The organism is Pseudomonas sp. N40(2020), assembly GCF_014472415.1.
In the GTDB taxonomy this organism is placed as follows: Bacteria; Pseudomonadota; Gammaproteobacteria; order Pseudomonadales; family Pseudomonadaceae; genus Aquipseudomonas.
The window spans coordinates 1-55,353 of the sequence record NZ_JACSZV010000044.1 but is presented as its reverse complement, the minus strand read 5'-3'; the positions used below and the strand labels follow the sequence as shown (position 1 = coordinate 55,353).

At 59.1% G+C, this 55,353-nt stretch carries 48 protein-coding genes; 33 read left to right on the top strand and 15 right to left on the bottom strand.

The window, feature by feature from the left end; all coding sequences use genetic code 11:
• Positions 1-88: 88 nt before the first annotated feature.
• The gene (gene suhB, locus IAI51_RS23475; RefSeq protein ID WP_016984379.1) at positions 89-907 is read right to left on the bottom strand and encodes an inositol-phosphate phosphatase; all 819 of its coding nucleotides are present in this window, start codon (positions 905-907) and stop codon (positions 89-91) included.
• A gap of 145 nt (positions 908-1,052) precedes the next feature.
• Between suhB and trmJ the strand changes: the two genes are divergently transcribed.
• The 21 genes from trmJ (at position 1,053) to IAI51_RS23370 (ending at position 19,917) form a co-directional block, all read left to right on the top strand.
• Positions 1,053-1,823: a tRNA (cytosine(32)/uridine(32)-2'-O)-methyltransferase TrmJ gene (trmJ, locus tag IAI51_RS23470; protein WP_187680640.1), complete on the top strand. Its 771-nt coding sequence runs from the start codon at positions 1,053-1,055 to the stop codon at positions 1,821-1,823.
• A gap of 3 nt (positions 1,824-1,826) precedes the next feature.
• Positions 1,827-2,603: a serine O-acetyltransferase gene (gene cysE / locus IAI51_RS23465; protein ID WP_187680639.1), complete on the top strand. Its 777-nt coding sequence runs from the start codon at positions 1,827-1,829 to the stop codon at positions 2,601-2,603.
• Positions 2,604-2,785: 182 nt separating this feature from the next.
• Complete coding sequence (iscR, locus tag IAI51_RS23460) at positions 2,786-3,277, top strand: Fe-S cluster assembly transcriptional regulator IscR (protein ID WP_007956690.1); 492 nt, start codon at positions 2,786-2,788, stop codon at positions 3,275-3,277.
• Positions 3,278-3,327: 50 nt separating this feature from the next.
• Positions 3,328-4,542 (top strand): IscS subfamily cysteine desulfurase, encoded by a 1,215-nt coding sequence (locus IAI51_RS23455; protein ID WP_187680638.1) that lies wholly within the window; start codon positions 3,328-3,330, stop codon positions 4,540-4,542.
• 83 nt (positions 4,543-4,625) lie between these two features.
• Entirely contained in the window at positions 4,626-5,012 is a 387-nt protein-coding gene (gene iscU, locus IAI51_RS23450; RefSeq protein ID WP_003227907.1) for a Fe-S cluster assembly scaffold IscU, read from the top strand.
• A gap of 34 nt (positions 5,013-5,046) precedes the next feature.
• The gene (gene iscA / locus IAI51_RS23445; RefSeq protein WP_157710466.1) at positions 5,047-5,370 is read left to right on the top strand and encodes an iron-sulfur cluster assembly protein IscA; all 324 of its coding nucleotides are present in this window, start codon (positions 5,047-5,049) and stop codon (positions 5,368-5,370) included.
• An 8-nt stretch (positions 5,371-5,378) separates the two neighbouring features.
• On the top strand, positions 5,379-5,900 hold the full coding sequence (gene hscB, locus IAI51_RS23440) for a co-chaperone HscB (protein ID WP_187680637.1): 522 nt from the start codon (positions 5,379-5,381) through the stop codon (positions 5,898-5,900).
• A gap of 51 nt (positions 5,901-5,951) precedes the next feature.
• Complete coding sequence (gene hscA / locus IAI51_RS23435) at positions 5,952-7,817, top strand: Fe-S protein assembly chaperone HscA (protein WP_187680636.1); 1,866 nt, start codon at positions 5,952-5,954, stop codon at positions 7,815-7,817.
• Positions 7,817-8,158: an ISC system 2Fe-2S type ferredoxin gene (gene fdx / locus IAI51_RS23430; RefSeq protein ID WP_007916885.1), complete on the top strand. Its 342-nt coding sequence runs from the start codon at positions 7,817-7,819 to the stop codon at positions 8,156-8,158. The genes hscA and fdx overlap by 1 nt, the downstream gene beginning before the upstream one ends.
• A 14-nt stretch (positions 8,159-8,172) precedes the next feature.
• Positions 8,173-8,373, top strand: coding sequence for a Fe-S cluster assembly protein IscX (gene iscX / locus IAI51_RS23425; RefSeq protein WP_187680635.1), 201 nt, complete (start codon positions 8,173-8,175; stop codon positions 8,371-8,373).
• Between the two features lie 88 nt (positions 8,374-8,461).
• Positions 8,462-8,887: a nucleoside-diphosphate kinase gene (gene ndk / locus IAI51_RS23420; RefSeq protein WP_042560926.1), complete on the top strand. Its 426-nt coding sequence runs from the start codon at positions 8,462-8,464 to the stop codon at positions 8,885-8,887.
• A gap of 28 nt (positions 8,888-8,915) precedes the next feature.
• On the top strand, positions 8,916-10,064 hold the full coding sequence (gene rlmN / locus IAI51_RS23415) for a 23S rRNA (adenine(2503)-C(2))-methyltransferase RlmN (RefSeq protein ID WP_187680634.1): 1,149 nt from the start codon (positions 8,916-8,918) through the stop codon (positions 10,062-10,064).
• Between the two features lie 12 nt (positions 10,065-10,076).
• The gene (gene pilW, locus IAI51_RS23410) at positions 10,077-10,835 is read left to right on the top strand and encodes a type IV pilus biogenesis/stability protein PilW (RefSeq protein WP_187680633.1); all 759 of its coding nucleotides are present in this window, start codon (positions 10,077-10,079) and stop codon (positions 10,833-10,835) included.
• Entirely contained in the window at positions 10,835-11,878 is a 1,044-nt protein-coding gene (locus IAI51_RS23405; protein WP_187680632.1) for a RodZ domain-containing protein, read from the top strand. Before pilW ends, IAI51_RS23405 begins: the two co-directional genes overlap by 1 nt.
• A 3-nt stretch (positions 11,879-11,881) precedes the next feature.
• Positions 11,882-12,991 carry a flavodoxin-dependent (E)-4-hydroxy-3-methylbut-2-enyl-diphosphate synthase gene (gene ispG / locus IAI51_RS23400; RefSeq protein ID WP_095190527.1) on the top strand — a complete coding sequence of 370 codons (1,110 nt, stop codon included), beginning with the start codon at positions 11,882-11,884 and terminating at the stop codon, positions 12,989-12,991.
• 36 nt (positions 12,992-13,027) lie between these two features.
• A complete protein-coding gene (gene hisS / locus IAI51_RS23395) occupies positions 13,028-14,317 on the top strand; it encodes a histidine--tRNA ligase (RefSeq protein WP_187680631.1) in 1,290 nt (429 codons plus the stop codon).
• Positions 14,318-14,358: 41 nt separating this feature from the next.
• Positions 14,359-15,000 (top strand): YfgM family protein, encoded by a 642-nt coding sequence (locus IAI51_RS23390; RefSeq protein WP_187680630.1) that lies wholly within the window; start codon positions 14,359-14,361, stop codon positions 14,998-15,000.
• Positions 14,993-16,144, top strand: a complete 1,152-nt coding sequence (gene bamB, locus IAI51_RS23385; RefSeq protein ID WP_187680629.1) for an outer membrane protein assembly factor BamB — start codon at positions 14,993-14,995, stop codon at positions 16,142-16,144. Before IAI51_RS23390 ends, bamB begins: the two co-directional genes overlap by 8 nt.
• A 139-nt stretch (positions 16,145-16,283) precedes the next feature.
• Positions 16,284-17,753: a ribosome biogenesis GTPase Der gene (gene der, locus IAI51_RS23380; protein ID WP_187680628.1), complete on the top strand. Its 1,470-nt coding sequence runs from the start codon at positions 16,284-16,286 to the stop codon at positions 17,751-17,753.
• A gap of 236 nt (positions 17,754-17,989) precedes the next feature.
• On the top strand, positions 17,990-19,138 hold the full coding sequence (locus IAI51_RS23375; RefSeq protein WP_187680627.1) for a pyridoxal phosphate-dependent aminotransferase: 1,149 nt from the start codon (positions 17,990-17,992) through the stop codon (positions 19,136-19,138).
• Positions 19,126-19,917, top strand: coding sequence for an amidohydrolase (locus tag IAI51_RS23370; protein ID WP_187680626.1), 792 nt, complete (start codon positions 19,126-19,128; stop codon positions 19,915-19,917). Before IAI51_RS23375 ends, IAI51_RS23370 begins: the two co-directional genes overlap by 13 nt.
• A 92-nt stretch (positions 19,918-20,009) precedes the next feature.
• On the opposite strand, the gene leuA is transcribed toward IAI51_RS23370, so the two are convergent.
• The 4 genes from leuA to IAI51_RS23350 all read right to left on the bottom strand — a co-directional run bounded on the left by leuA (position 20,010) and on the right by IAI51_RS23350 (position 25,259).
• Entirely contained in the window at positions 20,010-21,689 is a 1,680-nt protein-coding gene (leuA, locus tag IAI51_RS23365) for a 2-isopropylmalate synthase (RefSeq protein ID WP_187680625.1), read from the bottom strand.
• Between the two features lie 464 nt (positions 21,690-22,153).
• Positions 22,154-22,975, bottom strand: a complete 822-nt coding sequence (locus IAI51_RS23360; RefSeq protein ID WP_187680624.1) for a M23 family metallopeptidase — start codon at positions 22,973-22,975, stop codon at positions 22,154-22,156.
• Between the two features lie 3 nt (positions 22,976-22,978).
• A complete protein-coding gene (gene xseA, locus IAI51_RS23355; protein WP_187680623.1) occupies positions 22,979-24,358 on the bottom strand; it encodes an exodeoxyribonuclease VII large subunit in 1,380 nt (459 codons plus the stop codon).
• A gap of 10 nt (positions 24,359-24,368) precedes the next feature.
• Complete coding sequence (locus tag IAI51_RS23350; RefSeq protein WP_187680622.1) at positions 24,369-25,259, bottom strand: LysR family transcriptional regulator; 891 nt, start codon at positions 25,257-25,259, stop codon at positions 24,369-24,371.
• Between the two features lie 100 nt (positions 25,260-25,359).
• Here IAI51_RS23350 and IAI51_RS23345 point away from each other — a divergent pair, with 100 nt between their 5' ends.
• From IAI51_RS23345 to guaA, 4 genes are all read left to right on the top strand, one after another.
• Positions 25,360-26,127 carry a sulfite exporter TauE/SafE family protein gene (locus tag IAI51_RS23345; RefSeq protein ID WP_187680621.1) on the top strand — a complete coding sequence of 256 codons (768 nt, stop codon included), beginning with the start codon at positions 25,360-25,362 and terminating at the stop codon, positions 26,125-26,127.
• Positions 26,128-26,216: 89 nt separating this feature from the next.
• Positions 26,217-26,765, top strand: coding sequence for a sugar ABC transporter ATPase (locus tag IAI51_RS23340; RefSeq protein WP_187680620.1), 549 nt, complete (start codon positions 26,217-26,219; stop codon positions 26,763-26,765).
• Positions 26,766-26,881: 116 nt separating this feature from the next.
• A complete protein-coding gene (guaB, locus tag IAI51_RS23335) occupies positions 26,882-28,351 on the top strand; it encodes an IMP dehydrogenase (RefSeq protein ID WP_187680619.1) in 1,470 nt (489 codons plus the stop codon).
• A 99-nt stretch (positions 28,352-28,450) separates the two neighbouring features.
• On the top strand, positions 28,451-30,028 hold the full coding sequence (gene guaA / locus IAI51_RS23330; protein ID WP_187680618.1) for a glutamine-hydrolyzing GMP synthase: 1,578 nt from the start codon (positions 28,451-28,453) through the stop codon (positions 30,026-30,028).
• A gap of 89 nt (positions 30,029-30,117) precedes the next feature.
• Here guaA and IAI51_RS23325 read toward each other — a convergent pair whose 3' ends face one another.
• The 3 genes from IAI51_RS23325 to treR all read right to left on the bottom strand — a co-directional run bounded on the left by IAI51_RS23325 (position 30,118) and on the right by treR (position 37,310).
• Positions 30,118-33,222 (bottom strand): membrane-targeted effector domain-containing toxin, encoded by a 3,105-nt coding sequence (locus tag IAI51_RS23325; RefSeq protein ID WP_187680617.1) that lies wholly within the window; start codon positions 33,220-33,222, stop codon positions 30,118-30,120.
• A 186-nt stretch (positions 33,223-33,408) separates the two neighbouring features.
• Positions 33,409-36,504, bottom strand: a complete 3,096-nt coding sequence (locus IAI51_RS23320; RefSeq protein ID WP_187680616.1) for a membrane-targeted effector domain-containing toxin — start codon at positions 36,502-36,504, stop codon at positions 33,409-33,411.
• A 101-nt stretch (positions 36,505-36,605) separates the two neighbouring features.
• Positions 36,606-37,310, bottom strand: a complete 705-nt coding sequence (treR, locus tag IAI51_RS23315; protein ID WP_187680615.1) for a trehalose operon repressor — start codon at positions 37,308-37,310, stop codon at positions 36,606-36,608.
• A 236-nt stretch (positions 37,311-37,546) separates the two neighbouring features.
• Here treR and treP point away from each other — a divergent pair, with 236 nt between their 5' ends.
• From treP to tadA, 7 genes are all read left to right on the top strand, one after another.
• On the top strand, positions 37,547-38,989 hold the full coding sequence (treP, locus tag IAI51_RS23310; RefSeq protein ID WP_187680614.1) for a PTS system trehalose-specific EIIBC component: 1,443 nt from the start codon (positions 37,547-37,549) through the stop codon (positions 38,987-38,989).
• A 28-nt stretch (positions 38,990-39,017) separates the two neighbouring features.
• Positions 39,018-40,664, top strand: a complete 1,647-nt coding sequence (gene treC / locus IAI51_RS23305; RefSeq protein WP_187680613.1) for an alpha,alpha-phosphotrehalase — start codon at positions 39,018-39,020, stop codon at positions 40,662-40,664.
• A 104-nt stretch (positions 40,665-40,768) separates the two neighbouring features.
• The gene (locus tag IAI51_RS23300; RefSeq protein ID WP_187680612.1) at positions 40,769-41,992 is read left to right on the top strand and encodes a maltoporin; all 1,224 of its coding nucleotides are present in this window, start codon (positions 40,769-40,771) and stop codon (positions 41,990-41,992) included.
• 62 nt (positions 41,993-42,054) lie between these two features.
• On the top strand, positions 42,055-44,592 hold the full coding sequence (ptsP, locus tag IAI51_RS23295) for a phosphoenolpyruvate--protein phosphotransferase (RefSeq protein WP_187680611.1): 2,538 nt from the start codon (positions 42,055-42,057) through the stop codon (positions 44,590-44,592).
• A gap of 2 nt (positions 44,593-44,594) precedes the next feature.
• Positions 44,595-44,894, top strand: coding sequence for a PTS transporter subunit EIIB (locus tag IAI51_RS23290; RefSeq protein ID WP_187680610.1), 300 nt, complete (start codon positions 44,595-44,597; stop codon positions 44,892-44,894).
• A 108-nt stretch (positions 44,895-45,002) separates the two neighbouring features.
• Complete coding sequence (locus IAI51_RS23285) at positions 45,003-46,379, top strand: multicopper oxidase family protein (protein WP_187680609.1); 1,377 nt, start codon at positions 45,003-45,005, stop codon at positions 46,377-46,379.
• On the top strand, positions 46,379-46,879 hold the full coding sequence (gene tadA / locus IAI51_RS23280) for a tRNA adenosine(34) deaminase TadA (RefSeq protein ID WP_187680608.1): 501 nt from the start codon (positions 46,379-46,381) through the stop codon (positions 46,877-46,879). Before IAI51_RS23285 ends, tadA begins: the two co-directional genes overlap by 1 nt.
• A gap of 170 nt (positions 46,880-47,049) precedes the next feature.
• On the opposite strand, the gene cmoB is transcribed toward tadA, so the two are convergent.
• The 6 genes from cmoB to IAI51_RS23250 form a co-directional block, all read right to left on the bottom strand.
• Entirely contained in the window at positions 47,050-48,006 is a 957-nt protein-coding gene (cmoB, locus tag IAI51_RS23275) for a tRNA 5-methoxyuridine(34)/uridine 5-oxyacetic acid(34) synthase CmoB (RefSeq protein ID WP_187680607.1), read from the bottom strand.
• On the bottom strand, positions 48,003-48,746 hold the full coding sequence (gene cmoA, locus IAI51_RS23270; protein ID WP_095190508.1) for a carboxy-S-adenosyl-L-methionine synthase CmoA: 744 nt from the start codon (positions 48,744-48,746) through the stop codon (positions 48,003-48,005). The genes cmoB and cmoA overlap by 4 nt, the downstream gene beginning before the upstream one ends.
• A 93-nt stretch (positions 48,747-48,839) precedes the next feature.
• Positions 48,840-49,484, bottom strand: coding sequence for a lysoplasmalogenase (locus IAI51_RS23265; protein WP_187680606.1), 645 nt, complete (start codon positions 49,482-49,484; stop codon positions 48,840-48,842).
• A gap of 2 nt (positions 49,485-49,486) precedes the next feature.
• Complete coding sequence (locus tag IAI51_RS23260; RefSeq protein ID WP_187680605.1) at positions 49,487-49,879, bottom strand: protease inhibitor I42 family protein; 393 nt, start codon at positions 49,877-49,879, stop codon at positions 49,487-49,489.
• A 214-nt stretch (positions 49,880-50,093) separates the two neighbouring features.
• A complete protein-coding gene (gene lon / locus IAI51_RS23255) occupies positions 50,094-52,511 on the bottom strand; it encodes an endopeptidase La (protein WP_222944260.1) in 2,418 nt (805 codons plus the stop codon).
• 659 nt (positions 52,512-53,170) lie between these two features.
• Positions 53,171-53,545 carry a DUF6124 family protein gene (locus IAI51_RS23250; RefSeq protein WP_187680604.1) on the bottom strand — a complete coding sequence of 125 codons (375 nt, stop codon included), beginning with the start codon at positions 53,543-53,545 and terminating at the stop codon, positions 53,171-53,173.
• A gap of 770 nt (positions 53,546-54,315) precedes the next feature.
• On the opposite strand from IAI51_RS23250, the gene IAI51_RS23245 reads away from it, so the two are divergent.
• Positions 54,316-54,504 carry a hypothetical protein gene (locus tag IAI51_RS23245; RefSeq protein ID WP_187680603.1) on the top strand — a complete coding sequence of 63 codons (189 nt, stop codon included), beginning with the start codon at positions 54,316-54,318 and terminating at the stop codon, positions 54,502-54,504.
• 122 nt (positions 54,505-54,626) lie between these two features.
• Here the strand turns inward: IAI51_RS23245 and IAI51_RS23240 are convergent, their stop codons facing one another.
• On the bottom strand, positions 54,627-54,992 hold the full coding sequence (locus IAI51_RS23240; RefSeq protein ID WP_187680602.1) for a DUF6124 family protein: 366 nt from the start codon (positions 54,990-54,992) through the stop codon (positions 54,627-54,629).
• Between the last annotated feature and the right edge of the window lie 361 nt (positions 54,993-55,353).

Here is a 55,353-nt window from a genome sequence, read left to right as displayed (position 1 = left end):
GCCTTCGGCAGCTCCTACAGGGAGTGTGTTGAATCTTTGGCATAAAAAAAGCACCCCGAAGGGTGCTTTTTTTCGTTTCGCGAGAAGCTTAGCGCTTCAGCGAGGCTGGCAGGTGCGGCTGGATCGCCGTCAGCACTGCCTTGAAGCATTTGGTGTTGCCGGCAACGATATGGCCTTTTTCAAGGAAGTCGTGACCGCCGGTGAAGTCGCTCACCAGGCCGCCAGCTTCTTGAATCAGCAGGGCGCCTGCAGCCATGTCCCACTCGGACAGGCCCGACTCCCAGAATGCATCGAAACGACCGGCAGCCACATAGGCCAGGTCCAGGCTGGCCGAACCGGCGCGACGGATGCCGGCAGTCTGGCCGACCAGGGCGCGGAACATGCCCAGGTAGTTGTCGAGGTTGTCCATCTGATCGTCACGGAACGGGAAGCCGGTACCCAGCAGGGCGCCGTCGAGGCTGGTGCGACCGCTGACGCGCAGGCGACGACCGTTCAGTTGCGCGCCGCGACCACGGCTGGCGGTGAATTCTTCCTGGCGAACCGGGTCCAGAACAACAGCGTGTTCCAGGCGACCACGGTATTTGCAGGCGATGCTGACAGCAAAGTGTGGAATGCCGCGCAGGAAGTTGGTGGTGCCGTCCAGCGGATCGATGATCCACAGGTATTCTTCGCCTTCGATGCCGGTACCGGCGTGCAGGCCAGTCTCTTCACCACGGATCGAGTGGTTCGGGTAAGCCTTGCGCAGCGCGTCGATGATTTTCTGTTCGGCGGCGCGATCCACCTCGGATACATAATCCTTGGCGTCTTTTTCGTCGACCTTGATGGTATCCAGGCGCTCGATGGAGCGGAAGATCAGTTCACTGGCGCTGCGGGCGGCGCGCAGCGCGATATTCAGCATGGGCTGCATGGATGTGTCACCTAAGGTTGTTAAAGAAAGCCGCGCATTCTATCAGAACTTTTCTTCAGGTGAAGGTTGCTGTTCGCTTTCATAGCTTAACGGTAGGCTGTTCTGTAAGATTTGCACCCCTTTCCTGTGTCCGAGAGCGCCTCCCTTGCTGCAGAACATTCGTGTCGTCCTGGTCAATACCAGCCACCCCGGCAACATCGGCGGGGCCGCGCGCGCCATGAAAAACATGGGTCTGTCGCGCTTGGTGCTGGTCGAGCCGCGCCTGTTTCCGCACCACGAGGCCGATGCTCGCGCTTCCGGTGCCGGTGACATCCTTGAAAACGCCCAGGTTGTCGCCACCTTGGAAGATGCCTTGGTCGGCTGCAATCTGGTACTCGGCACCAGCGCCCGTGACCGGCGTATTCCCTGGCCGCTGCTGGACCCGCGCGAATGCGGCACCAAAGTGGTTGAGGAAGCCGGGCAGGGCGCAGAGATTGCACTGGTGTTCGGCCGTGAAGATTCCGGCCTGACCAATGACGAGCTGCAGCGATGTCACTTTCACGTGCACATCCCCTCCGATCCTGAGTTCAGTTCGCTGAACCTTGGGGCGGCGGTGCAGGTGTTGAGCTATGAAGTGCGTATGGCATGGCTGGCCGCACAAGGTCAGCCGAGCAAGATCGAGAAGGAAGAAGTGGCTTCGGTAAAAAGCGCCGAGCTAGCGACCATGGATGAGCTGGAGCGATTCTATGAGCATCTGGAGCAGACGCTGATCGCCATCGATTTTCTCGATCCTGAGAAGCCGCGGCACCTGATGGCGCGCCTGCGCCGGTTGTACGGACGCAGCTCGGTCAGCCGGGCGGAAATGAATATTTTGCGTGGCATCCTCACGGAAACCCAAAAAGCGGCCCGTGGTGAGCTTCTGAAACGGAAGGACTGAATGATGTTTGAGCGTTTGCGTGAAGATATCCAAAGCGTATTCCATCGAGATCCGGCGGCGCGTAACGCTTTTGAAGTCCTGACTTGCTACCCCGGTATGCACGCGATCTGGATTCATCGCTTGGCCGGGATGTTGTGGCGCAATGACCTGAAGTGGCTGGCGCGTCTGGTGTCGAACTTTGGTCGCTGGTTGACCGGGATCGAGATTCACCCAGGGGCGAAAGTCGGTCGACGCTTCTTTATTGATCACGGCATGGGCATCGTCATTGGCGAAACCGCCGAGATTGGCGATGACGTGACTATCTATCAGGGCGTGACCCTCGGCGGCACAAGCTGGAACAAAGGCAAGCGTCATCCGACCTTGGGTGATGGTGTTGTTGTCGGTGCTGGAGCGAAAGTGCTTGGGCCATTCACTGTCGGCGCCGGGGCCAAGGTCGGCTCCAACGCTGTGGTGACCAAGGAGGTGCCGCCGGGCGCGACGGTCGTGGGTATTCCGGGGCGAATCATCGTTAAATCCGATGAGGAGCAGGACGCCAAGCGCAAGGCCATGGCCGAGAAAATCGGCTTCGATGCCTATGGTGTCAGCGAAGACATGCCTGACCCGGTGGCGCGCGCCATCGGTCAGTTGCTTGATCACCTGCAAGCGGTGGATGGGCGACTGGAGGGGATGTGCGGCGCACTGAAGGATCTGGGCAGTAATTACTGTGCGAAAGATTTGCCTGAGCTGCGCGAAGAGGATTTCGCCTGTGTAAAAGGCAAAGACGAATCCAAAACTGGCTGACACCCCTGCGGCAGCTCCTGCACGGCACATCCGGCAACCGGTGTGCCATTAAGCCGCAGACCCTGATATCATTCGCGCGCTCTTTTGCGGGTAAACCCGACTAAAGCACTAGGTCTTATAGTTGACTTAAATGCTCGGGAATTGCATACTCCCGCTCATTCTGAACTCCGTGGTAACTGTCCATGCGACTGACTACAAAAGGCCGATACGCCGTGACCGCCATGCTCGACCTGGCGTTGCACGCGCAGCACGGGCCGGTGTCCCTGGCCGATATCTCCGAGCGCCAAGGCATCTCCCTGTCCTATCTCGAACAGCTTTTCGCCAAGCTGCGCCGCAGCAACCTGGTATCCAGTGTTCGCGGTCCGGGCGGTGGCTACCAGTTGTCCCGCGACATGCAGGGCATTCAGGTTGCACAGGTGATCGATGCGGTTAACGAATCGGTTGATGCTACCAAATGCCAGGGCCAAGGCGATTGCCATTCCGGCGACACTTGCCTGACCCATCACCTGTGGTGCGACCTTAGCCTGCAGATTCACGAATTTCTCAGCGGTATCAGCTTGGCTGATCTTGTGACTCGCCGTGAGGTGCAAGAAGTAGCCCAGCGTCAGGATCAGCGTCGTTGCAATGGCAAGGCGCCGCGCCTGGACAAGATTGAAGCGTCCGCCGTCGAATGACAGCCAAAGAGCTAGCGGCACGCCAGCCAGCCTGATTTAGGAGATAGTCCATGAAATTGCCGATTTACCTTGATTACTCTGCGACCACCCCGGTCGATCCGCGCGTTGCGCAAAAAATGAGTGAATGCCTGCTGGTCGACGGAAACTTCGGTAACCCGGCTTCCCGTTCCCACGTGTTCGGCTGGAAAGCTGAAGAGTCCGTCGAAAACGCTCGTCGTCAGGTGGCCGATCTGGTCAACGCTGATCCGCGTGAAATCGTCTGGACGTCCGGCGCCACCGAGTCCAACAACCTGGCAATCAAGGGTGCGGCACATTTCTACGCCTCCAAGGGCAAGCACCTGATCACCTCCAAGATCGAGCACAAGGCTGTCCTCGACACCATGCGCCAACTCGAGCGTGAAGGTTTTGAAGTCACCTACCTTGATCCGACTGAAGACGGTCTGATCACTCCGGCCATGATCGAAGCCGCTTTGCGCGAAGACACCATCCTCGTGTCGGCCATGCACGTGAACAACGAAATCGGTACCGTCAACGATATCGCCGCCATCGGCGAGCTGCTTCGTTCGAAGGGCATCCTTTTCCACGTTGACGCTGCTCAGTCCACTGGCAAGGTCGAGATCGACCTGCAGAAGCTGAAAGTCGACATGATGTCGTTCTCTGCCCACAAAACCTACGGCCCTAAAGGCATCGGCGCGTTGTACGTCAGCCGCAAGCCGCGTGTGCGCATCGAAGCGACCATGCACGGTGGCGGTCACGAGCGTGGCATGCGTTCCGGCACCCTGGCGACTCACCAGATCGTTGGTATGGGCGAGGCGTTCCGTGTAGCTAAAGAAGACATGGCTGCTGAAAACGTTCGTATCCAAGCCTTGAGCGACCGTTTCTACAAGCAGGTCGAGCATCTGGAAGAGCTGTACGTCAACGGCAGCCTGATCGCCCGCGTTCCGCACAACCTGAACCTGAGCTTCAACTACGTTGAAGGCGAGTCGCTGATCATGGCGCTCAAGGATCTGGCGGTTTCGTCCGGTTCCGCCTGCACCTCGGCATCGCTTGAGCCTTCGTACGTACTGCGCGCCCTGGGCCGCAACGACGAACTGGCGCACAGCTCGATCCGCTTCACCTTCGGCCGTTTCACCACCGAAGAAGAAATCGACTACGCCGCGCAGAAAGTCTGCGAGGCCGTTACCAAGCTGCGCGCTCTGTCGCCGCTGTGGGACATGTACAAAGACGGTGTCGACATTTCGAAAATCGAGTGGGCGGCACACTGATTTCAAGTCGCCGCGAACCGGCCCTGCGCCCCACGGTTGCAGGGCTTAAAGAGCGACTCTCTGATGAGTGAGGATTAAGCATCATGGCTTACAGCGAAAAGGTCATCGACCACTACGAAAACCCGCGCAACGTCGGCAAGATGAACGCGGAAGACCCGGATGTCGGCACTGGCATGGTCGGCGCTCCGGCGTGCGGCGATGTCATGCGCCTGCAAATCAAGGTCAACGATCAGGGCGTTATCGAAGACGCCAAGTTCAAGACCTACGGCTGCGGTTCGGCAATCGCTTCCAGCTCCCTCGCCACCGAGTGGATGAAGGGCAAGACCCTGGATGAAGCCGAAACCATCAAGAACACCCAGCTGGCCGAAGAATTGGCCCTGCCACCAGTGAAAATTCACTGCTCGGTATTGGCTGAAGACGCTATCAAAGCGGCTGTTCGCGATTACAAGCAGAAGAAAGGCTTGATCTGACTTTCTGGATTTGGCGACGAGTAAGGAGTCAACGATGGCTATCAGCATGACAGAAGCGGCTGCTCAGCACGTGCGACGCTCCCTCAACGGGCGCGGCAAAGGTGAAGGGATTCGTCTGGGTGTTCGCACCACAGGTTGTTCCGGCCTTGCCTACGTGCTGGAGTTTGTCGACGAGGTGGTTGAAGAGGATCAGGTGTTCGAAAGTCACGGCGAGAAAGTGATCATCGACCCGAAAAGCCTGGCCTACCTGGACGGCACCGAACTCGATTTCGTCAAGGAAGGGTTGAACGAAGGCTTCAAGTTCAACAACCCCAACGTGCGCGGTGAATGTGGCTGCGGCGAAAGCTTCAACATCTGAGGCTTGTCGTGGGTATTCCTTGTCATTTCGCTTTATTCGAGCTGCAACCGAGCTTCCGTCTGGATCTCGAGCAGTTGGCCACGCGCTACCGTGAGTTGGCGCGCGGCGTTCATCCTGACCGTTTTGCCGACGCTTCCGAGCGCGAGCAGCGGTCGGCGCTCGAGCAGTCTGCGCGGCTTAACGATGCTTATCAGACGCTCAAGAGCCCGCCGCAGCGTGCGCGCTATCTGCTGAAAGTCAGCGGGCATGAAGTGCCGATGGAAGTCACGGTTCACGACCCCGAGTTTCTTCTGCAGCAGATGCAGTGGCGCGAAGAGCTCGAAGACCTCCAGGACAGCGCCGATCTGGACGGTGTCGCGGTGTTCAAGCGTCGCTTGAAAGTGGCTCAGGAAGAACTCAACGAAAGCTTCGCAGCCTGTTGGGATGATGCAGCGCAACGCGAACAGGCCGAACGCCTGATGCGACGCATGCAATTCCTCGACAAGCTCACCTACGAAGTGCGCCAGTTAGAAGAGCGCCTCGACGATTAACCCAGTGCCGCTCCGGTCGCACGCCTGATATACAGATAAGTCCTGATCACGATGGCCCTACTGCAGATCGCCGAACCCGGCCAAAGTCCTCAACCGCACCAGCGTCGTCTGGCTGTGGGGATCGACTTGGGCACTACCAATTCGCTGGTCGCTGCGTTGCGCAGTGGTCTTTCCGAGCCATTGGCCGACGCTGACGGGCAGGTCATCCTGCCGTCTGCCGTGCGTTACCACGCCGATCGCGTCGAAGTCGGCGAGTCAGCCAAGCTGGCAGCCGCTTCCGATCCTTTGAACACCGTGCTGTCGGTCAAGCGCTTGATGGGTCGTGGTCTGTCCGACGTCAAGCAATTGGGCGAGCAACTGCCATACCGCTTTGTCGGTGGCGAGTCGCACATGCCGTTCATCGACACCGTGCAAGGCCCGAAAAGCCCAGTCGAAGTTTCCGCCGATATCCTCAAGGTGTTGCGTCAGCGTGCTGAAGCGACTTTGGGTGGCGAACTGGTCGGTGCGGTAATCACCGTTCCGGCGTATTTCGACGATGCCCAGCGCCAGGCCACCAAGGATGCGGCGAAACTCGCCGGTCTGAATGTGCTGCGCCTGCTCAATGAGCCGACCGCCGCCGCTGTGGCTTACGGTCTGGATCAGCACGCTGAAGGCCTCGTAGCGATTTATGACTTGGGCGGCGGCACCTTCGATATTTCGATTTTGCGTCTGACTGGCGGTGTTTTCGAAGTCCTGGCCACCGGCGGCGATAGCGCGCTGGGCGGCGATGACTTCGATCACGCGATTGCCGGCTGGATCATCGATAGTGCGGGTCTGTCCGCCGATCTCGATCCGGGCGCACAACGTAATCTGCTGCAAACCGCCTGCGCGGCCAAAGAAGCCCTGACCGATGCGGCCAGTGTTGAAGTTGCCTATGGCGACTGGAAAGCACAGCTGACCCGCGAAGCCTTCGATGCGCTGATCGAGCCGATGGTCGCGCGTAGCCTGAAAGCCTGCCGCCGCGCCGTTCGCGATTCCGGCATCGAGCTGGATGACGTACACGCCGTGGTCATGGTCGGCGGTTCGACTCGCGTTCCTCGTGTTCGTGAAGCCGTCGCCGAAGCGTTCGGTCGTCAGCCGTTGACTGAAATCGATCCGGATCAAGTGGTGGCCATCGGGGCTGCGATCCAGGCCGATACCCTGGCTGGCAACAAGCGCGATGGCGGCGAACTGCTGCTGCTCGACGTGATTCCGTTGTCCCTGGGGCTGGAAACCATGGGCGGCCTGATGGAGAAGGTGATTCCGCGCAACACCACCATCCCTGTCGCTCGTGCACAAGATTTCACCACTTATAAAGACGGCCAGTCGGCCATGGCGATCCACGTATTGCAGGGCGAACGCGAGCTGATCAGCGATTGCCGCTCGCTGGCGCGCTTTGAATTGCGTGGCATTCCAGCAATGGTGGCCGGTGCGGCGAAGATTCGCGTGACCTTCCAGGTCGATGCCGACGGTCTGCTCAGTGTTTCCGCCCGTGAACTGGGTTCGGGCGTTGAGGCGAGCATTCAGGTCAAGCCGTCCTACGGCCTGACTGACGGCGAAATCGCCAAAATGCTGAAAGATTCGTTCCAGCATGCCAATGACGACAAGGTCGCCCGCGTCCTGCGCGAGCAGCAAGTTGATGCCCAGCGCCTGATCGAGGCGGTGCAGGGCGCTCTGGAGACTGATGGCGAGCGTTTGCTCGACGCCGAAGAGCGCATGGTCATCGACATGCAAGTGCAGGAACTGACCGAACTGATGAAAGGTACTGATGGTTACGCCATCGAGCAGCAGACCAAGCGTCTGTCGCAAGTGACCGATGCTTTTGCTGCCCGCCGCATGGATCTGACGGTGAAAGCCGCTCTGTCGGGGCGCAATCTGAATGAAATCGAGGATATCTGATGCCGCAGGTCATTTTTCTGCCCCACGAGAAGTTCTGCCCTGAAGGCATGGTGGTCGAGGCTGCGCCCGGCACATCGATTCTTGAGCTGGCCCACGAACACCACATCGAGATGGAAAGCGCCTGCGGCGGCGTCTGCGCCTGCACCACGTGCCACTGCATCATCCGCGAGGGTTTCGACTCGATGGAAGAGGCTGACGAGCTGGAAGAAGACTTCCTCGATCGTGCTTGGGGCCTGGAAGCGCAATCGCGCCTTGCCTGTCAGGCTATCGTTGGTGAAGAAGACATCACCGTCGAGATTCCGAAATATTCGCTTAACCATGCGGCCGAAGCGCCGCACTGACTGGTAATACTGTCATGAGCTACGGTTGGAATGATGTTCAACGCATTGCAGAAGAATTGGCCGAATCCAAGCCGGATGTGAATCCAATTTCTGTCAATTTCGTCGACTTGCAGCGATGGATCATGGAACTTCCCGATTTTGACAACGCCTCTGGCCGTTGTGGCGAGAAGGTGCTGGAAGCGGTTCAGGCGCTCTGGATCGAAGAAGCAGACTGATCGTCCTCGCAGGTTAGGCAATACCCAAGAACCCGCGTATAATTCGCGGGTTTAATTTTTCGCAAATTACCGTTTCTGGAGTTACACCATGGCTGTTCAACGTACTTTCTCCATCATCAAGCCTGACGCAGTTGCAAAAAACGTCATCGGCGAGATCACCACTCGTTTCGAAAAAGCAGGCCTGCGCGTTGTAGCTTCGAAACTGAAGCAACTGTCCAAAGCTGAAGCTGAAGGCTTCTACGCTGAGCACAGCGCTCGTGGTTTCTTCGGCGATCTGGTTTCCTTCATGATCTCCGGTCCAGTTGTTGTTCAGGTTCTGGAAGGCGAAAACGCTATCGCTCTGAACCGTGAGCTGATGGGCGCTACCAACCCTAAAGAAGCTGCTGCCGGCACCATCCGCGCTGATTTCGCTGATTCCATCGACGCCAACGCTGTTCACGGTTCGGACTCCGAAGCCGCAGCTGCTCGTGAAATCTCGTACTTCTTCGCAGCTACTGAAGTAACCACTCGCTAAGCATTGGCTTAAGAGTGAAGGTGAATCCATGACTACATCGACTGTAAAAACCAACCTGCTGGGTCTGACTCAACAGGAAATGGAAAAATTCTTCGACTCAATCGGGGAGAAGCGTTTCCGTGCCGGTCAGGTAATGAAATGGATTCACCACTTTGGTGTCGATGATTTCGACGCCATGACGAACGTCAGCAAGGCCTTGCGCGACAAGCTCAAGGCTATTGCTGAGGTCCGTGGTCCTGAAGTGGTCAGCGAGGACATTTCCAGCGACGGCACCCGTAAGTGGGTGGTGCGCGTGGCGTCCGGCAGCTGTGTCGAGACCGTGTACATTCCCCAGGGCAAACGCGGCACTCTATGCGTTTCGTCCCAGGCAGGCTGTGCCCTGGACTGCAGTTTCTGCTCCACCGGCAAGCAAGGCTTCAATAGCAACCTCACCGCCGCCGAAGTCATCGGCCAGGTGTGGATTGCCAACAAATCTTTCGGCAGCGTCCCGGCAACCGTCGACCGTGCCATCACCAACGTGGTGATGATGGGCATGGGTGAGCCGCTGCTGAACTTCGACAACGTCGTGGCCGCCATGCATCTGATGATGGATGACCTCGGCTACGGGATCTCCAAGCGCCGCGTGACCCTGTCCACGTCGGGTGTGGTGCCGATGATCGATGAGCTGGCCAAGCACATCGACGTCTCCCTGGCGTTGTCCCTGCACGCACCGAATGACGCATTGCGTAACCAATTGGTGCCGATCAACAAGAAATATCCGCTTAAGATGCTGCTCGAGTCGTGCCAGCGCTACATGTCCGCCCTTGGCGAGAAGCGTGTGCTGACCATCGAGTACACCTTGCTCAAGGACATCAACGATAAAGTTGAGCATGCGGTGGAAATGATCGAGTTGCTGAAGAACATTCCGTGCAAGATCAACCTGATCCCGTTCAACCCGTTCCCGCATTCCGGGTACGAGCGGCCTAGCAACAACGCTATCCGCCGGTTCCAGGATCAGCTGCATCAGGCCGGTTTCAACGTCACCGTGCGCACCACCCGTGGTGAAGACATCGACGCCGCTTGTGGTCAATTGGTAGGGCAGGTGCTGGATCGCACCCGCCGCAGCGAACGTTACATCGCCGTGCGTGAGTTGAACGCCGACGGCGATCTGGCACAGAACGCTGCGAACACTAACTAAGAGAGGATCTCTATGTCCCTGCGCTTTGCGCTGCTGTTGCTGCTGGCCAGCCTATGTGCTGGTTGTGTTCTGTCGGGTGACTACAACCCGATGAAGACCAGCAAGGGCCGCGACGAGGCGCGCGCTGCCTATGTGCAGTTGGGGCTGGGATACTTGCAGCAAGGCATGACCGAGCGGGCCAAGGTGCCGCTGAAGAAGGCGCTGGATCTGGACGACTCGGATCCTGACGCCAATGCTGCCCTCGGGCTGGTGTTTCAGGCCGAAATGGAGCCGAAACTGGCTGACGAGCACTTCCGCAAGGCCTTGTCCGGTCGCCCCTCCGATGCGCGCATCCTCAACAACTACGGCAGTTTTCTCTACGAAGAACAGCGTTACAAGGAAGCCTACGAGCGTTTTGAACAGGCCGCCGCCGATACCCTGTATCCTGAGCGTTCGCGTGTGTTCGAAAACCTCGGCATGACCGCATCGAAGCTGGGGCAGCGCGATCTGGCGCAGCAGCAACTGGAAAAAGCCCTGCGACTGAACCGTCAACAACCGCGCGCGCTGCTCGAAATGGCTGAGTTGTCATTCGAAGACAGGCATTATGTGCCCGCACGTGACTATTACGACCGTTTCAGCCTGCTTACCGAACAAAATGCACGTAGTCTATTGCTCGGTGTTCGGCTGGCAAAAGTGTTTGAAAATCGCGACAAGGCCGCCAGTTATGGCCTGCAATTAAAACGACTCTATCCCGGTACGCCGGAATATCAGCAATACCTGTCGGAGCAATGATGAAAGCGGCGCATCCCGAAGTTGTAGCAGCGAATCGCGTTAACCCCGGTGAGACCCTGCGCCAGGCACGCGAAAGCAATGGCTGGTCGCTGGCCGAAGTGGCCCTCAAGCTCAACCTCACCGTGACTTCCCTGAGTAATCTTGAAGCCGGCGCTTTCGACAAGCTGCCGGGGCATACCTTCGCTCGCGGTTACATTCGCGCCTATGCCAAGTTGCTCGGCATGGATCAGACCGTTCTGGTTCAACAGTTCGACCAGTCCACCGGCACCGACTCCCAGGGCAGCAATGTCCATGCGCTCGGTCGTATCGAAGAGCCGGTGCGTGTTTCTCACACCATTTTGCGTATCGTCAGCCTGCTGTTGCTGATCGCGGTCATCGGCGGTGGTTTCGTCTGGTGGCAGGATCAGACTTCGCAGCGCACCAAAGACTTGACCAGCCTGGCTCCGGAGCACGTCGAAGTCGAAGGCGCCGATGGCACCACGCAGATTCACCCGATCGATGAGCCGGAAGATCAGGCCGTCGCCGAAAATCAGGCCGAGGGCGCAACCGCTCTGGCGCTGCCGCAATCGGAAACTACCGCTGAATCGACCGGCGCCGAGCCTGCCGCTCCGGCAACCACTCCAGCGGCACCGACCGCTCCCGTTGCAACGCCAACTGCACCGGTTCATACGCCAGCGCCAGTGGCCGCCACTCCGGTCACCCCAGCTGCGAACGTGCCGGCCACTCCAGCGCCGACCGTCACCGCACCGGTTGTTCCTGCGACGCCTGCACCAATCGCAGAAGCGACCGCACCGCTCGCCGGAGAAGGTCAGGTGCAACTGCAGTTCACCGCCGATTGCTGGGCACAGGTCACCGATGGCCGCGGCAAGGTGCTTTTCAGTGGTCTGAAGCACAAAGGCGATAACGTTTCCGTTAGCGGTAAACCACCTCTTGCCGTGCGTCTGGGCGTGGCCCGCGCGGCACAGGTCAGCTACAACGGCCAGCCGGTCGATATCGCTCCGTTCACCAGTGGCGAGACTGCTCGCCTGAAGTTGGGTCAATAAGTCATGCACGGCGAATCTCCAATCAAACGTCGCGAATCGCGCAAGATCTGGGTCGGCAACGTACCGGTGGGCGGCGATGCGCCTATCGCTGTGCAGAGCATGACCAACAGCGACACCAATGATGTTGCCGCCACCGTGGCGCAGATCAACCGTCTGGAAGCCGCCGGTGTCGACATTGTCCGCGTTTCGGTGCCGGACATGGACGCCGCCGAGGCGTTCGGCAGAATCAAGCAACTGGTCAAGGTGCCGTTGGTTGCCGACATCCACTTCGACTACAAGATCGCCTTGCGCGTAGCCGAACTGGGTGTGGACTGCCTGCGCATCAATCCGGGTAACATCGGCCGTGAAGACCGCGTGCGTGCCGTGGTTGATGCTGCCCGTGATCGCGGGATCCCGATCCGCATCGGCGTCAACGCCGGTTCCCTGGAAAAAGACCTGCAAAAGAAATACGGCGAGCCGACCCCGGCTGCGCTGGTTGAATCAGCCCTGCGTCATGTCGAGCACCTCGAACGCCTGAATTTCCAGGACTTCAAGGTCAGCGTGAAGGCATCCGACGTGTTCATGGCCGTCGAAGCCTACCGTCTGCTGGCGAAAGAAATCGTTCAGCCACTGCACCTGGGCATCACCGAAGCCGGTGGATTGCGTTCGGGCACAGTGAAATCCGCCGTGGGCCTAGGTATGCTGCTCGCCGAGGGGATTGGCGATACTATCCGCATCTCGCTGGCGGCCGACCCGGTCGAAGAAGTGAAAGTCGGTTACGACATCCTCAAGTCTTTGCATTTGCGTTCCCGTGGCATCAACTTCATCGCCTGCCCGAGCTGCTCGCGGCAGAACTTCGATGTGGTCAAGACCATGAACGAGCTGGAAGGGCGCCTTGAAGACCTGCTGGTGCCGCTGGATGTCGCGGTGATCGGTTGTGTGGTCAACGGCCCCGGCGAAGCCAAGGAAGCCCATATCGGCTTGACCGGCGGTACGCCAAACCTGATTTACATCGATGGCAAGCCGTCGCAGAAACTGACGAATGACAATCTGGTGGACGAGCTGGAAAGGCTGATCCGCCAGAAAGCGGCCGAGAAGGTCGAAGCTGACGCAGCGGTTATCGCGCGCGGCTGAGCCTGACTGAAAGCCGAACGAATTTAAGGATTTAAATTGAGCAAGTCATTGCAAGCCATCCGTGGCATGAACGACATCCTGCCCGAACAGACTCCGCTGTGGCGTTATTTCGAGAGCACGGTCGCGCGTCTGCTGGATAACTACGGTTACAAACAAATCCGCATGCCGATCGTCGAGTTCACCGAGCTGTTCAAGCGCTCGATCGGTGAAGTGACCGACATCGTTGAAAAAGAGATGTACACCTTCGAAGACCGCAACGGTGACTCCCTGACCCTGCGTCCGGAAGGCACCGCGGCGTGCGTGCGTGCCGTGCTCGAGCATGGCATCACCGGCGGCGGCCAGGTGCAGAAGCTCTGGTACATCGGCCCGATGTTCCGCCACGAGCGTCCGCAGAAAGGCCGTTATCGTCAGTTCCACCAGATCGGTCTGGAGGTGTTCAACCTCGACGGTCCGGACATCGATGCCGAGCTGATCATCATGACCTGGCGCCTGTGGGGCGAGCTGGGCATTCGTGATGCGGTCAAACTCGAACTCAACAGCCTCGGCACCAGCGAGTCCCGTGGTCGTTATCGTGAAGCGCTGGTCGAATACCTCTCTGCGCACCACGACAAGCTCGACGAAGACAGCCAGCGTCGCCTGAAAACCAACCCGCTGCGCGTGCTCGACACCAAAAATGCCGACACCCAGGCCGTGCTGGTTGATGCGCCGAAGATGGCGGATTACCTCGACGACGAATCCCGTACCCACTTTGAAGGCCTGAAGGCCCGTCTGGATGCCGTTGGCATTCCTTACGTGCTCAACCCGAAGCTGGTTCGTGGCCTCGATTACTACAGCAAAACCGTTTTCGAATGGGTCACCGACAAGCTCGGCGCCCAGGGCACTGTTTGCGCGGGCGGCCGTTACGACGGTCTGGTCGAGCAGATGGGCGGCAAGCCGACCACCGGCGTTGGTTTCGCCATGGGCATCGAACGTCTGGTGCTGATGCTAGAAACCCTGGAGCAGATCCCGGAAGAAATCTCCCGTCAGGTCGATGTCTATCTCTGCGCCTTCGGTGAAGAAGCCGAGCTGGCGGGTCTGGCCTTGGCCGAACGTGTACGTGATCAGCTTCCAAACCTGCGTCTGCAAGTCAATGCCGGCGCCGGCAGCTTCAAAAGCCAGTTCAAGAAAGCCGACAAGAGCGGTGCGCTGTACGCACTGATCCTGGGTGACGACGAAATGGCCCAGCAAGTGGTAGGTTTCAAACCCCTGCGTGGCCAGGGCGAACAACAAAGCATTGCCTGGGATGCGCTTGCCGCTCACCTGGCCACCTGCGTCGTGCAGGGTTGAAGCTGTCTTAACAGCCGATTTAGCGATTAAGGAGTATTGGGGTGTCGAGTACCGAAGACGAACAGTTGGCGGATTTGAAGGACTGGTGGACACGCAACGGCAAACCTCTGGTCACCGGCGGCCTGTTGGCGCTGGTCATCGTGTTCGGCTGGCAGGCTTATCACAAGTATCAGGGCAACCAGTCGCAAGGCGCCTCGGTGCTCTATCAGCAACTGCTGGAAACCACGCTGACCCCGGACGGCAAGCCTGACGCAGCCCGCGTTGCGGATCTGGCCGGCAAGCTCAACAGCGAGTTCGGCGGCACTGCCTACGCGCAGTACGGCAGCCTGTTCGTGGCCAAGGTTGCGGTCGACAGCGGCAAGCTGGATGACGCGGCGACCGAGCTGAAAGCCATCGTCGACAAACCGGCCAACCCGGCGCTGGGCGAAATCGCCCGTCAGCGTCTGGCGCAGGTGCTGGGCGCGCAGAACAAGGCCGAAGACGCCCTGAAGCTGCTCGATGGCGATGCCGACAAAGCATTCCAGGCCACTCGCGAAGAACTCAAGGGCGACCTGCTGGTGCAGCTGGGCCGTACCGATGACGCGAACAAGGCGTATCAAAAAGCCAAGGCGGCACTGTCGGATGAAGCGGCGGTCGGTGGCCTTCAAATCAAGCTCGACGACCTGGCCAAAGGGGATGCGTGACGTGATCCGTTGGAAGCATGCAGCATTGCTGGCTCTGGCCCTTCTGGCCGCGGGTTGCAGCAGCAACAGTAAAAAAGAATTGCCACCGGCCGAGCTGACCGACTTCAAAGAAGAAGTGGTTCTGCAAAAGCAGTGGAGTCGTTCGATCGGTGACGGTCAGGGCGAAACCTACAACATGCTGGTGCCGGCGATCGACGGTGACACCATCTACGCGGCCGATGTGACCGGCGTGGTGATGGCCATGGATCGCAGCAACGGCGACGTGAAATGGAAACAGGATCTCGAACTGCCTGTCTCCGGCGCCGTTGGCGTGGGTTACGGTCTGGTTCTGATCGGTACGCTGCGTGGCGAAGTCGTCGCTCTGGACACCATCAACGGTGAAGAGAAGTGGCGTGCTCGCGTGAACAGCGAAGTCCTCGCGCCGCCGGCCAACAACGGCGACGTGGTGGTGGTGCAGACTCAGGACGATCGTCTGATCGGTCTGGATGCCTCCACCGGTACTCAACGCTGGGTGTATGACAGCACTCCGGCCGTTCTTACCCTGCGTGGCACCAGTGCACCGCTGGTGACCAACCGCCTCGCGGTGGCGGGTCTGTCGACCGGTAAAGTGGTCGCTCTGGACATTTCCAACGGCGTACCGGTGTGGGAACAACGCATCGCGATTCCACAGGGTCGTTCGGAACTGGAACGCGTTGTAGACATCGATGGCGGTCTGCTGCTTTCCGGCGGCACACTGTACGTTGCCAGCTATCAGGGTCGCGTTGCGGCACTGGATTTGGAAAGCGGTCGTCAACTCTGGCAGCGCGATGCGTCGAGCTACGCCGGTATCGCTCAGGGTTTCGGCAGTGTTTACGTGAGCCTGTCTTCGGGCACCGTTGAAGGCGTCGACGAGCGTTCCACCACCGCGCTGTGGAGCAACGACTCGCTGGCTCGCCGTCAACTGTCGGCTCCGGAAGTGTTCTCCAGCTACGTGGCTGTGGGTGACCTGGAAGGTTATCTGCATCTGCTAAGTCAGGTTGACGGTCGTTTCGTCGGCCGCGAGCGCATCGACAGCGACGGCCTGCGTGCCCGTCCGCTGGTGGTGGGTGACACGATTTATGTGTATGGCAACAGCGGCAAACTGGAAGCCCTGACCATCAAGTAACAACTATGCTTGGGGATAACACCCCAGGCAGCTTCACTTGTGGGAGTGAACCTGTTCGCCCCCACAGTGTTGCCCCGAGCACCAGCCGCTGCCTAGCAGCGGCTTTTGTATTTTCTGAAATAACGAAGTGGAGAGCCGCATGGTTCCCGTAATCGCCCTGGTGGGCCGACCGAACGTCGGCAAATCCACCTTGTTCAACCGCCTGACCAGGACTCGCGACGCCATCGTCGGCGACTTGTCCGGTCTGACCCGTGATCGCCAGTACGGTGAGGCCAAGTGGCAAGGGCGTTCCTACATTCTGGTCGACACCGGTGGTATCTCCGGTGACGAGCACGGTATGGACGAAAAAATGGCCGAGCAGTCGCTGCTGGCCATTGAAGAAGCAGATGTTGTGCTGTTCCTGGTAGATGCCAAGGCCGGTTTTACCGCCGCTGACCAGATGATCGCCGAACACTTGCGCAAACGTAACAAGCGCTCCTACGTGGTTGCCAACAAGGTCGACAACATCGACCCGGAAATGGCCCGCGCTGAATTTGCTCCGTTGGGCATGGGGCACGCGATTCCGATCGCGGGTGCTCACGGCCGTGGCATCACTCAGATGCTGGAAATCGCCCTGGGTGATTTCCCGAGAGACGAAGAAGAGCCGGAAGACGGCGAAGAAGAACTCGTTGCCGAAGGCGAGGAAGCCAAGCGCATTCCTGGCCCAAGCGAAAAAGACGGGATCAAGATCGCCATCATCGGTCGTCCGAACGTTGGCAAGTCGACCCTGGTCAACCGCATGCTCGGTGAAGACCGGGTAATCGTCTATGACCAGCCCGGCACCACCCGTGACAGTATCTACATCCCGTTCGAACGGAATGAAGAGAAGTACACGCTGATCGACACCGCCGGTGTGCGCAAGCGCGGCAAGATCCACGAAGAAGTCGAAAAATTCTCCGTGGTCAAAACCCTGCAGGCGATCAAAGACGCCAACGTGGTGATCTTCGTGATGGACGCCCGCGAAGGTGTGGTCGATCACGACCTCAACCTGCTGGGCTTTGCCATCGAGTCGGGTCGTGCGCTGGTGATCGCGATCAACAAGTGGGACGGCATGACGCCGAGCGAACGCGACTTCGTGAAGGTCGAGCTGCAGCGTCGTCTGTTCTTCGTTGACTACGCCGACATCCACTTCATCTCGGCGCTGCACGGTACTGGCGTGGGCAACCTCTACGCTTCCGTACAGAACTCGTTCAAGTCGGCGGTCACCCGCTGGCCGACCAACCGTCTGACCCAGATTCTGGAAGACGCTGTTGGGGAGCACGCGCCACCGATGGTCAACAACCGCCGGATCAAGCTGCGTTACGCCCACTTGGGTGGTGCAAACCCGCCGATCATCGTGATCCACGGTAACCAGATCGAGAAAGTACCGAAGTCGTATGTGCGCTATCTGGAGAACACTTACCGTCGTGTGCTGAAGCTGGTCGGTACGCCGATCCGCATCGAGTTCAAGGGCGGCGAGAACCCGTACGAAGGCAACAAAAACACGCTGACCGACCGCCAGGTCAACAGGAAGCGTCGGATGATGTCGCACACCAAGAAAGCCGACAAGAAGCGCCGCGACAAGAAGTGATGGAGATGGTCATTTGATCGTTCCCATGCTCCGCGTGGGAATGTATCCCGTGACGCTCTGCGTCACAAAAGCTGCGGACGCAGAGCGTCCAAGGCTGCATTCCCACGCAGAGCGTGGGAACGATCATTGAAAGAGAAGGGCGCCGGTTGGCGCCCTTTTTTTATGGGCGCCGGATGGGCTATTCTCGGGCTCTCCCGCGCCGTCGTCAGAGCCGGGTGTTGAGCAGGGATCCCCCGATGATCACCAGTAAACTGCCGAATGTCGGCATCACTATTTTCACGCAGATGTCTCAGCTCGCGGCGCAGACCGGAGCCATCAACCTGTCCCAGGGTTTTCCTGATTTCGACGGCCCGCAGTCCCTGCTCGATGCGGTCGGTCGGCATATTGCCAGTGGCCACAACCAGTATTCGCCGATGACCGGTCTGCCGGCGCTGCGCGAGCAGATCGCGGCAAAAATCGTCCGCAGCTATGGCGTGAGCGTGGATGCTGACAGCGAACTGACGGTGACGCCGGGAGCGACCCAGGCGATCTTCTGTGCGATTCAGGCAGTTATCCACAGCGGCGACGAAGTCATCGTCTTCGACCCGTGTTACGACAGTTATGAGCCTGCAACGGAGCTGGCCGGCGGTCGCTGCGTGCATGTGCAGTTGGCAAGCGACGACTTTTCCATCGATTTCGAGCAACTCAGCGCTGCCATCACGCCGCGCACGCGAATGATCGTCCTCAACACCCCGCACAACCCGAGCGGTGCCCTGATCAGCCGTGCCGAGCTGGATCAACTGGCCGCATTGATCCGCGATCGCGACATCTATCTGATCAGCGATGAAGTTTATGAACATCTGGTATTCGACGGCGTGACGCATGTCAGCGTGCTCGCTCACGAAGAGCTGTATCAACGCGCCTTCGTGGTCAGCTCGTTCGGCAAGACCTATCACGTCACTGGCTGGAAAACCGGTTATGTTGTCGCGCCGCCAGCGCTGACTGCCGAATTGCGCAAAGTGCATCAGTACGTGAGTTTCTGCGGCGTCACGCCGCTGCAATATGCCTTGGCTGATTACATGGCCGAGCACCCGGAGCACGTCGAAGAGTTGCCGGGCTTCTATCAGGCCAAACGCGATCTGTTCTGCGATCTGCTGGCACCGTCGCGATTCAGCTTTACCCGGGTCACCGGTACTTATTTCCAACTGGTCGATTACTCGCAGATCCGTCCCGACCTGAACGATGTCGAGATGGCCATGTGGATGACCCGCGAACACGGCGTGGCGAGCATTCCGGTGTCGGTGTTCTATCAGAGCCCACCCGAAGGCCAGCGCCTGGTGCGTCTGTGCTTTGCCAAACGCGAGGAGACGCTGCGCGAAGCGGCGGCAAAACTATGCGTGATCTGAGTATGTTGCCCGATCTCAATCTGGCGCTGATCCAGACCAGCCTGGCCTGGCATGATCGTCAGGCCAATCTCGAGCATTTCGATGTGTTGCTGGAGCAGGCGCGGGGGGCGGATCTGATTATCCTGCCGGAGATGTTCACCACCGGTTTTTCCATGGAATCAGAAACCCTCGCCGAAGCCGAGAACGGCCCGACCAGCAAATGGCTGCGGGTTCAGTCGGCGAAGCTCAACGCGGTGATCACCGGCAGTGTCATTATTCAGGCCGCCGACGGTAGCCATCGCAATCGCCTGTTGTGGGCGCGGCCCGACGGTGAAGTGCTGCATTACGACAAGCGCCATCTGTTCCGCATGGCCGGCGAGCACAACCATTACACCCCCGGCGAGCGCCAGGTGCAGTTCGAACTCAAGGGCTGGCGGATTCGGCCGCTGATTTGCTATGACCTGCGCTTCCCGGTGTGGAGCCGGGATGCGCAAGACACCGATCTGCTGCTCTACACCGCCAACTGGCCCGGCGCGCGTCGTCTGCACTGGAATCGTCTGTTGCCGGCCCGGGCCATCGAAAACCTCTGCTACGTGGCGGCGGTCAATCGTGTCGGTACCGATGGCAAGGGTTTCGCCTACACGGGAGACAGTCAGGTGCTGGATTTCCAGGGTGAGACGTTGCTGGCGGCGGGGGAGGCTGATGGCGTATTCAAGGTTGTGCTGGAAGCGGCGCCACTGGCGGCTTATCGCGAGCGTTTTCCGGCGAATCTGGACGCGGATACTTTCGAGTTCACTTGAGGCATCCGATCGTTCCCACGCGGAGCATGGGAACGATCGCAAAAATGGCCCCGGAGTTCGCACTCCGGGGCCTTTTGCATTTCAGCAGTCGATTAAGCCGCTTTCGCTTCCGGCTGGCTCAACGAGCGGTTCAGTGCACTGAACAGCGCCTTGAAGCTGGCGGTGGTGATGTTTTCATCGATGCCCACGCCGTGTACTGCACGTTCACCATTTACACGCAGCTCGATGTAAGCCGCTGCTTTGGCGTTAGTGCCCGCGCCGATCGCGTGTTCGTTGTAGTCCATGATCTCCACCGGAATCGGCAAGCCGGCCACCAGTGCTTCCAGCGCACCGTTGCCCTTGCCACGCCAGTGCAGGTTGGTTTCGCCCTGACCCTTGCTCGCCACTTCCACTTCGACGGCGCTGTTGCCGTTTTCTTCCTGCAGGCGATGGCTGACCAGCGCGTACGGGGTGTTGGCTTGCAGGTATTCACTGATCAACAGCGAGTGAATCTGCTTGGCGGTCATTTCCAGGCCCAGGCGGTCGGTTTCACGCTGCACGACTTGGCTGAACTCGATCTGCATGCGACGCGGCAGGCTGATGCCGTACTCCTGCTCCAGCAAGTAAGCGATGCCGCCCTTGCCCGACTGGCTGTTGACGCGGATCACCGCCTCGTAGCTGCGGCCAATGTCGGCCGGGTCGATCGGCAAGTACGGCACTTCCCACAAAGCGTCCGGTTTCTGCTGGGAGAAGCCCTTGCGGATCGCATCCTGGTGGGAGCCGGAGAACGCGGTGTGGACCAGGTCGCCAACGTACGGGTGACGTGGGTGAACCTGGATCTGGTTGCACTCTTCGACGACTTTGCGCACGCCGTCGATGTCGGAGAAGTCCAGTTGAGGGTCGAGGCCTTGGGTGTACATGTTCAGTGCGACGGTGACGAGGTCGACGTTACCGGTACGCTCGCCGTTGCCGAACAGGCAGCCTTCGACACGGTCGGCGCCTGCCATCAGGCCCAGCTCGGTGGCAGCCACGCCGGTACCACGGTCGTTGTGGGTGTGCAGGCTGATGATGACGCTGTCACGACGGTTGATGTTACGGCCGAACCATTCGATCTGGTCGGCGTAGATGTTCGGGGTCGCGCACTCAACGGTGGCCGGCAGGTTGAGGATCATCTTGTGTTCAGGCGTCGGGTTCCAGACCTCGATCACCGCGTCACAGACTTCCTTGGCGAACTCCAGCTCAGTGGCGCTGAAGGTTTCCGGCGAGTACTCAAAGGTCCACTCGGTGTCCGGCTGCATCGCTGCGTATTTGACGAACAGTTTGGCGGCGTTGACCGCGATGGCCTTGATGCCGTCCTTGTCCTGATTGAAGACGATGCGACGGAAAGAAGGCGAGGTGGCGTTGTACAGGTGAACGATGGCTTTCTTCGCACCACGCAGGGATTCGAAGGTGCGCTCGATCAAATCTTCACGACCCTGGGTCAGCACCTGAATGGTGGTGTCGTCCGGGATGTGGCCGTCTTCGATCAAGGTTCGGACGAAGTCGAAGTCGGTTTGCGATGCGGCCGGGAACGAGGCCTCGATTTCCTTCACGCCCACTTGCACCAGGGTCTTCCAGAAGCGCAGCTTTTTCACTGCATCCATCGGCTCGATCAGCGACTGGTTGCCGTCACGCAGGTCGGAGCTGCACCAGATCGGCGCGGCGTCGATGGTTTTCGACGGCCAGGTGCGATCCGGCAGATTGATGACGGGGAACGCGCGGTACTTGGAGGACGGATCTTTGAGCATGCTCATCGGGAAATTCCTTATTGTCTGGGCCGAAAAGAGGCGGCCTGCCGGTGGAACGAATGTTCTTGGAAAAGCGTGGGACGAGGCGCAGCGATTCAGCCCGGCAGTCGTGCGCTGACGAGGCACAGGCTGCGGTGCTGGCGAAGCTGAATAAGGGTGTGAGAGGTTTTCATGCTTTCAACCCTAACCGCGGGTGGGGAGGATGGCAAGCAGTCGAAAAAAATTGAGAGGAATACTCGAAAAGAGAGGGTTTGCGCGATTTTATTGTGTGATAAGCCAGAGAGTGTCTGGATTTTTGCGCAGGGTTTGATGGGGGCGCAATTGAAAGAGGTGGGTTTCAGCGGTATTTGCGGTGGGGAATAGGCCGCTATCGCGAGCAAGCTCACTCCTACAGGGGAGTTGTGTTGTGAACACGATCAACTGTAGGAGTGAGCCTGCTCGCGATGAGGCCAGAAGCTTCACTGAATAAATCAGGGCTGGAACGCGCCAATGAAAATCGCCGGATCCACCCGCGCATCATTCAGGCTGATATTCCAGTGCATATGCGGCCCGGTCGCCCGGCCAGTCGAGCCGACCTTGCCCACCACTGCCCCCCGCGCCACTTGATCACCCACCTTCACATCAATCTTCGACATATGGCAGAACATGCTGATAAAGCCCTGACCGTGGTCGACAAACACCGTATTGCCGTTGAAGAAGTAGCTACCGGTCAGAATCACCTTACCCGCCGCCGGGGTCTTGATTGGCGTGCCTGCCGGCACCGCGAAGTCCAGGCCTGCGTGCGGATTGCGCTCTTCGCCGTTGAAGAAGCGGCGCACACCAAACTTGCTCGACAGTGGCCCGTTGACCGGTTTGTCCAGCAACAGGTTGCTCGGCGTGTTCGGGCTGAAGCTGCGGTAGGCCTTGATCTGCTCGGCCAGTTCGCCTTCGATGCGTTTGAGGTTGGCCGGGTTTGGATTGACCTGTTGGGTGTTCTTCAGGGTAATGCGCTGTTCCGGATATTTTTTGTTGCCGACCGTGAACGGCAGATTACGCCCGCCACTGCTGATTTGCTGCGATCCCGGTTTGACGGTCAGTGGCACGCCGACAATCGCCAGCCAGTTGTTCTGCTCTTTGACCACTAACACCGGTTTGCCCTGATAGGTGGCTTTCGGCGCTTGAGCGGCAGCGCCCAGATCAACCACCGCCACGCCGCCCGGCACCGGTTTGTTCAGCAGCCGGGTGATGTAACTGTCGGCGTGGGCGTTGAAGGTCAGACAGAGTAAAAACAATGGAGCCAGAAAACGCGGCATGGATCAGTCCAGTAAAGAGAGGGTGACGGGCGTCAGGTGATTGTCCTCGACGCGCACTTGCAGTTCGCCTTCGCCGAGCTTGGCTTTCAGGCGCTGGCCGGTGTGGGTCTGCGCGGCGTTGCGGATCGCGTTGCCGCGCTCATCCAGCAGAATGCTGTAACCACGGCCAAGGGTCGCCAGCGGGCTGACCACATGCAGCGTCTGCATCTGACTGTGCAGTTGCAGACGACGGTTTTTCAGGCCTTCACGCATCGCTCGCGGCAAACGTTCGGCGAGGCTGTCGAGGCGCTGGCGCAACATCGCCAGTTGCCGTCCCGGATGCTGCCCGGCGAGGCGGGTTTCCAGGCGAATCAGGCGTTCGCGTCGAGTATTGAGATGACGCTCGAAGGCCCGGCGCATACGCATGTCGAGGTCATCCAGACGCTGAGCCTGCTGGCGCAGACGCTCGCCGGGATGGCGCAGGCGCCGGGCCATGCCTTCCAGACGAAGACAATCGCGCATCAAACGGTCACGCATGCGCATGACCAAACGGCGATGCAGGCTTTCGACCTGACGGATCAGGTGGCTGGAATCGGGAGCGAGCAGCTCGGCGGCAGCGGAAGGCGTGGGGGCGCGGACGTCGGCAACGAAGTCGCTGATCGACACGTCGGTTTCATGGCCGACGGCGCTGACAATCGGTGTCACACAAGCATCGACTGCGCGGGCCACGGCCTCTTCGTTGAAACACCAGAGGTCTTCCAGCGAGCCGCCGCCACGGGCGAGGATAAGAGCGTCAAATCCTCGGGCATCGGCCATTTTCAAGGCGCGGACGATCTGCGCAGTGGCTTCGCGGCCCTGCACGGCAGTCGGAATCAACGTCAACTGAACCTGCGGCGCACGGCGGCGGAACACGCTGATGATGTCGCGGATCACCGCGCCAGTCGGCGAACTGATGATGCCGATGCGTTGCGGATGCGCCGGCAGCGGCACTTTGCGTTCGGCGCTGAACAGGCCTTCGGCGCTGAGCTTTTCCTTCAACGCATCGAAGGCCAGACGCAGCGCGCCGTCACCCGCCGGCTCCACGGTGTCGAGAATCAGTTGATAGTCACCACGGCCTTCGAACAGCGAGACCTTGCCGCGAACCTTCACGGCCAAGCCGTCTTTCAGCGCCTGACGTACGCGTGCAGCGTTCTGACGGAACAAGGCGCAACGCACCTGCGCGCCGCTGTCCTTGAGCGTGAAATAGATGTGGCCGGACGCCGGGCGGGCGAGGTTGGAGATTTCGCCTTCGACCCAGATGTTGCTGAACACGTCTTCGAGCAACACCCGCGCGCGGCCGTTGAGCTGGCTGACGGTCAGGACTTCACGGCCCAGGCCAAGTCTTGCAAAGGGATCTTTAATCATGGGGCGCAGTTTAAAGGCATTCGCCGGTGAATGTCTGGAGGAAGTGTTGCACCAGCGGTGTCGGATTTTGCCGATAGGCGAGGGCCACAGTGCTTTGGCAATCTGAATCTGCCAGCGGTAGAAATCTTACGCCGGACGGTGCGATGTCCTGCATCGACTCGGGCAGCAGGGCGATGCCGAACCCCGCCTGAATCAACTGCAATTGCGTGGTTTTGCGCGACATCACTCTCGCTGCTTTCGGGAAGAAGCCCTGGCGCATGCACAGGTCGGCGCATAAATAGCTCAGGCCACCGCGCTGCGGATGGGGGATCGAAATGAACGGCTCGTCTTTTAATTGCGCCAGTTCGACAACTCTCAGGTCAGCCAACCGATGACTCGCCGGCACCGCTAGCAGCAAGCGTTCAGTAAACAGGGGCGTAACCTGAATACCCTCGGGCTGACGCAACACCGGCAGACGCAGCAGGCCGATATCGAGGCGACCTTCGGCCAGTTCCTCCAGTTGCGCTTCCGACGACAGTTTGCCGATGTCCAGCGACACGCCTTGCTGCTGATCAAGGTAAGTGCTGATGTCGCGCAGCAATCGCCCGCTGATCGGTACGGTACTTGAGTGACTCAAGCGCAATGTGCCGAGTTGACCGTGGCCGACTTCGGTGGCCATGGTGCTGGCCTTGTTCAGCTCAATCAGCAGATTGCGCGCTCGCGGTAACAACGCTTCACCCGCCGCCGTGAGTCGGGGTTGGCGTGCTGTGCGCTCGAACAGCGGGGTTTGCAGACGGGTTTCCATGTCTTTGATCTGGCGGCTCAGTGCCGATTGCGCGATGAACAAACGCTCGGCCGCCGCACTGAAGCTGCCGCATTCGGCGATTTCAACGAAGTAACGCAGTTGACGGGTTGAAAGCACAAGATATGCCTTTTCGAGATGGGTTGGCGACTTTGAAGATATTAGTCGCAACCCTCGGCGGTGGCTAAAGTCATCAAAGGCTTATAAAGGAAGTCGAGAGATGAGCGTTGTGGGGCTGCTGAGTGAGTGGGCGTGGGGTGCCGAGGGCTGGGCGGTGATCGGATTGGCGATCGCGCTGGCCTATATCGTGTTTGGCATTGCCGGTTTCGGCACGGCGCTGGTGGCGGGGCCGATTCTGATTCTGTTCATGCCGTTGTCGAAGATTGTGCCGTTGCTGGTGCTGCTGGATTTCGTCGCGGCGTTTGGCAATCTGCTGCCCTCGCGGCGGGACGTGGCGAAACCCGAATTGCTGCGATTGCTGCCGTGCATGGCGGTTGGTTGCACGTTGGGGGTGATTTTTCTGCTCAATCTCAAATCCGATCTGTTGTTGCTATTGATGGGGCTGTTTATCAGCGCTTATGCGGTTTACAGCCTCTGGGTAAAAACGCGGCCCGCACAACTGTCAGCTGCCTGGGCGGTGCCGATGGGGACGGTGGGCGGATTGTTCGGAGCGTTGTTTGGCAGTGGTGGCTTTCTATACGCGATCTATCTCAATAGCCGACTGCCTAAAGACTCGGCCCGGGCTACGCAAAGTGCGCTGATCAGTTGCAGCACGGTGGTGCGCTTGAGCCTGTTCGCCATCGCCGGTGTTTATGCCGAACTACCCTTGTTAATGCTGGCGCTGTGTCTGTTGCCTGCCATGGCGCTGGGGTTGTGGATCGGGCGGCGCTTGACCATGCGGTTGTCCCGCGAGGCGTTTGTGCGGCTGGTGACGTGGTTGGTGCTGGCGAGCGGCATTGCCTTGATCGGGCGCTATTTGAGTACTTGACCGGATTTCGTCAGGGATTAAGCTGCCGGTTTTTAGGGCCTCTTCGATTTGCTCGCGAAGGCGTCAGAAGCCATACCGCAGGACTTTCCATGAATTCGCAAAGCATCATCGTCCCGAAAATCTCCACCCTGCCGGTCCACGAACCCCGGGCCCGGGCGATCGTGCGCTGGCTGGTGCGCAAGAACATCATCGAGGAAGAACTGACCACCTGCGGCCGCACTGGCAACCGCATGGCACACGCTATTGCCGATGGTGCCCGCGCCGTGGTGTTGCACCCTGAGGCGTTGCCGTTCGGCGAGCCGATCAACGGCCTGGAAATCGTCACCAAGCGCTGCATCTACACCCCGGCCAAGGGATTTCTGGAAGAGGCTGGTTGCGCCGAGTGCCGCCGCGAAGTTGGTGAAGCGCTGTTCGAAAGCCTGGAAGACTGGATGCCAGGGCGCACCGACAACTTCACTTGCCCGGAATGCGGGCATGAAGACGACATCAACGGCTTTCTGTACTTGCAGGAATGCGCGTTCTCCAACCTGGGGTTCATCTTCAACAACTGGCTGGAAGCCGGGTTCAAGCAGAGCTTTATCGACGAATTCGCCGATTGGCTGGATCAACCTGTCTCTTGGGTCAAGGTGGAGCTGTAGACGCGGCGATTCCCGTACATCAGCAACATTGATATTAAGCAGAGTTTTACGTTGAACAGCGGGGGGTGTCTGACTATAATGGCGCGCTTCCATTTTCCCGCTCGGGAGCCCCCGCGATGCTGCGTATCAGCCAAGAAGCTCTGACATTCGACGACATTCTCCTAGTGCCCGGTTATTCCGAGGTGCTTCCTAACGAAGTCAGTCTCAAGACCCGCCTTACCCGTGGCATCGAACTGAACATTCCTCTGGTTTCTGCTGCAATGGACACCGTTACTGAAGCCCGTCTGGCAATTGCCATGGCTCAGGAAGGTGGCATCGGCATTATCCACAAGAACATGACCATCGAGCAGCAAGCTGCCGAAGTTCGCAAGGTCAAGAAGTTCGAAGCCGGCGTCGTCAAGGATCCGATTACCATCGAGGCAGATGCCACGGTTCGTGATCTGTTCGAATTGACCCGCATGCACAACATTTCCGGCGTTCCGGTACTGCACGATGGCGACCTGGTCGGTATCGTCACTTCCCGTGACGTGCGTTTCGAAACCCGTCTGGATGCCACCGTCCGTGAAGTGATGACGCCTAAAGAGCGTCTGGTCACCGTACGCGAAGGCGCCGACAAGAACGAAGTCCGCGAGCTGCTGCACAAGCACCGTCTGGAAAAAGTTCTGATCGTCGATGACAAGTTTGCCCTCAAAGGCATGATGACCGTCAAAGACATCGAAAAAGCCAAAGCCTACCCGCTGGCCAGCAAGGACGATCAAGGTCGTCTGCGCGTTGGCGCTGCCGTTGGTACCGGTAAAGACACCGGTGACCGCGTAGCCGCGCTGGTCAATGCCGGTGTGGACGTGGTGGTGGTCGACACCGCTCACGGTCACTCCAAAGGCGTGATCGACCGCGTTCGCTGGGTTAAACAGAATTTCCCTGAAGTGCAGGTGATCGGCGGCAACATCGCCACCGGCGCAGCCGCCAAGGCCCTGGCCGAAGCTGGCGCCGATGCGGTCAAGGTCGGTATCGGCCCTGGCTCGATCTGCACCACCCGCATCGTCGCCGGTGTCGGCGTCCCGCAAATCAGTGCCATCGCCAACGTTGCTGCTGCCCTTGAAGGCACCGGCGTACCGTTGATCGCCGACGGCGGCATCCGTTTCTCCGGTGACCTGTCCAAGGCCATCGTTGCCGGTGCTTCCTGCGTCATGATGGGCTCGATGTTCGCCGGTACTGAAGAAGCGCCGGGCGAGATCGAACTGTTCCAGGGCCGTTCGTACAAGGCTTATCGCGGTATGGGGTCGCTGGGCGCCATGTCCCAGGCTCAAGGCTCTTCCGACCGTTACTTCCAGGACTCCTCGGCAGGCGCCGAGAAACTCGTTCCGGAAGGCATCGAAGGCCGTGTGCCGTACAAAGGCACCCTGAGCGCGATCATTCACCAGTTGATGGGCGGTCTGCGTTCCTCGATGGGCTACACCGGTAGCGCCGACATCGAAGAAATGCGCACCAAGCCTGAGTTCGTGCGGATCACCGGCGCTGGCATGGCCGAGTCCCACGTTCACGACGTGCAGATCACCAAAGAAGCGCCAAACTACCGCGTAGGTTGAGCCTTCAAGCAACAAGCTAAGCAACCGGGGCTGTTATATTCAGCCCCGAGTTGTTTCTGAATCACGACTGTTTCTGAATGACTTAGACGAGACTGAATCATGGCCCTCGATATTCACGCTCACCGCATCCTGATCCTCGACTTCGGTTCCCAGTACACCCAACTGATCGCCCGCCGCGTGCGCGAGATCGGTGTGTACTGCGAACTGCACCCGTTCGACATGGACGAAGATGCGATCCGCGAATTCGCTCCTAAAGGCGTCATCCTCGCCGGCGGCCCCGAGTCCGTGCACGAAGCCAACAGCCCTCGCTGCCCGCAGGCCGTGTTTGACCTGGGGGTGCCGGTCTTCGGTATCTGCTACGGCATGCAGACCATGGCCGAGCAACTGGGCGGCAAGGTTGAAGGTTCCGAATTGCGTGAGTTCGGTTACGCCCGCGTTGATGTGGTCGGCAAGAGCCGTCTGCTCGACGGCATCGAAGACCACATCGACGCCGACGGCCTGTTCGGCCTCGACGTGTGGATGAGCCACGGTGACAAAGTCACCAAGATGCCGCAAGACTTCCACATCCTCGCCAGCACCCCGAGCTGCCCGATCGCCGGCATGTTCAATGACGATCGCGCTTACTACGGCGTGCAGTTCCACCCGGAAGTGACCCACACCAAGCAGGGCGGTCGGATCCTGTCGCGCTTCGTTCTCGACATCTGTGGCTGTGAAGCCCTGTGGACCCCGTCGAAGATCGCTGAAGACGCCATCGCCAACATCCGCGCACAAGTCGGCACCGACAACGTGCTGCTGGGTCTGTCCGGCGGCGTTGACTCCTCGGTGGTTGCCGCGCTGCTGCACAAAGCCATCGGCGATCAACTGACCTGCGTCTTCGTCGACAACGGTCTGCTGCGTCTGCACGAAGGCGAGCAAGTGATGGCCATGTTCGCCGAGAACATGGGCGTCAAAGTGATCCGCGCCAACGCTGAAGAGCAGTTCCTGAATAATCTGGCCGGCGAAGCCGACCCAGAGAAGAAGCGCAAGATCATCGGTCGCACCTTCATCGACGTATTCGATGCCCAGTCGAACAAACTGGACAACATCAAGTACCTCGCTCAGGGCACCATCTACCCGGACGTGATCGAGTCGGCTGGCGCGAAAAGCGGCAAGGCTCATGTGATCAAGTCGCACCACAACGTGGGCGGCCTGCCGGAAGAGATGAACCTGAAACTGGTCGAGCCACTGCGCGAACTGTTCAAGGACGAAGTCCGTCGTTTGGGTCTGGAACTGGGCCTGCCGTACGACATGGTCTACCGTCACCCGTTCCCGGGTCCGGGCCTGGGCGTGCGCATCCTCGGTGAAGTGAAGAAGGAATACGCCGACCTGCTGCGTCGCGCCGACCACATCTTCATCGAAGAACTGCGTAAAGCCGACTGGTACCACAAAGTCAGCCAGGCCTTCGTGGTGTTCCAGCCAGTGAAATCGGTAGGTGTTGTAGGTGATGGCCGTCGTTACGCCTGGGTCGTGGCCCTGCGTGCCGTGGAAACCATCGACTTCATGACTGCGCGTTGGGCTCACCTGCCTTACGAACTGTTGGAAACCGTTTCCGGCCGCATCATCAATGAAATCGAAGGCATCTCCCGCGTCACTTACGACGTGTCGAGCAAGCCGCCGGCGACGATTGAGTGGGAATGATCCCGCTGCACGTCGATGCCTGCATTGAGTGACTGAAAACCCCTGGCCCAGGCCAGGGGTTTTTCGTTTCAAGCGCCTTTGAAATCCTTTCAGGCGGGTAGGCGACTCTGAAGTTTCAGGCCTACCTCTATCAGGCGCTGAGATAATGCCGCGATATCCGGAAACAATATCCCACTGATTCGCGGCATGGACTGAAGCCAGATGTAAGACTGGCCGTCCAGTGTCCGATTCACCGGTATTCGAACAATGTTGCCTGTGCTGTTACGACGCACGAGCGTGTAACCGTTTTGCGACTTTTCAAACAGGTAAGCGCCATTGCGATGCAGCAGGCGATCCAGCGCTTCCTCAGTCCATATCACCGGGGGCGCGTCGATTTGCAGGCGCAGGTCAGCGTAGAGGTAGTCGAACGAGTCGCGGGTCGATGCACCATTGTCAAAAGGGCCGCGAGCTACCTTGAGTCCCGGGTCGATGCTGACGCCTGGGTTTTCCAAGGCAGCGGCTTCTTCAATCCGTAAGCCGATACCGCCTTTCAGTTCGCTGATTCCTGGCAGGCCTCTGAAATTATTGGTGTTCTGTGCATCGATCAGGGCAATCCATTTGCCCGGTCGATTGAGGAGTGCGTCGCCCCACATGATCCGGGACATCAGATGAGCGCGCATCATTTGCTCTTCAATCGACGTGAGCGGCACCCTGATTTTGCTACTCGCCGCGCAACCAAGGCCTTGAACGCGCACGCCATTGGCCTGGGCGGTCTTCACCAGTTCCAGGATGTTGTACACCTCGTTCGGGTCGGTTCCGAGGCTGGTCAGGTAAATCCGCAGATCCTCGGACATCTGTCCTGTGGTGTAGAAACTGTTCAGATCAACCTGAGCAAAATCATTCAGCAACTCACCCACGTAGAGCGTCGTGGCGTGTCGTGCAAGCGCAGGCATGTTTTCGATCATGAAACGCATGCTGGTGATGCGATCAAGGGTTTCTCCCACTGCCAGGCCAACCGTTTTTTCAAAGAGGCGATCAATGAGTTCATCGGTCGACATCGAGTGACTGACGGCGGGCAGTGCCGGACGTGCAGGCAGATTGGTCCAATCCAGCTCAGAGTAATACTCTTTGGCCTGGTTCAGCAGTTGTGTGCGTTTTTGGCTGAAATGCAGCGCAACCTGATCATTGAAAGATGGATGTCTGGCCGTGCTCGCCACATCAGCGGAATCATCAGGGAGGTTCATCGCCCACTTTCTCAGCCTGACCTTGTCCAGGCTTCCAGTATCGGCGAGGGTGGTAACCAGGCGCAGTGGGCGGGCAGCCGGTGGCACCGGTTCGACCAGTGGCAGATCCGGCGATGACGTTGATGTAGAGGTAAACGAGGTCCCTTGAGTCTTCGGCGTGCATCCCTTGCCAATGCACTGACCGCCCCCTCTGAGACGCAGCGCAGGCATGCGCTCCCACTTGCCGGCAGCATTGAAGCGAACCGGCAACGAATAAGCGAACTGGTTGGGGTGTTGAGGATCGATGATGGCCCAGTTGCCACTGCTCTCGGAGGCGTCGAAGTAGCGCACGTAGTACGCGCTGCCATCGATATCGATCGCATAGGGGTGGGCGTTATCGAGGCGGTAGATGCCTTGAAACTTTCCTGGCTCGGTTTCTGCGTAATAGCGATCAAGCAACTCGTTGCACTGATACCGGACAGGCACCTTCGGCGCAGACGGGCGTTGCGGCAGGGGCGCGGAGGGTGTGACCTCGACGGGAATTTCGTTTGCCATCTCGTCAGCCTCTTCGTCAGCGATCAGCAACGACGCCTGATCCCGCGGTGGCAGGAAGGGCTCGTTCGCCGAGGTGAACTCGATCAGCCCGGCCATTTCCTCAGCTTCGGCAAATTCAACCTGCGGGCCCACCTCCAGCTGTGCGCCAGTGCCGATCAGGAACGGGACGTTGAACACCACTTCGATGCCATTAAGCACCGCGCCAAGGGTGCCGGTCTTGCGCTCGGCAGCTGTCCTGCCGTTGACTGCAAGATCGATGTTCAGCCCCATATTGGCGATGCCGGCGCCAATCACCGGCAATGCCAGCGGCCAGCCTACGGTTGCCATTGGGCCGAATACTTTCAGACCCGCGCTCAAGTACCCTATCCAGAGTTTTTTGCGCAGATCACTGTTGGAGGTCAATGCCAGATTTGCCTCGGCCAACATGGCGCTACGAGTCGAATCGCTTAACCAGGTGAATGCGTCACCGCTGATCGCGACGTTGCTGTGGTTGATCATCCGGTGATCGCTGTGTCCCCAACTGCTCACCAGACGGGTCATCAGATCATTCAGTTTTTCGCTCATCTGATTGCGGTCAGTCAGCGAAAAGCGGTTCATGAAAACCTTGCGCTTATCCTCGGTGTTCATCTGTTCAAGCATCCACCAGTGCAGATCCGCTTCATCTTCCATCAACCGAAAGGGTTGAGCTTCGCCGGGTAGGTAGAGGGTTTGCCGGCCATTGTCCTCAACCAGACGCAGCACTTGGGTGGCGACATGACCATCGAGATCCAACACGCGCACATCACCACTCACCGGGTGCGTGGCTTGTAGCATTTGAAGGGTGACGGGCCAGGTAATGGGCCCTGCCACCGAGTCGATTACGCGCTGAAAATCAGTGCCGTCAAGTTGACCTTTTTGCAGCGCCTGTACCGCCAGGCTGAGGAAGTTGCACTTGGCCAGCGTCCGGAAATCGTTCCACGAGGACTGCCAGAAAGTGGTCAGCTGATGGGTGTAGCGCGTGCTGAAATCGATGTTCCAGAATGCATTCAGAACATCGCTACCCAGCAGCCTCACTTCATTATTCTGATTGAAGTTTTCAGCTTGCGGCCCGTCCGAGTAGAAGCCGCAGTACAGGCCCAGCAGATCGGCATTGTCCTGGTCGGTGGCGCGAAAGCGATGGATCACCAGTTGTGTGAGGGTCAACGATTCATATGGCTTTTCCAGCAGGTGTTCCCAACCGGTAAAGGTCAGATTGCTGCTCTGCGCTGCCCTGAATCTGTGGAAATAGATAAGGTCCGGATCGATGCCCGAAAGTCCTTTATCGATAAGCAGTTGTAGTGCGACCTGGCGGGCCGCATCCAACAGGCTGGGACAAGCTTGTACGAGTGTTGTTGCGATTGCCTTGAGGCTGGCCTTGTCTGCTGCGTTCGGCAACAGGCGGCGTTCGGGGGCGTTCATGCACTTCTCCATCCTTGGGGAAAAACGAAGATCGAGCATGATCGATCTGCTCAGGGGGGATGCATTACATATGTATTGCTTATCGCAGGGCCGATGGGTGGAATGATCCCGCTGCACTTCGATGTGCGTATTGCGTGACTGAAAACCCCTGGCACACGACAGGGGCTTTTCGTTCTGGCTCGGCCGTTAATCCGGGAGGCGGCTTTGTAAGGTCAGGCCCATTTCGATCAATCGATTAGACATGGCCTCGATGCTGGCGAACCGGATATCGTTCACTTGTGGCCATGACGGGCGGTGCAAAGAAACGCCTCCGTCCGCCAGTAGAACCAGGCGCGTTCGCACGAGTATGCCCTGCTTGCTGCGGTGCACCACGGTGTAGGTGTCTGCGATTTTGTTGATGATGAACATGCCACGTCTGTGCAATAAGTTCTCTAACGCATCCTCCGTCCAGTTCATTGGTTCGGCTGGCATTCGCACGCGCAAATCAGCACGAAGAACATCATGATTGCCCTGTGCGGCAGCACCGTTTGGAAACGAACCTCGACGCACTTCGATACCCGGATCAACGTCGATATCCATGATCGTTCCCACTCCAACTTCCTCGATCCGCACACCGATGCCGCCCTTTATTTCGCTGATACCGGCAAGGCCTCTGAGCGTGTTGGTGTTTTGTGCACCGATCAGCACGATCCACTTTTTCGGGCTGTTGAGGTAGGTGTCGCCCGTCATGATGTCGCTCGCCAGGTAGGTGCCGATCATTTGCTCGTCATAGGGCGAGAGAGGGGTCTTCATCTTGTAGCTTGCTGCGCAGTCGATGCCCTGGATGCGAACGCCATTCGCCTTGGCCGCCTTGACCAGCTCCAGCGCATTGAATCGCCCCGCCGGATCGGTGCCCAGGCTGGTCAGGTAGGTCTGCAGGTCAGCTGACATCGTGCCGGTGGTGAAGTAGCGGTTCAGGTCCACCTGAGCGAAGTCACTGAGCACACCCCGCAAGTAAAGGGTTTTTGCGTGCCTTGCCAGCGCCGGCATGTTTTCAATCATGAAGCGCATGCTGGCAATGCGGTCCAGGGTTTCACCCACCACCAACCCGGATGCGGATTCAAAGATGCGATCCACAAGATCGGAAATCGACATCTGCGCGCTGATTACAGGCACTGGCGGGCGGGGAGGCTGGGTGATCCATGGCAGATTGCTGAAAAATTTTCGCGCACCCGCCTGCAGCAGTTTGCGCTTGCTGAGCGCGTACCGTTCAAAGGGGTCACCCATGCTGAAACTGCCGTCGGCGTTGGGTATCAGTTGAGCGTGGGTTTCGTTCAGGTTCAGTGCCCAGCCTTTTATCGAGCGGCGTACCGTCGGTTCGATATCGTAGGCAGAGTTCACGATGCGCAGGGGGCGTGATATCTCAGTGGATGAATCCACCTCTGGTTGAACTGACGCCTCGGACGCTATCGGTTCAACGGTGTCGAGCGCGATATCGGGGGCGCACGGTTTGCCCATGCATTGGCCGCCGCCTCTGAGGCGCAGAGACTTCATCCGCTCCCAGGCACCTTCGGCATTCAGCCGCACCGGCAATGAATGAACAAACTGATTGGGACGCTCTGGATCGACGATAGCCCAATAACCGCCGTCGCCTGGTTCACCGAAATAACGCACGTAGTACGGATTGTCATTCATCAGGATGGCGAAAGGCGGATCGGTATCAAGTCGAAAGATACCCTGAAACTGTCCTGGATCACTTTGCACGTCCAGGCCGTCGAGTAATTCGTTGCACATGTATTTGTCAGGAATGGGCGGCGGTGCAGCGCTATCAGTCGGGGGCAACCACGGTGGCTCAATGGTCGGGGCGGTAACTGGCGGCTCATCGGCAATGCTGCTCTGCGGCTCATCAATGAGCGGAGCCGGTGGCTCCAATGCCGAGGCCGACTCGTTGAGGTCGGCCATTTCTGCCGCCTCGGCCGCTTCCACCTGAGCGCCAACCTCCAAAGCCGAGCCGGTGCCTTTGAGAAAAGGGATGTTGAACAACGCGTCAATGCCGCTGAGTACGGCGCCAAGCACCCCGGCCTTGCGTTCGCTGGTGGTTTTGCCGTTGATCACCTGATCGATGTTCAGCCCAGTGCTAGCAATACTGGCGCCAATCACTGGCAGCGCGATCGGCCACCCTGCAGCGGCCATCGGGCCAAACACCTTGAGGCCGGCGCTCAGATACCCGATCCACAGTTTTTTGCGCAGATCGCCATTGGACGTCAGAGCCAGGCTGGCTTCGGCAAACATCGCGCTGCGTGTCGCATCGCGTAACGCACTGAACGCATCACCACTGATCGCGAGGTTGTGTCGATTGATCAGATGATGATCGGCATGGCCCCAGGTGCTCACCAGCCGGTTCATCAGATCGGTGATGTTCTCGTTCATTTGCTGACGTTCAGCCAGTGGAAAGTGACTGAGGAAGCCCTGTCGGCGAGTGTCGTTATTCATCTGCTCAAGCACCCACCAGTGCTCGTCCGCCGGGGTTTGCTTCACGACGAAGGCCGTGGCTTCACCCGGCAGATAGACGATCTGTCGGCCCATCGGATCGACAAAGCGAAGAAGGTCGGTGGCCACATGACCATCGATATCGAAAGCGCGCACCTCACTGCTCACTGCGTGGCTGGATTGCAGCATCGCCAGGGTCACCGGCCAGGTGACTGACCCAATGACCGCTCCGACGATCCACTGGAAATCGCTGCCAGTCAGTTGCTTGAGATCGAGTGCCTGCACCGCCCGGCTGAGGAAATTGCTCTTCGCCAACGTGCGAAAATCATCGGCGTGTGCGTTCCAGAAAGCCGTCAGCTTGTCGGTGTAGCGCGTGCTGAAATCGATATCCCAGAAGGCGTTGAGCACCTCGTTTCCGTGCAGGCGAAATTCATTGTTGTGATCGAAATCTTCGGTCTCGGGGCCGTCCGTGTAGAAACCGGCGTAGAGGTCCAGGAGGTCGGCGTTGTCTTGGTCGGTGGCACGAAAGCGATGAATCACCAGTTGCGTGAGAGTCATCGATTCGTAGGGCTTTTCGCGGATGTGCTCCCAGCCGGTAAACGAGCGGGTACTGCTTTGTGCAGTTTTGAATCGATGGAAATAAATCCGATCCGGATCGGTCCCCGTGAGATTTTTACGCGCCAGCCACTCGCGGGCGACTTGATGTGCCTCGTCGTGAAGGCTGGGGCACATTTGTACGACAGTCGCAGCGATGGCTTTGAGGGACTCTTTATCTGCTGCATTCGGCAGAGGACGCTGTTCGGGCGATTTCATGCTTTCTCCATCCATGAGAAACGAAGGCCGAGCATGGCCGATTCGCTCAAGGGGAGTGCACTACATGGATACCGCACATTACTGAGGCAAACGTGCTGCGGTCAGCGGCGAGCCACGTCAGAGAAGTAGAACTTGTCCAGGGTGTGCCGGGATTCGGTGTACTCGAACTGCCGTCCGTCCTGCAGGAATGTCTGGTTGCTGACCACGATCACATGACTTTGGCCGTCGAGATCCAAGTGCAATTGGTCATCCTTGCTGCGCGGCACCGCTTCGATGGTGCGTTGGGCGTAGGCGATCTGCAGCTGCAGGGTCTGTTCGATATAGGCGTAGATCGATTGCTCGGCGATATCGAGGGACAGGCCGGGAATGACTTCGCTGACAAAGTGGTTGATGTCGAGGATGACCCGTTTGCCGTCGATCCGCCGCACGCGTTTGACCCGGGTTATCAGGCAGCCGGGCTCGGCCTTTATGTGCTCGAGAAGGGGGCCTTCGAGCGGAATCTGCGACAACTCGACAACTTCAGTGCTGACGTCGTTGCCCAGTCGCGGATAGGTTTCCTGAAAACTGACGATGCCACCGAGTTGAAACTCGATCGGATTGGTCGACAGGACGAACGTGCCTTTGCCATGGACTTTCTGGGCGAAACCGCGCTCCTGAAGCAGTTCGATGGCCTTGCGTACGGTGCCGCGGCTGGCCTGATAGCTGTCCATCAATTCGGTTTCCGACGGCAGGCGGGCGCCGCGTTCCAGGCGTTCGGTCGTGATGCTGGCCAGCAGATCGCTATAGATCTGGTTGTATTTACTCATGGATGGGGCTCGATGCCGGCTGTGCTCAAAGCTTCGAACCTTAAGGGCAGGGTAGGGCTTTGTCCATGTAGGGATTGGAAATCGACTAAGGGCACGGTAGGAAATTTCCCCGCTGGTCCGGCAAAAACATACAAAAAAAAACTCGTCTGTACGAGTTGTTGCATTAACTCGTACAGACGAGTACTTTTCGCTTCGGCGTGCTGCCAATAACAATAATCCACAGCGGAAGAACTAGCATGAGCCACGACTATCCGAACATCGCCAGGGAACTGCTGCAAAGCCTTGGCGGCAGCGACAACCTCGAGCAGGCCGCGCATTGCGTCACGCGGTTGCGACTGGCCCTGAAGAATCCCGGTCTGGTCGACAGCGCCACGCTCAACCAGATCGATCTGGTCAAAGGCTCGTTCTTCACGGGTGGCCTGTATCAAGTGGTGATCGGTCCGGGCGAAGTAGAAAAGGTCTACGCCGAATTGCGCCGCCAGACCGGTCTCGCCGCATCGACCATCGCCGACGTCAAACAGAAAAGCGCCGAGAAGATCAACGCCATGCAGCGTCTGGTGCGAGTGTTTTCCGATGTGTTCATGCCGATCCTTCCCGCGCTGATCATTGCCGGCCTGCTGATGGGTATCAACAACCTGATCGGCGCGAAGGGCATGTTCATCGAGGGGCAGACCCTGCTGGATGCCTACCCGAAACTCGACGGGCTCTGGAGCCTGATCAACCTTATGGCCAATACCTCGTTCGTGTTTCTGCCGGCGCTGGTGGGCTGGTCGGCGGCCAAGCGCTTTGGTGGCAGTGAAATCCTCGGCATCGTGCTCGGCCTGATGCTGGTTCACCCGGATCTTCTCAATGCCTGGAACTACGGCAAGGCCGTGGCCGGGCTGGACGGCCAGCAGATGCCGTACTTCGATATCCTCGGGCTGTTCCAGATCGAGAAGGTCGGTTACCAAGGTCAGATTCTGCCGATTCTGCTGGCGGCGTACGTCATGAGCGTCATTGAAAAATGGCTGCGGGCACGGGTGCCGAACGCGGTGCAACTGCTGGTGGTGCCGATCACCACCATCGTGGTTACCGGTGTGCTGGCGCTGGCGGTGATCGGCCCGGTAACCCGCCACATCGGCATCTACATCACCGAAGGTGTGGTCATGTTGTTTGATCTGGCGCCGATGGTCGGCGGGGCGATTTTCGGCTTGCTGTATGCGCCACTGGTCATCACCGGCATGCACCACATGTTCCTGGCGGTCGATCTGCAGTTGATCTCGACCCAGGGCGGCACCTTTATCTGGCCGATGATCGTCATGTCCAACCTCGCGCAGGGCAGTGCTGCGTTAGCGGTGTTCTATATGACGCGCAATGCGCGGGACAAAAGCATGGCTTCGACCTCGGCCATTTCCGCGTATTTCGGCATCACTGAGCCGGCCATGTTCGGCGTCAATCTGCGCTACAAGTTTCCGTTCTATGCGGCGCTGACCGGTTCGGCGCTGGGCTGCATCTTCCTGTCACTGAACAAGGTTCAGGCCTCGGCCATCGGCGTCGGTGGCCTGCCCGGTTTCATCTCGATCATCCCGCAGTTCATCCCGATGTTTGTGTTCGGGATGGTCATCGCCATGGTGGTGCCATTCGTTCTGACCTGTGCACTGAGCATGAAGATTGTCCGGCCTGGATATCGGGTTGCCTGACGCGTCCACTTATTGAAGGAGTCCTGCCATGCAAGACTGGCAACGTTCGGTGATCTACCAGATCTACCCGAAGAGTTTTCACAGCCACGCCGGCAACCCGACAGGGGATTTGCTCGGTGTTGTGGCCAAGCTCGATTATCTGCAATGGCTGGGTGTCGAGTACTTGTGGATCACGCCGTTCCTGCGCTCGCCGCAACGTGACAACGGTTACGACATCAGCGATTACTACGCGATCGACCCGAGTTACGGCAGCATGGCCGACTGTGAGTTGTTGATCGCCGAAGCCGGCAAGCGCGGGATCAAGTTGATGCTCGATATCGTGGTCAACCACACCTCGATCGAGCACGTCTGGTTCCAGCAGGCGCGCAGCAGCCTCGACAATCCCTACCGCGACTTCTATATCTGGCGCGATCAGCCGAACAACTGGGAATCCAAGTTCGGCGGCTCCGCCTGGGAGTACGAGGCCCAGACCGGCCAATACTTCCTGCACCTGTTCGATCACACCCAGGCCGACCTGAATTGGGACAACCCCAACGTGCGCGCCGAAGTGTTCAAAATGATGCGTTTCTGGCGGGACAAGGGCGTGGGTGGTTTCCGTCTGGATGTCATCAACCTGATCTCCAAGCCTGCCGATTTTCCCGAAGACGACAGCGACGGTCGACGCTTTTACACCGACGGTCCGAACGTCCATGAATACTTGCAGCAGATGCACCGCGAAGTCTTCGAAGGGCACGACCTGATCAACGTCGGCGAGATGTCATCGACCCGCCTCGAACACTGCATTCGCTATTCGAATCCGCAATCGAAAGAGTTGTCGATGACGTTCAATTTTCATCATTTGAAAGTTGATTATCCGAACCTGCAAAAGTGGGTTCGTGCCGATTTCGATTTTCTGCAGCTCAAGCAGATTCTGTCCGACTGGCAGACCGGTATGCAGGCTGGTGGTGGCTGGAATGCGCTGTTCTGGTGTAACCACGATCAGCCACGTGTGGTCTCACGCTTCGGTGACGACGGCGAGTATCGGGAGATCTCGGCAAAGATGCTCGGCACCGCGCTGCACTTCCTGCAGGGCACGCCGTTCGTGTATCAGGGCGAAGAGCTGGGGATGACCAACCCAGGGTTCGAGCATATCGATCAGTACCGTGATGTCGAAACGCTTAACATCTTCCGGCTCAAGCGCGACGCCGGTAGCAGTGACGCCGATAACATGGCGGCGATCATGCAGAAGTCCCGGGACAACGGGCGTACGCCGATGCACTGGAACGCTGAACCGCATGGCGGTTTCAGTCGTGGCGAGCCGTGGATCGGAGTGCCGGCCAATGTTGCGCAGATCAACGTTGCCAACCAGCTCGACGACCCGCAATCGGTGCTGCATCACTACCGCCGTTTGATCGCGTTACGGCGCACAGAAACGTTGATTTCCGACGGTGTCTATCGACAGTTATTGCCCGAGCACAAGCAAGTCTGGGCTTACCTTCGCGAAGGAAGGGGCGAGCGCCTGCTGGTGGTGAACAACTTCTATGGCACGCCGTGTGAGATCGAACTGCCGCTCGTGATCGACGAGACGCAGAGCCAGCGGTTGCTGATCAGCAACTACCCGGACTGCCCGCGGCGCAAGCGACAGTTGACGTTGCGACCTTACGAATCGTTCGTCCTGCACCTGATCGATCACTGATACCTCACTAAAAAGCCGACGTTTAAAAAACACGCAGAGCCCTGCGCGGGGGAGTTTTGCGAGCGAATTCATGCAAACACACAATAAAAATAATGGGGTGGCTTATGAAAACAACAATAAATCGCAGCCTTGCAGTCGCAGGTATTTGCCTTGCGTTACCACAGACTTCACAAGCGCTGGAGTTCGGGGGGTACTTGCGCAGCGGTGTCGGCAACTCGACCAAGGGCGGTGGCCAATCGTGTTTCCAGTTACCGGGGGCGCAGACGAAATACCGTTTGGGCAACGAATGCGAACAGTACGGCGAGCTTGAGCTGCGCCAGGATTTGTACACCCTCGACGACGGCTCGGTGCTCAGCGTCGATGGCATGGCCTCGCTGTACAACCGCTACAACCGCAGCCCCACGTTCAACGAGGATAACGGCTCGATTCGCCTGCCACAGGCCTACGCGCAATGGTCGAACATGCCCGCGCTCAATGGCGGTTCGCTGTGGGCCGGGCGCCGTTACTACAAGCGTAATGACATCCACATTTCCGACTTCTACTACTGGAACCAGAGCGCCACGGGCGGCGGTGTCGAGGACGTGCTGATCGGCGACCTGAAATACAGCTACGCCTTTTCGCGCAAGGACAACCTGTACCAGAAGGACTACATCAACCGTCACGACTTCAACGTGGCCGGTTTCAATACCAACCCGGGCGGTGAGCTTGAATTCGGCTTGAGCTACATCGACAAACCCGACAGCCGCGATGCCCACCGTGGCTGGGCGATCACCACCCAGCATGTGCAAAAGGGTTTTCTCGGCGGCAAGAACAAACTGGCCCTGCAATACGGTGAGGGGCCGGGTACCGGACTCGGCTACACCGGCAACGTCAAACTGGACGACAGCAACAAAAGTTATCGGGTCGTGGAGTTTTTTGACTGGCAGGTGACGCCGCGCTTTGGCGGACAATTCGAGGCGGTGTATCAGAAGGACATTCGCCCGGACGGTGCTGATCAGAACTGGATGTCACTGGGCGTGCGCCCGGCCTATGCGCTCACCGAACAACTCAAACTGGTGACCGAGCTGGGCCATGATCAAGTCGAAGCTCCTGGCGGTACGCGCAAACTGAGCAAGTTTACGATTGCCCCGACCTGGTCTCCCAAAGGCCCTGAATTCTGGGCGCGCCCCGAGGTGCGTCTGTATTACACCTATGCCACCTGGAACGAGGCGGCCAAACGGGCGGCCAACGAACTGGCCAAAGGCTCGGCGCTATCGGACACCGGTGCCTTTGGCACCGCACGCCACGGGGCGAACGTCGGATTGCAGGTCGAATACTGGTGGAAATAAGCGATGCTGGTGGGGCGTTGCGCTCCATGGGCACTTCAAAGAATAAAACCGCAGGTGACGTCATGGCCACATCTCAACCCTTGCAACTGCTGGCGCCTTTGGCTGGCGTACTGATACCGCTGGATCAAGTGCCGGATCAGGTGTTTTCCAGCCGCGTGATCGGCGACGGTCTGTGCATCGACCCGACTTCGTCAACGCTGTGCGCGCCGCTGGCCGGGGTGATCAGCAACGTGCAGGCCAGCGGGCATGCCGTAAGCATCACCGATGACCAAGGCGTTCAGGTGTTGCTGCACATCGGTCTTGATACGGTGAACCTCGCCGGTCAGGGGTTCACCCGATTGGTTGAAGAAGGTCAGCGGGTGGAATTCGGTCAGGCACTGATCGAATTCGATGCCGACTACATCGCTTTGCATGCCCGCAGTTTGATGACGCTGATGCTGGTGGTCAGCGGCGAGCCTTTCACTTGGCTGACCGCGCCAACCGGTCTGGTCGAAACCGGCCAGCCATTGCTGAGCCTCGCCAGTGCAGAAACAACCGCCGAGGAGCCTGCGGCGCCAGAAGGCGAAGCGTTTTTCTCCCGGTTTTTGAAATTGCCCAATCCCAATGGCCTGCATGCGCGTCCGGCAGCGGTTTTCGCCCAAGCGGCAAAGGGTTTTGCAGCAAAAATCCATTTGCACAAACAACAGGCCGAAGCCAACGCCAAATCTCTGGTGGCGATCATGGCGCTGCAGACCGCTTTGGGTGACAGCGTGCGGGTCAGTGCAGTGGGCGAAGATGCTGAGGCTGCGATCAGTGCGCTCTCCCGGTTGCTGGCCGAGGGTTGTGGTGAGGCGGTGACCGCGCTGCCGGCGGAGGTTCAAGTCGAGACCATCGAGCCTGAGAGTCCGGGTGTTTTGCTGGGGGTCTGCGCTTCACCGGGTTCGGCGTTGGGACGAGTGATGCAGGTCACCGAGTCGACGCTCGACGTGAGCGAATTTGGTGCCGGCCCGGCTATCGAACAGGAGGCTTTGGCCAATGCTCTGATCGAGGCGGATATGGCCTTGCAGCATTTGCGCGATACCGCCACCGGCGAGGCCAAGGCCGAGATCTTCAAGGCGCATCAGGAGCTGCTCGAAGATCCGAGCCTGCTCGATCAGGCCCAGGCGTTGATTGCCGAGGGCAAAAGCGCCGCGTTTGCCTGGCGCGCCGCCACCGAGACAACAGCGACACTTTTCCAGCAACTCGGCAGTGCGTTGCTGGCCGAAAGGGCGGCGGATCTGGCTGACGTCGGCCAGCGCGTACTGAAACTGATCCTCGGGATTCGCGAGCATGCGCTGGAGCTGCCGGCCGGGACCATTCTGATTGCCGATCAACTGACACCGTCACAGACGGCCGGGCTCGATACGAGCAAAGTGCTGGGATTCGCCACGGTCGGCGGTGGTGCAACCAGTCACGTGGCTATTCTGGCGCGGGCTTGTGGTTTACCGGCAATCTGCGGGATGCCTGTGCAGATGCTGGCGTTGGCCAACGGTTCACAGGTGTTGATCGATGCCGACAAGGGCGAGTTACAGGTGCATCCGGACGCCGTGGCGATCAATCAATGGCAGGCCAGGCACGAGCAACAACACCAACGCCGTCAGCACGAACACGCGCAGGCAACACTGGCGGCCCGTACCCGCGACGGGCATCACATCGAAGTGACCGCCAACGTCGCTTCGCTGAGCGAGACTGAACAAGCGATGGGCCTGGGCGGTGCGGGCGTGGGGCTTTTACGCTCGGAGTTTCTTTATCTGGATCGCAACCACGCACCGACTGGCGACGAACAAGTGTCGACCTACAGCGCCATCGCCCGGGCCGTGGGGCCGTCGCACAATCTGGTGGTGCGCACACTGGATGTCGGCGGTGACAAACCACTGACCTACGTGCCAATGGACAGCGAAACCAATCCATTTCTCGGGTTGCGCGGGATCCGCCTGTGTCTGGAGCGCCCGCAGCTGTTGCGCGAGCAATTCCGGGCGATCCTTGGCAGTGTCGGTCTGACCCGCCTGCACATCATGTTGCCGATGGTCACGCAGCTCTCGGAGCTGCATCAGGCTCGGCAGATGCTGGAGCAGGAAGCGCTGGCGCTGGGCCTGGTCGAGCTGCCGAAACTGGGGATCATGATCGAAGTGCCGGCGGCGGCATTGATGGCCGATCTGTTTGCGCCGCACGTGGATTTCTTTTCGATCGGCACCAACGATCTCACCCAATACACCTTGGCCATGGATCGCGATCATCCGCGTCTGGCCAGTCAGGCCGACAGCTTTCATCCCTCGGTATTGCGCCTGATCGCCATGACCGTGAAAGCCGCGCATGCCTACGGCAAATGGGTCGGTGTGTGTGGGGCGATGGCCTCCGAACGTCTGGCCGTGCCGTTGTTGCTCGGGTTAGGCGTAGATGAGCTGTCGGTCAGCGTGCCGCAAATACCGGCGATCAAAGCCGCAGTGCGCGAGGTGCATCTGCTCGACTGCAAAGCCATCGCCGAGCAGGTGCAGGGGCTGGAAAGCGCTGAAGAAGTGCGCGAGGCGCTGCGCCTGTATCACGAGGCGACGGTCGATACTCTACGGGTTCTGGAGAACTGAACATGTTCGATAAATTGCAGAAAGCCTTCTGGAAAGCGCTGACCCCTGATCTGGTAGTGGATGATCCGAACGTGCAGGCCGTACCTGTCGAGGGGCTGAGTGCGCAGATCGTGGTGGCGCTGGGGGGAGTGGATAACCTCGAATCGCAACAACCGGCGGCGTTGACCCGAGTGCGAGTGACGTTGCGCGATGTCTCGCGCATGGATCGCCAGGCGTTGAGCGATGCCGGTGTCGCCGGCGTCATGCCGTTGGAGGGCGGTGTGGTGCACCTGATTACCGGCCTGCGACCTCAAGCCGATTGACGATGTGCGGCCTCAGGTCGCCCTTACTGTTTCGCAATTGCAGGTGTATCGTATTCGCCTTTTACGGGCCTTCAGGGTCCGTCGCTGATACGTGAGGTAGTTGAGTTCATGTCCTTTACCCGTCGCCAAATCCTCGGTGGCCTGGCCGGTCTTGTTGTCGTTGGCGTGGGAGCGGGGGGCGCGTCGCGTTACTGGCTGGGCAAAATGGCTGACGCTGAGGCTGGTCACGACTATGAGCTGATCGCCGCGCCACTGGACGTCGAACTGGTGCCGGGGCACAAGACCGAAGCCTGGGCGTTCGGCCCGTCGGCGCCGGGCACCGAGTTGCGCGTGCGTCAGGGTGAATGGCTGCGGGTGCGCTTCATCAATCACCTGCCGGTGGCGACCACCATTCACTGGCATGGCATTCGCCTGCCGCTGGAAATGGACGGCGTGCCTTACGTGTCGCAGTTGCCGGTGCTGCCGGGCGAATACTTCGACTACAAATTCCGTGTGCCGGACGCCGGCAGCTACTGGTATCACCCGCATGTCAGCAGCAGCGAAGAACTCGGTCGCGGGTTGGTCGGGCCGCTGATCATCGAAGAGCGCGAACCGACCGGTTTCAAGTACGAAAAGACCCTGAGCCTGAAAAACTGGCACATCGACGACGAAGGCAAATTCGTCGAATTCAGCATCCCGCGTGAGGCCGCGCGTGGCGGTACGGCGGGGCGGCTGTCGACCATCAACGGCGTGCCGTTGCCAGTGATCGAATTACCGGCCGGGCAGATCACGCGAGTGCGACTGCTCAACCTCGATAACACCCTGACGTATCGCATCAACATCCCGGGTGTCGAAGCGAAGATCTATGCGCTGGACGGCAACCCGGTCGAACCACGGCCGCTGGGCAAGGAATACTGGCTTGGCCCGGGCATGCGTATTTGCCTGGCGATCAAGGCGCCAGCGGCTGGCGAAGAACTGTCGCTGCGCAACGGCCCGGTTCGACTGGGCACCTTGCGTTCGGTGGCCAACACCGACGCCCCGACTGAATGGCCGAAAGCCTTGCCGGCCAATCCGGTGGCCGAGCCGGATCTGGCGAATGCCGAGAAACTCAACTTCAATTTCGAATGGGTCGGGTCGGTGTCGGTCAATGTCGACAACGGCAAGCCGCCAAGTCTGTGGCAGATCAACGGCAAGGCCTGGGACATCACCGACAAGACCTGTGCCGATCGGCCGATTGCCAGTCTGAAACTGGGCCAGAGCTATATTTTCGAATTGAAGAACATGACGCAGTATCAGCACCCGATCCATTTGCACGGCATGAGCTTCAAGGTGATTGCGTCGAACCGGCACAAGATCATTCCGTACTTCACCGACACCTATCTGCTGGGCAAGAACGAGCGCGCGCAAGTGGCGCTGGTGGCTGATAACCCGGGGGTATGGATGTTCCATTGCCATGTGATCGACCACATGGAAACCGGCCTGATGGCCGCCATCGAGGTGAAGTGATGCGCCAGATTCGCCCCGCAGCGATCATCGACCGCAGCCGTGATCGCGATTTCATGCGCGAAGCCCTGGCCCTCGCCGCGCAAGGCGCAGCCCTCGGCGAAGTGCCGGTGGGTGCGGTGCTAGTGCAGGATGGCGAAATTATCGGGCGCGGTTTCAATTGCCCGATCACCGGAAGCGACCCCAGCGCCCACGCAGAAATGGTCGCGATCCGCGCCGCTGCTCAAGCCGTGAACAACTATCGCCTGCCGGGCAGCACGCTGTACGTGACGCTGGAACCGTGCAGCATGTGTGCCGGGTTGATCGTGCATTCTCGGGTGGCGCGGGTGGTGTATGGCGCACTGGAGCCGAAGGCCGGGATTGTGCAGAGTCAGGGGCAGTTTTTTACCCAGGGCTTTTTGAATCATCGGGTGTTGTATGAAGGCGGGGTGCTGGCGGAGGAGTGTGGGGCGGTTTTGACTGAGTTCTTCAGAGCCCGCCGAGCCAAAAGCCCCTCACCCTAGCCCTCTCCCAGAGGGAGAGGGGACTGACCGAGGTGATTGGCAGAGGTGCGGCGACCGGGATATCGAGTCGAGTTGAACTCGGATCCTGAAACGCCCAAAGATCGGCTCCCTCTCCCTGGGGAGAGGGCTGGGGTGAGGGGTGGGCTCACCGCGGTGTTAGGGAGTTTTAGTCACTTGCGGGCGACGATGACCGCCCGCATCGGCGCCGGCAGCCCTTCGATGGTCTTGCTGTGATCCTCAGGATCCAGGAAGTCGCTCAGCGACTGATACTTCATCCATTCGGTGCCGCGCTGTTCCTCGACCGTTGTCGTACTCACATCGACGCAACGAATGTCAGTGAAGCCGGCGCGGCGCAGCCACAGTTCCAATGCAGGCACCGACGGCAGGAACCACACGTTGCGCATCTGCGCGTAGCGGTCTTCCGGCACCAGCACCTGATGTTTGTCGCCTTCAACCACCAGTGTTTCCAGTACCAGTTCGCCACCCTTGACCAGGCAGTCCTTCAGCGCCAGCAAATGCTCGATCGGCGAACGGCGGTGGTAGAACACGCCCATGGAAAACACCGTGTCGAAACCTTCAAGGTTTGGCGGCAGGTCTTCAAACGGGAACGGCAGGTGCCAGGCGTTTGGTTCGGACAGGTAACGTTGCACGGCCTGGAATTGGCAGAAGAACAGCCAGTTCGGGTCGACACCGATCACGCTGTTCGCGCCGGCGCCGAGCATGCGCCACATGTAATAGCCATTGCCGCAACCGACATCGAGGATGCGCTTGCCCTTTAGGTCCAGATGCGGAGACACCCGTGACCACTTCCAGTCCGAACGCCATTCGGTGTCGACGTGCACGCCGAACAAATCAAACGGCCCCTTGCGCCATGGCGACAGGCCCATCAGTGCGGTGTGCATTTGCGCGCGGGTTTCATCGTCGCAATCGGTGTCGAGTTTCAAGCCGTTGAGCAGATCGACTTCGCTCGGCTGGATCTTCGGCAAGGCGTCCAGCGCACTTTGCCAGCGCTCCAGATCACCGTGGCCTTTCTCCATTTTCTTGTCGAGTTGCGCTTGCAGGGTGTTGGCCCATTCGGCCAGCGGTGTACCGGTCAGACGGCGGGCGAGGGGGGACAGATCAATCATGGCAAGGCAATCAACGAGGCAAAGTTAAGACACTGGAACCACGGCACGACTTTCGAGAACCCGGCGGCCAAGAGGCGTTCGCGGTGTTCTTCGAGGCTGTCGGGCTTCATGACATTTTCGATGGCGCTGCGCTTCTGGGCGATTTCCAGTTCGCTGTAGCCGTTGGCGCGTTTGAACGCGACGTGCAGATCGGTGAGCAAGGCGTGTTCTTCGGCATCGTTGAAGCGCAGCTTTTCCGAGAGAATCAATGCGCCGCCGGGCAGCAACGATTGGCGGATACGCGACAGCAGCGCGGTGCGCTGATCCGGAGCGATAAATTGCAGCGTGAAGTTCAGCGCCACCACCGAAGCAGGCTGGAAGTCGAGCGCGAGGATATCGCCTTCGATCACTTCGACCGGCAGCAACTCCTGGAACATCGAGTTCTGGCCATTGAGGTATTCGCGGCAACGCTCGACCATCGCCGCCGAGTTATCCACAGCGATCACTCGGCAACCGTCGGTGCGCACATGGCGGCGCAGCGCTTGAGTCACTGCACCGAGCGAGGCGCCGAGGTCGTAGAGCACGCTGTTTGGCTGGGCAAATTGCGCAGCGAGCACGCCGAGGTTTTCGACGATGGTCGGGTAACCCGGCACCGAGCGCTTGATCATGTCCGGGAACACCCGCACCACGTCTTCGTTGAAGGCGAAGTCAGGCACCTGGGCCAACGGCTGGGCGAAAATGCGATCGGGTTCTTTGCTCACGGCGGTTTCCGGCGGTGTCGGTGGAAAAGGCCGGCATTTTAGCCAAAGTGGCGCGGGGATGCGCGGGTTGTCTGATAAACCGCGAGGGCGACGTCAGACGCAGGTGCGTTTGGTCTGAGAGAACGCCGACGCCGCGATGCCCCACTGCCCTAGCCAATAGCTGAGGATGATGATGTACGGCGCGGCATTGAACGGCGCGACGAAGCGGTTGATGCCGATCACGCTGTCGGAGAACACGAACGCCACTGCACCTGCCGCAGCCAGCAACGCCGAACGCTTCGGCACATCAGTTCCCAGGCGAGCGAGGGCGCGCCAGAGCATCGCGCTGATGGCGGTGCCGTAAACAATCACAGGAATCAGCAATGGCCCGAGTCCGCTGGAAATCAGAATGCCCAGCAGCACCGCGCCGACAGCGACGGCGAGCACCAACGGCAACAGCGCCAGACGTTTGCAATCGCTGAGGTAAGCCTTGAGGTACGCCAGATGTGCAACCAGAAACGCACCGAGGCCAAATACAAACAAATCCCCCGGCCACGCGAGCAACACATCGCCGAGCAGCGAGAAAATCAGTCCAAGGCTGATCCAGCGCCGATAGTCGCTGGGCGGCGCGTCGTGTAGCCAGCCGAGCAGCGCCAGCACCGGTAACGGTTTGACCAGCAGGCAAAGCAGCGTCGCGTGGGTGCTCACACCGTAGAGAAAAGTCACCGCGCCCATCAGCGCCAGAATCAGCCAGCCCACGATCAGTTCACCGAAATGGCGCAGTCAAAGGTTTCCACCGGCAACACTTCCGGTGCCCACGGCTGTTGCGAGGTCAAGCGCAGACGCCCGGTGCCGGGGGCGAAGGCCTGGAAGCGCCACGTCGAAAGGCCGGCAGCGCCGACGACGCCGGCATCTTCCGGGTTGCTGTAAACCTCGGGGCTGAGCGCACGCAACACGCCACCGGCCGAGTCCTGAATGGCCCAGCGATAACCCGTGGTCGGGTTGCTGGGCAGCATCACGATCAGGTTTTGCCCGTTGGTCAGGCGCACGGGGCATTCGCTCTGTTTTTCCACAGTCACGTTGTGTTTCGGCTGCGTGGCGCAGGCGGCCAGCAAGGAAAGGGCGAGGGGGACAAACAGGCGAGTGGGGGACATAAGGTCAGCGGCTCCGGCGTTTACGACGAACGGCGAGCATAACTGAAGATGAGACAAAGTGTGACAGTCAGGGGAGGGGTTGTCAGGACTGACGCCTTCGCGAGCAGGCTCGCTCCCACAGTGGGCAGCGGTGTTCACAATTTCTGTGTTCACTGCACAACCCTGTGGGAGCGAGCCTGCTCGCGAAAGCGGTAGAGCCGGCGCTACCGAGTTATCAGAAGAGCACCTTCGCCACATCAGCAAAGCGCTTGGCAAAGTGCACGGTAATACCTTCCTTCAAATACTCCGGCAATTCGTCGAAGTTACCCCGGTTCGGCTCCGGCAAAATCAGTTCGAAAATCTTCTGCCGCCGCGCCGCAATCACCTTTTCGCGCACCCCGCCAATCGGCAGCACATGCCCGGTCAGCGTTAACTCGCCGGTCATCGCCACGCCTTTTTTCGGCGCTTGATTACGCGCGAGTGAGAGCAGGGCACTGGCCATGGTCACGCCGGCGCTCGGGCCGTCCTTTGGGGTCGCGCCTTCTGGCACGTGCAGGTGGACGAAGGCTTCGTCGAAGAACTTCGCGTCTCCACCAAATTGCTTGAGGTTCGAGCTGACATAGCTGTAGGCGATCTCCGCCGATTCCTTCATCACATCACCCAGTTGCCCGGTGAGTTTGAAACCACGGTTGAGCGTGTGAATCCGCGTCGCTTCGATCGGCAATGTGGCGCCGCCCATGCTGGTCCACGCCAGACCGGTGATAACGCCAGTGCCGGACAGCACTTGTTCATTGCGGAACACTGGATGGCCCAGCGAGGCTTCCAGATCTTTCGGCCCGAGTTTGATCACCGCTTTCGGCTCGTCGATCAGCTTCATCACCGCTTTACGCACCAGTTTGCCCAGTTGTTTCTCCAACTGACGCACGCCGGCTTCACGGGCGTAACCGTCGATCAAGGCTTTGAGGGCGCTGTCGCTGATGCTCAGGCTGCCCTTGGACACGCCGGCCTTTTCCAGCAGTTTCGGCCACAGGTGACGCTTGGCGATGGCAACTTTTTCTTCGGTGATGTAGCCCGACAGGCGAATCACTTCCATCCGGTCCAGCAATGGGCCAGGGATCGAATCCAATGTGTTGGCGGTGCAGACGAACAGGACTTTCGACAGGTCCATGCGCAGGTCGAGGTAGTGGTCGAGGAATTCGACGTTCTGCTCCGGGTCGAGGGTTTCCAGCAGCGCCGAGGCCGGGTCGCCCTGGTAGCTCTGGCCCATCTTGTCGATCTCGTCGAGCATGATCACCGGGTTCATCACTTCGACGTCTTTCAACGCCTGCACCAGTTTGCCCGGCTGCGCGCCGATGTAGGTGCGGCGGTGGCCCTTGATCTCGGCTTCGTCGCGCATGCCGCCGAGGCTGAAGCGGTAGAACGGTCGGCCGAGGGATTCGGCGATGGATTTACCGACGCTGGTTTTACCCACGCCCGGCGGGCCAACCAGCAGCACGATGGAACCGCTGATTTCGCCTTTGTAAGCACCGACGGCGAGGAATTCGAGGATGCGATCCTTGATGTCGTCGAGGCCGGCGTGGTGTTTGTCGAGGACTTTGCGTGCGTGCTTGAGGTCGAGTTTGTCTTCGCCGTACACGCCCCACGGCACCGAGGTCGCCCAGTCGAGGTAGTTGCGGGTGACCGCGTATTCCGGCGAGCCGGTTTCGAGGATCGACAGCTTGTGCATTTCTTCTTCGAGGCGCTTCTGCACCTGCGCCGGCAGGACTTTGCCTTCCAGACGCTGTTCGAACTGTTCGAGGTCGGCGCTGCGGTCATCCTTGGTCAGGCCGAGTTCCTGCTGGATGACTTTGAGTTGTTCTTTTAGGAAGAACTCGCGCTGATGCTCGCCGATCTTGCGGTTAACTTCCGCCGAGATCTCTTTTTGCAGGCGCGCGACTTCGACTTCCTTGCGCAGCATCGGCAGGACTTTTTCCATGCGCTTGAGCATCGGCACGCAGTCGAGCACTTCTTGCAGCTCGGGGCCGGTGGCGGACGTCAGGGCGGCGGCGAAGTCGGTCAGCGGCGACGGGTCGTTGGGGCTGAAGCGGTTGAGGTAGTTTTTCAGCTCTTCGCTGTACAGCGGGTTGAGCGGCAGCAGTTCCTTGATCGCGTTGATCAGCGCCATGCCGTAGGCCTTGACCTCGTCGGTCGGCTCGGTGGGCTGATGCGGGTATTCGACTTCGACCAGATACGGCGGGCGGTGGTGTTTGAGCCACGTTTTGATGCGTACGCGGCTCAGGCCCTGGGCGACGAACTGGAGTTTGCCGTTTTCGCGACTGGCGTGGTGCACTTTGACCAGGGTGCCGTATTGCGGCAATGCGTCGGTGTTGAAGTGGCGCGGGTCTTCCTGGGGGGTGTCCATGAAGAACAGGGCCAGGGAGTGGTGTTCGGATTTGCTGACCAGTTCGAGGGTTTCGGCCCAGGGTTCTTCGTTGACGATGACCGGCAGGACTTGGGCCGGGAAGAATGGGCGGTTGTGGATCGGGATGATGTAGACCTTGTCCGGCAGGTTCTGGCCGGGCAGGGCGAGGCCTTTGCCGGAGGCGGTGTGTTCGATGTGTTCGGCTTCGGTGTAGTCGTCGGGGCTTTCAGGGAATTCTTGCTGGTCGCTCATGGGGCACCTGCGCAATGGGGTATGGGTCTTAGATGGGGCAGGGCTTGGGTGGTTTCAATGGGGGGCGGTGTTTCTGCTTGTGTGTTCAGGGTTTTGACAGGGTTCACGCTTTGGACTTGGCGGCCTTTGGGCCGACCATGTTCTTGGGGTTTTGGGGGGTATATCCGTTTTTGCGGTGCCGCTGCTGGCGGTTTCGCTTTTACAGCGAGTCACTTTTGCAGACGCCCAAAAGTAACCAAAACGCTGGGCCCCGGCGTTCGGCCCGCTCGCTGGGGCTCGGGGTTCCTTCGTTACGGTGCTCATCCGGGGGCATCGCCTCCGGTTTGCTTCGCTGCACCTCCTCTCGATGTGTTCGACTTCGTCGAACGGCGCTGCGCGCCTACCCCCGGATGAACACCTTCACTCAGCCTGCCGAAGGGACCGGCACGTCAAAAGCTGCAGCCGAGCTAACGCTCATCCTGTTGAGTGGTGAGGAGCGCTCGCTTGGCTTTTGTTTTGTGGTGGGTTTGCCCACCACAGCCCTCTCCCTAGGGAGAGGAGGCCTATTTGTGGGCTTTTCAAAATCTGAGTTCGCCTCGGTATTTCACATCGGCGTACTTCTTTCAAACACCTTGGTCAGTCCCCTCTCCCTTTGGGAGAGGGTTAGGGTGAGGGGCTTTTCAGCTGTGTGTTGGGGATTGGGAGATTTCGTGGTTATCCAGTACGCGGTTCACCGCCAGTTCCGCCAGCATGATGATCTGCTGGATCGCCAAAATCGTGCGCCGCTGCGGGAGATCGATGTAGGCGGCGATGTCGCTGGTCATGAGGCTGGCTTGTGCCAGGGATTCGCAGGCATGTACCAGCAGGCTTTCGCTGTCTTGATCGGGCGCGACCTGGAACATGGTGCTGGGTTTGTGGAACCGCAAGGTGAGCGCGTTGGGTTTGAGGTAGTGGTCGAGGGCGCGTTCGGCGGCTTCGTGGAATTTCTTCGAATCGGGGGATTGGTAGGGCGAGGTGTCGTTGGTTTCTGGTGGATTGGGTGTGTGCTTTTTCATGGTGAAACTCCGAATGATAAGTGGGGCTGTCACTCTCAATCACCGCGATGCGACAGAGGGTGGCAGCTGTACGCGGGTTCGCGGACCGAGCCATTCGGCAATCTCGGCATACCCGAAGGTATCCCGCGCACAGCCACCATCAAACCAAACGAAAAGCACCTGGGCGCTCCAGTTTGGGCCGGCGATTATGCATCAAATCGAATGAACTGCTCGGGCCGCGACGCCCGTTCGCTGAATTTGCAGCGACCCACCGAGCCTATCCACCCGGTTTCCGACGCACAACCGACGCGACTTGTCGGAAATCTCTCGGCCAATTTCCATTCTGTAGGACACCACCCAATCCCCTGTAGGAGCTGCCGAATACTGCGATCTTTTGACTTTGATCTGCAAAAAACAAGATCAAAAGATCGCAGCCTTCGGCAGCTCCTACAGGGAGTCGGTGGCAACAAAAAAGGCGATGTCCCTCAAGAGACATCGCCTTCCTTTTAACCACCGCTAATACTTATTCCGACAGTTTGTACGCAATCACAGATTCACCCTCTTGCCTTGGCGCGATGCGATCTGAAATCTCTGTTTCAGCTGTGGAAAGCTGCAATCTTCGATTTTGAAGTTGTTCCCTATATCCAATTTCACGGTGGTTTATTTCGAATGTGTCTGATTACCTGTTATTTATGACAGTAGATAAATTGTCTGATCCATCGGAAATTGGGCCGGTGTTCTTGGGCCCAACAATTTGCACGCCCGAACTTTCTTCCTCAAGGAGTCAACCTGTGAGTTATACAGATTCGGACTATAAGGGTTACACCATTCGCGAATATTCCTTCGACACCCCAGGTCTGCGTTATCGGGTGATCTTTAGCGCAACAGAAGAGAGTTTGTTGCTTGAGACCCGCAAACAGGCCGAGCAATTGATCATTGATCGATTAGAACGGATGAAAAGTGGAGGGAAGGCTTTTTGACTCAGCCGGGTTGACGCTCACTCTATGTAGGAGTTGCCGAAGGCTGCGCTCTTTTGATTTTGCTTTTAAAAGACAAGATCAAAAGATCGCAGCCTTCGGCAGCTCCTACACAAGGTGGGTTGTCAGGTTTTTGCGGGGATTTCGTGGTTATCCAGTACGCGGTTTACCGCCAGTTCGGCGAGCATGATGATTTGCTGGATCGCCAAAATCGTGCGCCGCTGCGGGAGGTCGATGTAGGCGGCGATGTCGCTGCTCATCAGGCTGGCTTGTGCCAGTGATTCGCAGGCGTGGACCAGCAGGCTTTCGCTGTCTTGATCGGGCGCGACCTGGAACATGGTGCTGGGTTTGTGGAAGCGCAGGGTGAGTGCGTTGGGTTTGAGGTAGTGGTCGAGGGCGCGTTCGGCGGCTTCGTGGAATTTCTTCGAATCGGGGGATTGGTAGGGCGAGGTGTCGTTGGTTTCTGGCGGATTGGGTGTTGGCTTTTTCATTTGTTGCTCCTCAGGAATTGGGCCATTCCTCTAATTGCCGCGACGCAAAAAGAGGGGTGGTAGCTGTACGCGGGTTCGCGGACCGACCTGAGGCATTCGGCATACCCGAAGGTATCCCGCGTACAGCCACCATAAAACAAGCACTCGGGGTGCTGCTGTTAAGCGGCGGCAATTATGCCCCAGAAGTCGGGCCGCGACGCCCGTTCGCTGAATTTGCAGCGACCCCCAGAGCCTATCCAGCCGATTTCCGAGACACAACCGACGCGACTTGTCGGAAAACTCCGCGCAATTCCCGGCATCTGTAGGACAAGCACAATTCCTACAACCCCACACATTCCAACCTGTAGGAGCTGCCGAAGGC

What these genes read in the sequence shown, in the direction of transcription:
- suhB (WP_016984379.1), bottom strand. Translation starts at nt 907, where the DNA reads ATGCAGCCCATGCTGAATATCGCGCTGCGCGCCGCCCGCAGCGCCAGT.
- cysE (WP_187680639.1), top strand. Translation starts at nt 1,827, where the DNA reads ATGTTTGAGCGTTTGCGTGAAGATATCCAAAGCGTATTCCATCGAGAT.
- iscR (WP_007956690.1), top strand. Translation starts at nt 2,786, where the DNA reads ATGCGACTGACTACAAAAGGCCGATACGCCGTGACCGCCATGCTCGAC.
- IAI51_RS23455 (WP_187680638.1), top strand. Translation starts at nt 3,328, where the DNA reads ATGAAATTGCCGATTTACCTTGATTACTCTGCGACCACCCCGGTCGAT.
- iscU (WP_003227907.1), top strand. Translation starts at nt 4,626, where the DNA reads ATGGCTTACAGCGAAAAGGTCATCGACCACTACGAAAACCCGCGCAAC.
- iscA (WP_157710466.1), top strand. Translation starts at nt 5,047, where the DNA reads ATGGCTATCAGCATGACAGAAGCGGCTGCTCAGCACGTGCGACGCTCC.
- hscA (WP_187680636.1), top strand. Translation starts at nt 5,952, where the DNA reads ATGGCCCTACTGCAGATCGCCGAACCCGGCCAAAGTCCTCAACCGCAC.
- fdx (WP_007916885.1), top strand. Translation starts at nt 7,817, where the DNA reads ATGCCGCAGGTCATTTTTCTGCCCCACGAGAAGTTCTGCCCTGAAGGC.
- iscX (WP_187680635.1), top strand. Translation starts at nt 8,173, where the DNA reads ATGAGCTACGGTTGGAATGATGTTCAACGCATTGCAGAAGAATTGGCC.
- ndk (WP_042560926.1), top strand. Translation starts at nt 8,462, where the DNA reads ATGGCTGTTCAACGTACTTTCTCCATCATCAAGCCTGACGCAGTTGCA.
- rlmN (WP_187680634.1), top strand. Translation starts at nt 8,916, where the DNA reads ATGACTACATCGACTGTAAAAACCAACCTGCTGGGTCTGACTCAACAG.
- pilW (WP_187680633.1), top strand. Translation starts at nt 10,077, where the DNA reads ATGTCCCTGCGCTTTGCGCTGCTGTTGCTGCTGGCCAGCCTATGTGCT.
- IAI51_RS23405 (WP_187680632.1), top strand. Translation starts at nt 10,835, where the DNA reads ATGAAAGCGGCGCATCCCGAAGTTGTAGCAGCGAATCGCGTTAACCCC.
- ispG (WP_095190527.1), top strand. Translation starts at nt 11,882, where the DNA reads ATGCACGGCGAATCTCCAATCAAACGTCGCGAATCGCGCAAGATCTGG.
- bamB (WP_187680629.1), top strand. Translation starts at nt 14,993, where the DNA reads ATGCGTGACGTGATCCGTTGGAAGCATGCAGCATTGCTGGCTCTGGCC.
- der (WP_187680628.1), top strand. Translation starts at nt 16,284, where the DNA reads ATGGTTCCCGTAATCGCCCTGGTGGGCCGACCGAACGTCGGCAAATCC.
- IAI51_RS23375 (WP_187680627.1), top strand. Translation starts at nt 17,990, where the DNA reads ATGATCACCAGTAAACTGCCGAATGTCGGCATCACTATTTTCACGCAG.
- IAI51_RS23370 (WP_187680626.1), top strand. Translation starts at nt 19,126, where the DNA reads ATGCGTGATCTGAGTATGTTGCCCGATCTCAATCTGGCGCTGATCCAG.
- leuA (WP_187680625.1), bottom strand. Translation starts at nt 21,689, where the DNA reads ATGAGCATGCTCAAAGATCCGTCCTCCAAGTACCGCGCGTTCCCCGTC.
- IAI51_RS23360 (WP_187680624.1), bottom strand. Translation starts at nt 22,975, where the DNA reads ATGCCGCGTTTTCTGGCTCCATTGTTTTTACTCTGTCTGACCTTCAAC.
- xseA (WP_187680623.1), bottom strand. Translation starts at nt 24,358, where the DNA reads ATGATTAAAGATCCCTTTGCAAGACTTGGCCTGGGCCGTGAAGTCCTG.
- IAI51_RS23345 (WP_187680621.1), top strand. Translation starts at nt 25,360, where the DNA reads ATGAGCGTTGTGGGGCTGCTGAGTGAGTGGGCGTGGGGTGCCGAGGGC.
- IAI51_RS23340 (WP_187680620.1), top strand. Translation starts at nt 26,217, where the DNA reads ATGAATTCGCAAAGCATCATCGTCCCGAAAATCTCCACCCTGCCGGTC.
- guaB (WP_187680619.1), top strand. Translation starts at nt 26,882, where the DNA reads ATGCTGCGTATCAGCCAAGAAGCTCTGACATTCGACGACATTCTCCTA.
- guaA (WP_187680618.1), top strand. Translation starts at nt 28,451, where the DNA reads ATGGCCCTCGATATTCACGCTCACCGCATCCTGATCCTCGACTTCGGT.
- IAI51_RS23325 (WP_187680617.1), bottom strand. Translation starts at nt 33,222, where the DNA reads ATGAACGCCCCCGAACGCCGCCTGTTGCCGAACGCAGCAGACAAGGCC.
- IAI51_RS23320 (WP_187680616.1), bottom strand. Translation starts at nt 36,504, where the DNA reads ATGAAATCGCCCGAACAGCGTCCTCTGCCGAATGCAGCAGATAAAGAG.
- treR (WP_187680615.1), bottom strand. Translation starts at nt 37,310, where the DNA reads ATGAGTAAATACAACCAGATCTATAGCGATCTGCTGGCCAGCATCACG.
- treP (WP_187680614.1), top strand. Translation starts at nt 37,547, where the DNA reads ATGAGCCACGACTATCCGAACATCGCCAGGGAACTGCTGCAAAGCCTT.
- treC (WP_187680613.1), top strand. Translation starts at nt 39,018, where the DNA reads ATGCAAGACTGGCAACGTTCGGTGATCTACCAGATCTACCCGAAGAGT.
- IAI51_RS23300 (WP_187680612.1), top strand. Translation starts at nt 40,769, where the DNA reads ATGAAAACAACAATAAATCGCAGCCTTGCAGTCGCAGGTATTTGCCTT.
- ptsP (WP_187680611.1), top strand. Translation starts at nt 42,055, where the DNA reads ATGGCCACATCTCAACCCTTGCAACTGCTGGCGCCTTTGGCTGGCGTA.
- IAI51_RS23290 (WP_187680610.1), top strand. Translation starts at nt 44,595, where the DNA reads ATGTTCGATAAATTGCAGAAAGCCTTCTGGAAAGCGCTGACCCCTGAT.
- IAI51_RS23285 (WP_187680609.1), top strand. Translation starts at nt 45,003, where the DNA reads ATGTCCTTTACCCGTCGCCAAATCCTCGGTGGCCTGGCCGGTCTTGTT.
- tadA (WP_187680608.1), top strand. Translation starts at nt 46,379, where the DNA reads ATGCGCCAGATTCGCCCCGCAGCGATCATCGACCGCAGCCGTGATCGC.
- cmoB (WP_187680607.1), bottom strand. Translation starts at nt 48,006, where the DNA reads ATGATTGATCTGTCCCCCCTCGCCCGCCGTCTGACCGGTACACCGCTG.
- IAI51_RS23260 (WP_187680605.1), bottom strand. Translation starts at nt 49,879, where the DNA reads ATGTCCCCCACTCGCCTGTTTGTCCCCCTCGCCCTTTCCTTGCTGGCC.
- lon (WP_222944260.1), bottom strand. Translation starts at nt 52,511, where the DNA reads ATGAGCGACCAGCAAGAATTCCCTGAAAGCCCCGACGACTACACCGAA.
- IAI51_RS23250 (WP_187680604.1), bottom strand. Translation starts at nt 53,545, where the DNA reads ATGAAAAAGCACACACCCAATCCACCAGAAACCAACGACACCTCGCCC.
- IAI51_RS23240 (WP_187680602.1), bottom strand. Translation starts at nt 54,992, where the DNA reads ATGAAAAAGCCAACACCCAATCCGCCAGAAACCAACGACACCTCGCCC.